This window comes from Cryobacterium sp. TMT2-42-4, from assembly GCF_004402645.1.
In the GTDB taxonomy this organism is placed as follows: domain Bacteria; phylum Actinomycetota; class Actinomycetes; order Actinomycetales; family Microbacteriaceae; genus Cryobacterium; species Cryobacterium sandaracinum.
Genome location: NZ_SOFT01000017.1, coordinates 56,826 through 109,333 on the forward strand (window position 1 = coordinate 56,826; position 52,508 = coordinate 109,333).

Genomic DNA, 52,508 nt, shown 5'->3' on the forward strand with positions numbered 1-52,508 from the left:
GGCCACGAAGAACGAACGCGGAAGCCAGTTGCGCGCCGCGACCGACTCGAGGATCGGGGTGAGGATGATCGTCAGGCTGATGATCAGGCCCGCGTTTGTGGCCGAGGTCACGGCCACGCCGGCCGTCTCCAACCAGAGAATCGCCGCTTGGGTGAGCCCGAGCAGCGCGCCTCCGGCCAGCTCGGCGCGGGTCGGCCGCCGCGGCCGGCTCAACGCCCAGATCAGCAGCAGCGCCAGCGCAGCCACCAGAAAGCGCAACGCGAGCACGGCGCCCACGCTCGCCTGCTCGGTGAGCACCTTGGCGGAGAGGTAGCTTCCGCCCCAGACCAGCGCGACGAGCAGCAGGACGGCGTCGATGCGGTAACGTCCGAGCCGCGGGAGGAAGGTCATGGGCCAATGCTGCCGGGCGGCATCCGTTAAGTCCAGATGGCCAATTCTGAACTGAGACTTTAGTGTTTGCTTATGGATCTGCATCAGCTCTTTATCCTGCGGGAACTCGGCGAGCGCGGCAGCGTCGCCGCGGTGGCCCGCGCGCTGTTCGTCTCGTCGTCGGCGGTGTCGCAGCAGCTGTCCGCGCTGCAGCGCAGCACGGGCGTGGCGCTGACCGAACGACGCGGGCGCAGGCTTGTGCTGACACCCGCCGGCACGGCCCTCGCCACCGCCGCCGCCAGCGTGTCCACGGCGATGGCCGCCGCCGAGCAGTCGGTGGCACATTTCCACGAGGAGCCGGCCGCGCCGGTGAGCCTGTCGGCGTTCCACAGCGCCGGGCTGGCCTGGTTCGGGCCTCTGATCTCGCGACTGGCCAGTCCGGTCGGACCCACCGGGCCGCCCCTCCGCTGCGGCGACGAGGATGTCGCACGGCAGGATTTCCCGGCACTGGTCGCCGACTACGACCTCGTCATCGCCCACCGGCTACCGCACGATCCCCTCTGGCCGGACCGGATCACGGTCACCTCGCTGCTCTACGAACCGCTGGATGTGGCGCTTCATGTCGGGCATCCGCTGGCCGGTCGGTCGTCGGTGTCCGTCGCCGACATCGCCGACGAGCCCTGGATCGCCGGGCACCCGGGCTTCCCGCTCGCGGAGGCGGTGAATGTCGTCGCGGCGAGCGCCGGGCACCCTCTACGCATCGAGCACCGCATCAATGAGTTCTTCGTGGCGGCCTCCGTGGTCGCTTCGGGGGCCGCGATCGCACTGCTGCCGCGGTACACGATGGCCCCGGCGCCAGGGTCCGGCCTCGTGCTGCTGCCGATCGACGACCTGCGGGTCGGCCGCCAGATCGACGTGCTCAGCCGCCCCGAGACGCTGCTGCGGGCGTCGGTGCGCCGGGTGCTGGGCGAGCTGCGAGCGGTGGCCGACTGCCGCACGGAATGACCGCTGCGTTGGGCGGATGTCCGACTCACCGGCATGGTCAAGGTCGCCGAGGTCTTCCAGCGGACACCCCACCCCGCGAGAGCGGGGACGGGCGACGGATGCGCCGCCTCACCAGTCGACGAGCTGCTCCCTGACTCGCTGCACAGCGCGCGTGAACTGCAGCTGCCTGACCATCGCAGGGATCTCCCCCACCGACCAGATGGGGACCAGCAGGAACGCCCACAGCCCGGCAGGCGTCTGGAGCATACCGAAGGCGGCGACGAACACTGCGGGCGCAACTGTGATCACGGCGTCGGCCCCTCCTCAGTGCCTTTGGGCGGGAGGAAATGACTACCGTCGATCCCGGGCCGCGATCCGGGTGAGCTCGTGGCCGATGCCGATGTCGGCCACGACGATCCGTCCGGCCAGGCTCGCCGCGGGTTCCCGCAGCAGGCCTGGTTTGCAGCCTCCGAACGTCACCGTCAGATGCGCGGGCAGCACGGTGGGGTCCGGCACGGCGCCGTCGTCGACGCCGATCCCGCTGGGCAGGTCCACCGCCACCACGAGGGGCGCACCGTGGTCGTGCAGCGTGGGAAGGATGGCCGCCACCACCTCACGAGCCCGCCCGCGAAGCGCCGGGCTGGTGCTCGTGCCGGTGCCGAGGATGCCGTCGAGGATCACGGCGGATGCCCGCGCCGCCCGGGCGAGAGCGGCATCCGTTTCATTCAGGGGCAGCAGCGCCGCCCCGGCCGCCAGCGCGGCGCTGAGGCCGCCGTCGTGGAGCTGTGCCGACGTGGGCACGATCGTCACCAGGGCACCCTGCGCGGCCAGCAGCGCGGCCGCGTGCAGGGCGTCGCCGCCGTTGTTCCCCGCACCGGCCAGCACCAGCACCCGCGCGTCCGGCGCACCCCGACCTTCCGGGAGCAGCTCCTCGAGCAGGGCCGCCGTTTCCGCGGCGAGCGCGGCCGATGCCCGCTCCATCAGCGGCACGCCCTCGGCCAGGAAAGGAGTCTCGGCCTCGCGCATCTGGGCGGCGGTGTAGGTTTTCACGTCGCCAGAGTACGCCCGCGGCGGTGCGAATTACGGCACCGGGGGCGCCCGCCGAGCCCTGCCGAGATCTGACCGTGCCCCCCCGTGCCACCCGGTTCGCACCCGTCTCCCATCCTGCGGGCCTCGCCGGCGTTTTCGCCGGCTTCGATCCCGATCCCATCGCCGCGGCCTCCATCGGCCAGGTGCACCGGGCGACCCTGATGAACGGCACGGTGGCGGCCGTCAAAGTGCAGCGGTCCGGGATCGTGCCGGAACTGCGGCACGACGTCGCCATCGCCCTGCGGGTGACGAACCTGATGAGCCTGACGTCTCCGCAGGCCAGAACTCTGGGCATCAAGGCCGTCGCCGAGGATTATGCGGCCGACCTCGTGCGCCAACTGGACTTCCGGCTGGAGGCGCTGAACCTCTCGGCCATGCGCGCCTCCAGCTGCGCGGTCCGCGGGCCGGCGACCTGCGTTTCCCCGAGCTGTTCGAGTCTCTGTCCAGCGATCGCGTGCTGGTGATGGAGTACCTGGTCGGCGACACGTTCAGCGACCTGAACGAGACGTCCGACGCGCCTCGGGCCGAGCTCGGCGCCGCCATGCGCACCGTGCTCAGCACCATCGACGAGGTCTCCGAGGCATTCGGTCTGGACGATTGAATCGCCAGCGCCGGCATCCTGACCCGCTGCTCACAGCCGGTAAAGGAGACCCCTGCACACGAGCTGTTCTGCCTCTCGATGACCAGGGCACAGCGGAGGTGACAAGCGGCCCGAGGCTATCTGGAACGCGTAGCAGCCTGTGCGTCAATCAGAGTGGGTGTCCGATACTATTGGACAGAAGCGACGGAGGATCTTAGAGATGATTGGACACAAAGGGCAGGTGGTTGGCTATGTGCGCGTTAGCGCCACCGACCAGAACGAAGCTCGGCAGTTTGAAGCGCTCGGCACGGTGGACAAGATGTTCTTCGAGAAGGTGTCGGGCAAGAATACCGAAGACCGAGCACAGCTCCAGGAGATGCTCGCCTACGTGCACGAGGGGGACAAGGTTCGGGTGAAGTCATCAGATCGGCTTGCACGTTCGACGACTGACCTTCTGGCGCTTGTCGAACAGCTCAAGGCGAAGGGCGTCGCGCTGGAATTCGTCGACAACCCGGCCCTGAACACGGATACCCCCCAAGGTGAGTTCATGCTCACGGTTCTCGCCGCTATCGCACAGCTGGAGCGCAAATCCATCCGTGAACGGCAGGCAGAGGGCATCGCCATCGCGAAGAGGAACGGGACGTACGAGAAGGCTCCGAAGCTCGGACTGGAGCAGATCACTGAGGCCCGCGAGCGGGTCGAGGCTGGCGTGCCGAAAGCGTTGGTGGCCCGGGACCTCGGGGTGTCGCGGCAGACGCTCTACGCCGCGCTGAACAGCTCCGGCAAATACGCTACGTTTGCGGCCGTCTGAGAATGATCATGGGAGCGCGCCAGAACTAGGCGACTCCTCGGGAGGTCGCGGCGGACAAGGCGTCACTCTGAACGTTAGGCTTCCCAACAGAACCCCTGAGATCGGAGGACCAGCATGAATGGTGACGGCACACAGAATGAACCGATCCAAGACCAGCATTCTCAATCGGACGAGGACAAGGTGGCGGGGATTCTCGCACAGGAGGAAGCTGACCTCGCCGGCCACAGCGAACACCAAGTCCTCGACGCGCTGCGTGAACGATTCGCAGATGCTGGACACACTGTGAGCGAAGAAGCACTCCAAGACCATGCGCGTCGAATCGCCGGTCTCGACCCGAACGATTTCTCCAGCAAGACACGATGACTTCCAAGCGACGATGCAGCGCCACCATCGCGGAGGCCGACAGGTTCTGCGTGAGCACTCAGGAACGGCGTAGGAACCGAATCAGAACCGCGTACCCAGGCCAGCGACATACAATTGCGTCGCCGCTGACGGCCGAGCACCCCTCGACATGTGCGAGCCCTCAGCGCGCCGGCGGCGGAATCTGAACGAGGCGGCCTGGGTGCGAGCCCCTTCGGTCACCCCCCTCTCGGCGGGAGTACCAACTGATCCCAGCCACCCTGCCAACACCGCATGTCGGCTGGGTCGCGCGCATGAGGATGTTGCTCCGCGAGACCGAGGCCGCCGAAGAGATACTTGCCGGCCTGGACCACGACCGGGAGGCGTGGCACCCGGTCGCGTACTTCTACGGCGTGCAGGAAATCTCCAATCGACTTACGGAACGCGCCGACCTGCCCAAACGAATCGGAGAAATGCTCACACCCGCCCTCAAAACGTTCGGCATTACGCATCCCAACCGGTTTCTCTGACCGCGTGAGGTTCCGAGCAATTCCCCACGAAAGGCCCCAATCACGTTAACGTGCCACGCGAGGACCTCCGTGACTGGTGAAGATGTTAGATACCTGCACTCCCCATGTTGAATAAACGTTCGATAGCAGGGGTTGGAGGTGCGGATGGGACGGGGCTTCCCGCACCTCCACGTCGCCTCCGCGTACTCGCCGCACTACGGCGTGACCATGCTCGAGGCGCTCGTCGACCAGGCGGCCGCCGCCGGCGCTGACTTCCTCGCCTTCACCGACCGGTACGGGCTGTACGGGGCCATCAAACACGTGCGGGCGTGCGCGGCCGCCGGGATCCGGCCGGGCCTCGGCGCGGACCTGGCCGTCCACGATGACGAACACCGGCCGCTAGGACGGGTGACCCTGCTCGCGCACGGCGGGGGCGGTTGCGGGGTTGCGTGCATGGCTCCGCGTCATGCCGATCGGCTCGATCACCTTCGAAGTCGTCTGCCATCTCGCACCGACCGGGCAACGCGGTTCGGTGGCTGCGGCCACCCGGATGCTGGGCCTCGCCGAGGACACTGGGACCCCCGCCATCCTCTCCAACGCGGCAAACGCGTCGTCTTCCCCTCGCTCGAGGACGGCAGCGGGCCGGTATCCAACGTGGCGGAGAAAATCCCGGTGCGTCATGCCGCGGAGCGGGAACGGGAGCGGGTGGTGGTCGAGGCGGAGGCGGAGGCCGCGGACAACGTCATTCAGATGTGGAAGCGGAGGGCGTGAGGTCGCGGACGATATTCACTGGACGGCGCTCCTCTGGGCGGGCAGAGTGTTCGCGGCGCACCCGGCCAGCGTCAAGCCTGCGATGGCGGCAACGGCCGGCGGATCTGTCGCCTAACCTGAATGAGTCCGAACGGTTGTCTGACCGACACCGTCCGGGCCGCGGGTCAACGACGCCAAACGGCGCTCAGCATGCCCGAACCAGAGATGAGAACCACCATGACCGTTTCTAACAAAGTCGCACTCGTCACCGGAGCCGGACAGGGAATCGGACGCGGCATCGCCCTCCGCCTCGCCCAGGACGGCTACGACATCGCCGTCGCCGACCTCGACTTCCAGGCCGAGAAGGGTGCCGGTGTCGTCGCCGAAATTGTGGCTCTCGGACGCAAGGCCGTCTTCGTCACCGCCGACGTCTCCAACCGCGACGACGTGTTCGCCGCCGTGAACACCGCGGCCGAGAAGCTCGGCGGGTTCGACGTGATCGTCAACAACGCCGGCATCGCGCAGGTCACACCCATGCTCGAGATCACGGCAGAAGACATGGAGAAGATCTTCCGCATCAACGTGAACAGCGTTGTCTGGGGAATCCAGGCCGCCGTCGCGAAGTTCGACGAGCTCGGCCACGCTGGCAAGATCATCAACGCCGCCTCCATCGCCGCCATTCAGGGCTTCCCCATCCTCGGCGCCTACTCGGCGTCGAAGTTCGCCGTGCGCGGCATCACCCAGGCTGCCGCCCAGGAGCTCGCACCCCGAGGCGTCACCGTCAACGCCTACGCTCCCGGCATCGTCGGCACCGGCATGTGGGACCTCATCGACGAGAAGCTCAGCGCCATCAACGGCAAGCCGCGCGGTCAGAACCTCAAGGAAAACGTCGAGGGCATCGCGCTGGGCCGTATCGAGACCCCGGAGGATGTCGCCAAGATCGTGTCGTTCTTCGCTGGCCCCGACTCCGACTACGTGACCGGCCAGGTCCTGCTCGTCGACGGCGGGATGCTCTACAACTAGAGCCTGGCACGTTCTGGGGAGCGACGCCCCGCGACGAACGGATGGCGAGGTCGGGAACAATCCGGACCTCGCCATCGGTGCGCGTGTACTGGGTACCCTTGGAGGGATTCGAACCCCCAACCGTTTCCTTGGGACGGCGCTCGGAATCAAACCGCGTGCTGCCTCACGTTGTAGGTGCCCGTCTCGACCCAGATCGTGTTGTGGATGATCCGGTCCATCGTCGCGTCCGCGTGGACTCCGGAGCCGAGGCGCTGGTGTGTGACTCCTGGAACTCTGTGGCGGCGTTATCAAATCGGATGAAATCACGTCGAATTTCAGCCGGACTGTAATTACTAGAGTTGGTGCCGAACATCGACCTGTGGCTTCATCCGCCGGCGAGAGGAAGCGGGCATCTGCGCCTACCCGTGTCTATGGGTAAGGGGTCGTACTTCGACGGTCGATATGTGTCCTACACCAATCCGCTGTCTCCGGAGGGTCGAGACGGCAACGTTGTCGAGAGCTGCGCCGACCCAACTGTGTTGCGCGGGCAAGCTCCAGAAGACACTACGTGGTACATGTACTGCACCACCGATCCGCTCAACGACGAAGATCTCAATGCAGACGGCGATCTGGCGTTCCACCGAGTTCCGACCATGGCCTCCGAGAATCTGGTCGACTGGACCTACGTAGGGGACGCGTTCGACACTCTTCCCTCTTGGGCTGAGCCCGATGCGGCGCTCTGGGCACCCGAGGTGGTGTACTCCGACCTTTTCGACCAGTACTACATGTTCGTCGGTGTCACCGACACAATCGCAGCGGTGAGCGGTGTCGATGATTGCGGTAGCGACAACGCGATAGGTGTTGCTGTGAGTGCGAGCCCCACCGGCCCATGGCTGTTCTCCGACGAACCTGTGATCGACCCACGTCAGAACGGTGAGGGCTGCAATTTCCTGTGGACCTACGACCCGGATGTGCTCGGAGACACGGTGAGCGAGGCGAGTGTGCTGTATTACGGTAGCTATTACGGGGGCGTGTTCGGTGCAGACGTGACTTTCTCCGCCACCGGAGCATCGGTCGACGAATCCACCTCGACCCTCGTCGCCCTCGACAATAAGTACGAGGGTTCCCGTGGTGCAAAAAGACGGCTTCTACTACCTCTTCCTTTCTGCGACCAACTGCTGCAACGGAGCGCTGACCGGCTACAGCGTCTTCGTCGGCCGCTCGGCTGATCCGTTCGGTCCGTTCGTCGACGCACAAGGAATTTCGCTAACGGATACCCAGACCGGAGGTACGCCGTTCCTCACCATGAATGGCAATCGTTGGGTCGGCACGGGGCATAACACGGTGTTTCAGGATGCCGCGGGCGCATGGTGGACGATATATCACGCGGTTGACCAGCGCGATCCATTCTTCGAGACAGCCACCGGATTCACGAAACGCCCGGCTCTCCTCGACGCCATCGACTGGGTCGATGGATGGCCGACCGTGAACGGGGGGCGCGGTCCGTCTGATCGCGAACTATTCGCGCCCGCCGGCCAAGAGGGCGAGAAGGCGCGTCCAACGCCCCGGATTGAGCGGCAGCAGACCCCTGGCCAACTGCTACCTGACTACACTGACGAGTTTTCCGGCACGGAGTTGTTGCCTGCTTGGTCTTGGGATTGGGCCGGAGACGAATCGACCTCGTCGGCTCTGACACCGCCCGCATCCAGCATCGTCGACGGGGTACTCACGGTTCCGATCGAGGCGACCGACCTTTTCGCAGACGTCGACACGGCATCCGTCCTCGTGCGCGAAGCACCCGACCGCGATTACGTCGTCGAGACACGCGTGCGGGTCTCGGTGCCCGACGAGGGCTGCTGCTTCAATTTCGCACAGGCGGGAGTGCTCGCCTACGGGGACGAAGACAACTTCGTCGAACTCTCCAACACATCGATCTTCAACACCCGACAGACCGAGTTCGCCAAGGAGATCTCCCCGGTGCCAGAAGGATGGGCACGGTACGGCAACACGGTTGTCGGCCCGCCATCGGAGGAATGGACCTACCTGCGCATCGCCGTCGAGAAACTGCAAAGTGCGGCCAGCGCGGCTGCCGGTGGAGACACCGAGCGCTACACCGCCTACACCAGCCAGGACGGCAAAACCTGGGTCCGCGGGGGCACCTGGACGCACGCGATCGGAGACGAACCACGCCTTGCGCTCGCCGCTTTTGGACTGCAAGACGCTAGCCAAAAGTTCACCGCAGAGTTCGATTATGTGCGGGTGTCTAAGCTCAGCCGGAAGGAATAGTCGTTGGTGGCACGAAGGGCACCGATCATTGCTCATGGCGTGAACGCAGTGCGCTAAGTTGTGAACATTTCCGCGCAGACCTGGGTGGCCAGAAACCGCGCCACACTGGCCCGATTCTTCGCTGAAATGGCCGACCCAAAGTTGACAAAACACAACACGCTTCAAGTGGCGACGACGACACCAAAAACCGCGAAACACCACCACTACAAGACCCGCGGACACGTCCCATAAACGCGACTGTAGTACTAGCCCTGCCCGAACTCGCCGGCTCCAGCGCGCTCGAGCGCCAGCGGATCGCCGAGCACCAACCGTTCTCCTCCATACGAGACTTCCGAGGGGGGGGGTGCCGGCCGCGCCGGCGCACGTTCGATGCCCTGGCCCGGGTCGGCGCCCTGGACTCGTTCATCGGCTACGACCGGGCCCGCCGCGGCGATCTCCTTGCCCATATCCAAGGCCGGCGGGCGCGCCCTCCCCGTCGGACCCGACCAGCTCGTGTCCGACATTGACCTACCGTTGCCTGACTTCTACCGGTCAGTCACCGCCCTCGACCTCCGCGGCCGCACCCAAACAGACGTGGAACTCCGAGACCTCGGCCTCGCCGTCGGCCACCACCAAATGACCCGGTTCTACCCTTTGTTCAAGGAACTCGGGGTCACGCCGGCGTCGGAGCTAATGAAACTGCCGGGCGGCACCGAAGTCCTGGTCGCCGGGGTCCGCCGCGCCACCCACACACCCCCAATGCGAAGCGGCAACCGCGTCGTATTCCTCTCCCTCGACGACGGCACCGGACCGGTATTCAACGTGGTGTTCTTCCACGACGCCCAGGCACAGATCGGGGCGCCCGTGTTCCGCACCACTACGCCCTGTTCCGCGGCCGAACCCGGCGCGCCGGCGCCCGCGGGGTGTCAGTGACGGCGAGCAGATGTGGGATCTGCTGGACGTGGCAGGGAAGGTCCGGGCCCGCCAGGCCGCGGAACTGGAGCGAGAGCGGGTAGTGGTCGAGGCGGAGGCTGCGGTCCCTATTCACGGGACGGGCGTTCCTTTAGACGGGCCTGACTGCGAATTCTCTCGGGCAGGGCAAACGGGACGGTCCCTTCAGCACGAGCCCCCAGCCGTTTCGTGTCGATTTCCATACTCGGCTGCACAAATTCCGCACTCGCGTGCGCAGCTCATTCACGCCACCACGGACCTTGGGTCCGTGCCCATGAGAGTCCGGCTTCCGGGACAGCGGATGCCCGCGCGTGACGACAGAATGTCACGCCCTTTCAGCAGTGTTGTAACTGGTTGGCACCGGGCAGACCTGAAGACGATCTTGTACTCGTGTCGACGCGATACGCGTTGGTCACCCTCGTAGGGTGACAAATTCGCGCCGCGAAGTAGCTGCGCGATCGTGCAGGCTCTCGACGCCGGGACGCACACGACACAGAGATCGGGGAACCGCATGACTCAATCACGTGGCCATGCCCGGCCATGGCAAATACTGGGGGCAATCCTGTCCTTGCTTGCTAAGGGCATCGGTGCTGGCAGTCCTCGATCGCCACCATAACTTTCGGAGGCCGCGCTGCCCCAGGCGACCTGCCAACATCGCCGCCGCCGAAAGAGTATCGACCGTAGACGACCAGCACCGCCTCAGCGGGGTCACGTTCCCGGGTCAGGGTGGGTATGTGACTCATCGTGCGATTGAAGTTGCTTATGCTACGTGCGTCGTAGTACGATCAACGTAGCAAAGCACGGAAGGAGTAGCCATGATTAGCGCAGACGCGATTCGCGGGTACGTCGATCTCATGGTGCTCTCGCTACTCCAGAAGGGGCCGTCCTACGCTTATGAGCTCGTGCAGCAGATCAGCGCTGTGACCGGAGCGGACTACTCCATCAAGCAAACAACCCTGTATTCCGCCGTGAAGCGCCTCGAAGCCTCCGGTCTCGTGACGTCGTTTCCCGGTACATCTGAGTCCGGCAAGTCCCGCACCTATTATCAAGTCACCGAATCAGGTCTCGCCTACCTCGATCAGAAGGTCGATGAGTGGCGCGACACCAAGTCTGTAGTTGATCGTTTCGTGGAAGGAATCCGCTCATGAACGTGGTTATCGCCTACCTAGAGACGATGTTCAGCTCGTATCCGCAGACGCCTCGCTTGCTCGAGGCGAAAGCCGAACTGCAAACGATGATGGAAGACGCGTACAGCAGCCTCATTGCCGAAGGATCGACGCAGAACGAGGCCGTGGGGAAGGTCATCACTGACTTCGGGAACCTCGACGAAGTGGCGCCAGCGCTCGGTATCACAGCCGAAATCGCTCCGGCCGATGCGACCTCGATGAACCTCGCTTCAGGAGCTGCCGCTCCGGCCCTCGCTGCAGGGGCATGGGTAGCCACCCAGCCGCCCGTAACGATGAAGGAGGCCGAAGGGTTCGCCGGAGCGCATCGCAACACGCGATACCGGCTCGGTGCTGGCGTCGCACTCTGCGTTATGTCTCCGATCCCACTGCTTCTGTTGCTCAATACCGCAGCTATGCACGATTCACCAGTGGATAGCGGAGCCGCAGTCGTGGCCGGAACCGTGCTTCTACTTTTCGTCGCAGCCGGCGGGGTGGTGTTGCTGGCGGGCATATCCAAAAACTTCACGCCCTTCGCCCGGCTACAAGGAGGAAACTTCGGCCCAAATCCCTCCGTGACCGAGTGGGCTGCTGAGCTGGCGCAAACCCACGAGCGCCGCCGCTTTACAGCTCTCACGCTTGCCGTCTTGCTCTGGGCGCTATCTCCCGTACCGCCACTCGTAGTGACCTACCTGCCAGAGACCGCAAATCAGGGCTCCTGGATCATCGGAAGCACGGCCCTCACACTGCTTCTCGTCGCCGCGGGCCTACTCGTCGCCCTCCCCGCAACCTGGGCGCGGAGCGTCGCCAACACCATCAACCGTGCCAATCTTCGAGACCGCTGAGGCCTAACACACCCTCATTCTCGCTGATGCCTTTGCCCTGCATCAGATGGGCGGCATCGATCACGAACAGGTCGTATTCCTTACCTATGCCGCTGATGCTGTGGCGATCGCATCGCGCAGTTGCTCCAGGGTTGGGGCGCCGGCTAGTCCCGTGGGGGTCTTGTAGATGCGGCAGGCCAGTCCCACCGCGGCCGATAGGTCGGGAAAGAGGTCTGTTCCGCCCACCAGCATGCTCGGAGAACCTCGAAAACCGATTGTCTCTGCGTCTTCCAGATCCTCGACCAACCGCCGGGTCACAACGATGCCGGGGCATGCAGCCGCGATCAACGCCAGCCGCTCAGCAGCAATTTTCCAGTTCGGGCACCCATCGAAGTACTGCAACGTAATATCCATGCCTTCACCGTAAACGTTGCACCGCAGTGCAAGGTCAAGTGGTGGAATGGGAATATGCAGATTAGAGACCTGGCCATCGCGAGCGGCGTAACCGCACAGACCATCCGGTTTTATGAGCGGCGCAGCCTGTCGGATCACGCCGAACGTGGGGGGAACGGTTACCGCCGCTACAATGAAGCGGCCCTATCGCGCCTGCGGTTCATTCGGTCCGCCCAGACGGCTGGTCTGACATTGGCCGAAATTAGCAGCATCATCACTGTGAGAGAAGCTGGCGAGGTGCCGTGCGAACACGTCTCCAACCTCCTCTCAAAAAGACTTGCGGATGTGCACCGCCGCCAACAAGAACTCGTACTTCTTGAAATAGAGCTGCAACACATCATCGACGCGAGCCAGCATCTCGACCCAGGCGATCGCGAAGCGGGCAGTGTCTGCCACGTCATCACCCAAGCTCGGCATTAGCACGCAACGTTTACTCATGCCATGACGCTGGGAATGTGACGCGTAATGTGCTGTCGGACGAGACCGGGGCTCTGCTCGGTCCGCTATTCCCTCCGGCGAAGCAGCGAGGCCGGCCACCGGTAGATCGTCGGCTCGTGGTGGAGGCAGTGATCTGGCGGTTTTGAACGGGTGTTCCCTGGCGGGACCTGCCGGAGCGGTTCGAGAACTGGAACACGATCTACCGCAACTTCGACCGGTGGGCCAAGATCGGCGTCTGGGCTCGATTTCTCGAGCATGTCCAAGGCGTCGCGGAAGCACAAGAGCAAGTCGATTGGGCGGCGTCGATCGACTCAACGCTTGTTCGCGTGCATCAACACGGTGCGACACTGCCACGACTCAAAAAGGCGCCTGTTGGACTACAACAAAACCAGCGCTGAGCCGCCCGATCATGCGATCGGCCGGTCGCGTGGTGGGCTGACGACGAAGACACATCTCGTGTGCGACGGCAAAGGCCGGCCGCTCAGCTTCGTCGTCACGGGTGGCCAGGTTGCGGACACGATTATGCTGCCGACAACGATGGACCAGATCCGCGTTCCGACGGCTGGATGGCCCCGGCGTCGGCCGGAGCGGCTGCGCGCGGATAAGGGATACCCGTCGAAGTCGAACCGGGCCTGCCTGCGGGCGCGGGATGTGAGGACGACGATTCCGGAACGAGATGACCAAATCGCTCACCGTCGTAAGCGCCCGGGCCATCCGATCGTGTTCGACGCGGTCGACCACAAGGGCCGCAACGTCGTCGAGCGGTGCTTCACCGACTTAAGCAATGGCGCGGCATTGCGATGCGCTCCGACAAGACCGCTCGGAACTACCCCGCCGCGCTCTGTCTTGCAGCGTCCCTTCAGTGGCTCACCGCCATCTCAGAAAGCGAAGACTGAGCGGAGTCAGAGCTGCTTCCGCATCTTGACGGTAGTGGTTTCATATCCGACTGACTCGTACAGTCCCCGCGCGGCCTCGTTGTGACCGAACACGCTAAGGCCCAGCGTGCTCGCGCCTGCCGCTCGGGCATGGTCTTCAGCGAGCCGCATCGCCGCTCGCCCGTAGCTCTTATTTCGGTATTCGGGCTCGACTACGACGTCCCAGACCCACCACGAAGTGTCATCGCCCGAGCTGTCGCGACCGATCCAGAGGTACCCGACGGTGCCATCCGTGTCGTGAACGAGGTCAAACACAGCGTTATCCGCGGTGGGGGCACCTGCGGGGAATGCCCGCTCTAGAGAATCGGCGGCATGCCGATCGGCAGCATGTGGCGTCTCACCAGCAGTGATCAGGTCTGCCTTGTACTCGGCGTGACACCGTTCCTGCCACGAGGGGAACCGTTGGGCGTTGATCGGAACCAGGGTGATCGGCATGCGACCAGTCTGACAGCGCCCTCGCCACCCCTCATACCCGTAACCAAGCGTATAAACGGTCAGTGAGTCATTCATGATTTGTTCCCTTCTCAGTCCGGCAGACCATCGACGTCAGACAACACGGGGCCTGAACTACGTCGATATTTCGGCTATCAGCCGATGGCTCGCCATCGGCTGATAATTTGGTCCGTTGAACGCAGCGGAGCGGGAGTCAAGGGCGGCCACAGGTCGGATTCCGTAGGAATCTGCGGAGCACCCTTTTACGCCCGTGGGAGCGGAGTGCAACGCGGGCGAAACGAGCCGGGCGCTCGTCGGCGCTCTCGATGGATTCGGTGCCACCCGCGGTGTCTTCATCACGACGAGCGCGTTCACACCGGCCGCCATCAGCTACACCGCCGACGTACCGTCTCGCATCATCCTCATCGACGGTCAATGACTCGTGGATTTGATCATCAAGTATCTAGTCGGCGTCCAATCGTGACAGACCTACGCCGTTGTCGAAGTGGACGACGACTTCTTCGATTGACAGCTCCACGTGTGGTCCACAAAGAAGAATTCCAGTCGGCGTAGCTTCCCACTAGAAGCTGATCGGTTCGATCAGTCGCCGGTCCTCGCTGTTGAGCGTGCGGACGACGTTGACTGTCCGGGCTACCGGGTGCGCCGTCACCGTTCTTGCGATGGCAATGGAGCTGTGTGGTCAAGCATCGACACGGTTTCCTCCTTGTCGCTGATCTTCTCCGGGTGCAGCCATTGGTCCCACACGTCCGGGGTCAAGAACACGGGCATGCGGTCGTGGATTTCACCTGACGCGTCTCGCGCTGCGCGCGTGATGATCGTGAACGTGATCTTCCACCCATCGTCCTCTTGGCGGGACGCGTAGAGGCCGACCGCGGCCAGCAAATCACCGTCGCTGTGAATGAAGTAGGGCTGCTTGGCGTCGTCCATCTGCTGCCACTCGTAGTAGCCGGCCATGGGCACCAGGCACCGTTGGCTGACAAACGCGCTGCGGAACATGCCATTACTGGCCACCGACTCCAAGCGTGCGTTGATGGGGGCCGGGCCACCCGGCTTCGCCCAACCTGGCTTCAATCCCCAGGAAGCCAGGTCCAGGTCTCGCTGCACTGTTGCGTCGTGGATCCATTCCCGCACGATAGGTGCCGGGTCGGTGGGCGCAACACTGTACGAGGGCTTCCAGTCAGCGGCATTGTCGCCGGTGGCGTCGAAGAGGCTCAGCAGCTCGTCTGTCGTATTGGGGACCACATATCTACCGCATATGCAGTTGAAATTAGCTCCACCCCGGCCTCGTCAGCAATGGGGTCGACCGTAACACCTTCTGAGCAACATCACTGAAGGGGGCCTCATGCGAGTCGAACGATGCGGCACTCGGGGCAGCACCAGGAGGGGCCTTCATCGGTGCCCTCGATCACCATGGGCACCAGGCACATTTCGCAGTTCGGCACACCCAGCTCGTCGCTCATGATGGACACACCACCCGCGCACCCGCGCTTGGCCTTCAGGCCCGTCACCGGGACGCGGCACGCGGCCGAGGCGGGTGTCATTTTCCGAAGTCGTCAGCACAACGAACCCCTGTGTTTCGGGGTTGTGCAGGCGAGTGTGAACATTGGCTTTTTCGTACTCCTCTGCACAAGGCGCCCGTTTGTTCCGAACTCCTCTGCACACAGTGAACAGGCGGCAGTGTCACCGGCGCGCTGGATTGCCCCGGGAGAGTGTGGGCCTCACCCCCTGGGACACGTCGACCAGGTGCTTGCTTCTCCTGAGCCTCGGACAGTTTGGGCTGCTTGCTGGGCAGCCGAACGGCCGCTTTCGCTTTTTCGCTGCTGTGCAGGCGAGTACGAACATTTGTGCAGACGACTTCGAAAATAGACACCCACGACGCCAAGTCCACGTCGCGCGTGACTGTTTCGTCGTGGATCCACTCCCGCACGCTTGGCGCCCGGTTCGTGGGGGCAACACTGTAGGAGGGCTGCCAGTCGACGGCGTTGTCGCCGGTCGCGTCGAAGACACTTAACAGCTCGCCTGTCGTGCTCGGGACCACGAATCTGCCGCTATTTTGGAAGCCGCCGCGCTGGAAAGTGTGAAGTCAGTTGTTATTCAGTAGGACGTTGAAATGACCTTGGCAGGACAGGTCACGTTCACACCCTGCGGGGACCTTGGTCGGGTACGCACGCTCCGACTTCGAAGGGACCACACCTTGCCTCGCCCCCTGATCCGGCTCCTGTCCATTGCGGCCCTTGCGATAGTACTGGCGGCGACTGCACCGGCCCAGGCCCAGGCCGCCCCGCCCGATCAGGCCGCCGATGCCGACAACGCGCGCGCGTCGAATTCCGCGACCCTGCTGTATTTCAACGACGCCCACGAGATCGGCGCAGTACTCTCCGGCGGACAGGACCGCGGCGGTGTCGCCCGTCTCTCCACTGCGATCGACACGGTGCGTGAGGACAACCCAGCGACATCCGTCGTCTTCGGCGGCGACCTGGCCGGAGGCACGCTCTTCGGCGGGCTTTACAAGGGGTTCCCGATGGTCGACGCCTTCAACAAGATCGGCGTAGACCTCGCGAACTTCGGCCAGCACGACTTCGACTTCGGGATCGATAACGCCCGCGAGCTCGTTGCCGCGTCGGAGTTTCCGTGGATCACCTCCAACCTGGTCGACGCTGAGGGCGAGCCGTTCGTGGCGGGAGGCACGTGGGAGGTCCAGCGCATCGGCAAGGTGCGAGTGGGCTTCATCGGCCTGACCGACGCCATCGATACGACCTTGGCCAGCGACCAGCTCGACGAGACCGATCCCGTCGAAGCCGCACGGGCCGCCGTGGCCGACATGACAGCGACAGAGAAGGTGGACGTCGTGGTGGCAGTGACACAGCACTCGATGGACGACAACCGGGTGCTGGCGCAGGCCGTACCGGAGATCGATGCCATCTTCGGCGAGGAGATGGCTGAGTACGAGTCCGTCATCTCCTACTCCGGCAGGGTCCCTCTGATGGCGCCCGAGGGGAACATCGGCTCGCTCATCCGGCTCGACATCACCAAAGAGGGCGGCGAGTACATCGTCGCCCCGTCCGTGATCGAGGTGGACCACACGGTCACCCCGGACCCGATTCTGCGCCAGCTCGAGAAGTTCTACGAGGCCGATATGGCGGCCAACCTCTCCACGGTCCTCGCCACTGTCCAGACCCCGCTGCTCAACCCTGATAACGCCGCCCGCCGCCAGGAAACAGCTCTCGGCAACTGGGTTGCGGATGCCTTCCGCGCGTACCACGGCACCCAGATCGGGTGGATGAATGGTGGTGGCCTGCGCGCAGAGGCACCAGGGCCGGACTTCACCACGCGGGACGCGTACTCCATCGCACCCTTCGACAACAAAGTCATGGTGGTGCAGGCGTCCGGGGCCGGGATCGTCGCGGCACTCGAGCAGGGCGTTGGACACGTGGACATTCTGGGAGGCGGCTTCCCCCAGGTGTCGGGGATTTCCTACTCCTACTCCCCCAGTGCTGCCGTCGGCTCACGCGTAAGCGACGTCCGGGTCGCCGGGGAACCAATCGACGTCGCATCCACATACTCGGTGGCGGTAACAAACTACGTCGTCGGTGGCGGCGACGGCGTCGCCGGGTTCTCGGGAGGATCAGTGCTGGTCCCAGCTTCGGGAGCGCCAAGCGACGCGGAGGCGATCATGGCCCACGCAAAGTCGCTCGGCGTCGTCGACGCGACGACGGAGGGACGGATCACCGTCCTGCCGTAAGACCGACGCCGAAATCGGCGGCCTCGCGCACGGCGTTGCACTCACGATCAGCGCGGCAACCCTCCACGCAGGATCTATTGTCGTGTTCCGCCGGCAGCAAGCCCACCCCAACGGCTCGCCCAGCCCGCGCATCATGGTGACAATTCAGCTCATCGCCAGTGCAATCATCAGTTCTGGATTTGTCAACCCAAGTGGGACCCGCCGGGGCAATCTAAGCGGGACCCACTGACCTCACCGCTGCCAACGAACCGCGGCATCCGACTCCCCGAACAGGGAGGCTCCCCATGGCAGGGCCGAAGCGCTACCTGACCTGACGCGGTCGAGATCGGCCAGAACACACCTCAGGCTCAGATGGGGCCGTCCAACACGCTTGCTTCTCGCACCTTGGCCTCAATCTGCTCGTCCAAGCGAACAGATTCGTCAGCGCGGCTGCGAGGTGCGACGCACCCCCGGACCGACGATAGCCTCGAAGCACAGCAGGTCGTTCATAAGGCGCAGAGTTGATTCGGTTCACGAGTTTCATGCCGGTCCCGCAACCCAGCCTGACCAAGGCGAAGTTCAACATCCGAGCAGGGGTCGGAGGTGCCTCAGCGTGGGATCTGCTCATGGCCGACGATCTCGAGGACTGGCTTGACATGAGCCGCCACCGCGAGCGGCACCAGAACAACAACCTTGACCGCGCCGAGTTCCTGCTCACCTTCGCCCAGTACTACCCGTACGGACCCCAGTACGTCATCTTCGGCGGGTTCTTCCAGGTGCGCTCAATCGTGCCGGAGATCATCGGCGGGCCTGGCTACGAACTGGAATTGCTTGACCAGTATTCGGAGTACATCAAACGACTCATCGTCAAGCTGGAGAGGCCGGTCGGTAGAGACCTGTACCTGCGGTGGTACGGGACGCTGCAGGACAGCAAGCTCAACCCCGAGGTGTATGAGCTCGCACCGGACACCAAGCTCGGCACGTTCCCTGGCTACCAGAACGTCAGGCTTAGTCACCACGAACTCCAGCGCATCATCGGCAGCTTCCAGTACTCCATCCTGGAGATTTTCGACCCCAAGACAAAGTCCGAGACGATCCTGCAGCGCGAGTCCGTCTGGAAGCTCGCCCTCGACAGCCGCGGGCACGGGATTAACCGGAACTGACCCACCGCGCGAACCGGCGACCGAACCTCCCCCGCGAGCTGCGAGACCCGCACCACCGGGAGATGCTGCCGAGCATCTCTGCGCGCTTTCGTGCGCTCGGCACTTCCTCGCGGCATCGGCCTCTGCGGTCGGGCATTGAGAACATTTGTCCCGCGACACGCTATCTCAGCCCCCCTCAGCCGGCAGGGCTCTTCCTGCCGCCCCTCGGGGCGCCACCCTTCCTCGAACGCCTGCCAATCCTGTGGCGCAATGTCAGGCCTGTGGCGGGAATTCTCATGTGATTCCTGGACGGTCCTGCTCCATGCCTCAGCGTCATCAGCTGACATTTCACCGGATCGCACGTCGTTCGCGACCTCGTCCGCCTTCCCCACGCCCAAGTAGATGGAGAACCTCTCGTAGGCCTCAGAAGATAGTTCCGAGCCACCGGGACCCTCGCCGCGATTGTGCGATGCGCCCATAGCTGTAGTCCCCTTAATCATGTAGTCGTTGACTGAACTCTTTTAGGGGGTCGCTCGCGTCGTGCCCTTCGGGTTAGGGGCGCGATCGTCGAGCGAGTAGGCCCCGGTTGCAGGTGCAACCCGAGCCTCGTGCGTCTCGGGCCGACGAGGGTGTGCGTCCGACTCGGGCAAGCACAGCAACCCACCACCCGCCGGCCGCGAGAGTATGCGCACCGGAGTTTCGCCCGCACTTCAGATCTAGAGCGGAGTCGGTCAGCATCCGGGCAAAAAGAAAGGCCCCGTGACCGGTAGAATTCCTGGTCAAAGGGCCTTTATGTGTAGCGGGAGCGGGAATTGAACCCGCGACACCACGATTATGAGCCGTGTGCTCTAACCAACTGAGCTACCCCGCCACGACCTGTCGGCTGCAAGAGCTTCCAAGCCAGAGCCCCCTGTGGGAATCGGACCCACTACCTCTTCCTTACCAAGGAAGTGCTCTACCAATGAGCTAAGGGGGCGAAGCATCCGTGTGAACGAAAACCAAGCCAAATTTCGGCAACCGGTAAATATTATCACCAAGTCGGCCGGCTCGATGACCGTGGGGCGGAATCGGGCACCGAAACCCCCGGCAGCGCCCACGCGGTGAAGCTCGGCCCGTCCGTTTCCAGACGGATTCGTCCGCCCGCCACGCTGACGGCGGCGTCGCCCAGGAGCCGGGTCGGCTCCCCTGCCACGGACCCGAGCGGCAGTGTCACCGCGCACGCGGCGCGGGCCGCGACCAACAGCACCGACTCCTCCGCACACTCGCGCACGTAGACGAGCACATCCGCTCCCACGTGCACCCAGCGCATCCCGCCGCCGTTCAGGGCCGGGTGGGCGGTGCGCAAGCGGATCAGCGCGGCGTACAGGTCGATGGTGGCCGCCACCTCGGAGTCGCCCGCCGTATCCCACGGCATGGGCGTGCGCGAGCCCTCGCCGTCGTCGCCGGCCAGTCCGAATTCGTCGCCGGCGAAGACCACCGGGATGCCCGGCAGGGTCGCGCTCAGCCCGAAGGCGACGGCCACTCCCCCGTCGATCGCATGGGTGCGGAACCTTGGAGTGTCGTGCGTGTCGAGAGCGTTCATGGTGGCCAGGCGAGTGCGCCAGGGGTAGCCGGCCGTGAACCGGAGGTGAGCGTCCACGAACGCCCGCCCGTCGGTCAGCGGGATGGTGCCGTAGGGCAGCCCGAAGAACGTCGAGGGGCTGTGCGGTTTCGAGAGCCAGCTCCACACCGGTCGGGTGAAGGTCGTATAGGTCATCGCGCCGTGCCAGCCGTCACCCTGGAAGTCGTCCGACGCATCATTGGTCGATTCGCCGAGCAGGATGGTGTCGGGGTTCTCCGCGATCATGGTGCGACGGATGGTCTGCCGCACCAGGGCGTTCAGGTCCTCCCCCTGCAGGCGGCCGGTCATGTTCGCCACATCGATGCGCCAGCCGTCAAGGTGGTACGGGGCCCGCAGCCACTTCGCCACCACCGACTGCGGCCCCTCGATGAACCGGCGGCGCAGCTCGATCGAGGACCAGTTGAACTTCGGCAGGCTGGGCACGTCGAGCCAGGACGCGTAGTCCTCGTGCCGGTCGTCGAGCCAGTAGTAGAAGGAGCTCTCGACGGCATCCGGGGTGCGGTGCGCCGCCCGGAACCACTCGTGCCGGTTGCCGGAGTGGTTCGACGTGAGGTCGCCGATCACCTTGAAGCCCCGCTCGTGGGCAGCCTCGACCAGCCGCACGAGGGCAGCATCGCCGCCCAGTGCCGGGTCGACCACGTCGAAGCTCCGCGCGTCGTAGCGGTGGCACGAGCCGGCCGGGAACACGGGCGTCAGGTAGAGCAGGGTGACGCCAAGCCGTTCGAGGTGGTCCAGGTGCAGGACGATGCCGTCGAGGTCCCCACCGTAGAACTGGTGCGAACGGGCCGGTTGCTCCGCCGCCACCGGGTCGCCCCACGCCGCGGGCACAGCCCAGGCCGGCTTCTCGCGCAGCGCGGCGGCCGTGGAACGCCCGAAACGATCCGGGAAGATCTGGTACATCACGGTCGACGCGGCCCAGTCCGGCGGTGCCGGATGGCTGAGCAGCTTGAAGTCCTCCGCGTCGACGGTCTCGAAGGAATGCGCTCCGGCGGCGTTCAGCCACCAGTGCCCGCCGTCGACCCGGTTGATCAGGAACCGGTAGCCGTTGACCGGGTTCAGGATCTCGACCTCGGCCTCCCACCACCGCCAGCCCTCCGCCGCGCCGAGCAGGCGGGCCTCGTGGAAGCGCGGTTCCCGGTCGGGTGTCGAGCGCACGTGCACGGATGCGACGGCGCCCCACGCCTCCGGCACCCGCACCCGCACGCCGACCGTGTCGCCCGGCCGCGGCGCCTGGTCGGAGACGTACAGGGCCGACCCGTCGTGGTGCGGAAGCATGCGCGCCCTACTTCACCGATCCGGCGGTCAGGCCACCGACGATGTACTTCTGCAGCCAGAGGAACAGGGCCATCACGGGCAGGGCCGCGAGCACGGCGCCGGCCGCGAAGACCGAGTAGTTAGTGGAAAATTTCTGAGACACGAACTGGTACAGGCCCACCGCGAGGGTCTGATTCTCCGGACTGATCAGCACGATGCTCGCGATGACGAACTCGTTCGTCGTGCCGATGAAGGAGAGGAGGCCGACGACGGCCAAAATGGGTGCGACCAGTCGCAGGATGATCGTGAAGAAGATGCGCGCGTGCCCAGCACCGTCCAACTTGGCGGCCTCATCGATCGAAGCGGGAATCGTGTTGAAAAATCCGTACATCAAGTAGGTGTTCACCCCAAGAGCCCCGCCGAGGTAGACCATGATCAGGCCGACCTGCGAGTCCAGTCCGATCGCGGGGAAGATATCGGAGATGCCGTTGAGCAGGAGGAATATCGCAACGACAGCCAACAGTTGGGGAAACATCTGCAACAGTACGAGCGTGAGCAGTCCCCCCCGGCGACCGAAAAAACGCATCCGGGAGAAGGAATACGCCGCAAGGGCGCCCAAAAACACCGTGCCGATCGAAGTGATCACTCCGATGATCAGGGTATTGCCGTACCAGGCGGCGTATGGCTGTTGGGGCAGGTTGAAGAGCGTCACAAAGCTGTCGAGGCTCACCTTGCTGAAGAGCCCATTTGCCGTGATCAGGGTGCCACCGGGTTGCAGCGCTGCCGAGAGCACGTAGACGAGGGGGAACGCCGAGAACACGGCCATGAACACGCCGATCAGGTGGCGCCATCCCGTTGCTTTGAACCAGCGCTTGAACTGGAATGACGACCTTCGCGCGACGATGCGGTCGCTTGTCTCCCGATTGTTGACCTGCATGTCAGTTCAGCTCCTCTAGCGCCTTGGTCTGCCTAAAGCTGATGATCGACACGATCGCGACCAGCAGGAAAATGATGATGGAGAACGCGCTCGCCAATCCGTAGTCGCGGTTCGCACCGACGAAGGCGACCTTGTAGACCATCGAGATGAGGATGTCGGTCGCACCGACATTCACTCCCGCGGTGACGTCTCTCGGCCCGCCATTGGTGAGCATGTAGATGAGGTTGAAGTTGTTGAAGTTGAACGCGAACGACGAGATGAGCAGCGGGGCCACCGACACGAGCAGCAGCGGCAGCTTGATCAGCCGGAACACCTGCCAGGGCCGCGCCCCGTCGACCGTTGCCGCCTCCTGCAACTCGCCGGGAATCGACTGAAGAGCACCCGTGCAGACCAGGAACATGTAGGGGAAGCCGAGCCACAGGTTCACGAAGATGATGCTGAATTTTGCCAGCCATTCGTTTGTGAGCCAGGGTATTTCCGCCCCGCCGAACAGCACCTGGTTGACGAAGCCGAACTGCGGGTTGAGCAGCCCCGCCCAGACCAGCGCGGACAGGAATGCCGGGAACGCGTAGGGAAGAATCAAGACGACGCGGTAGACGTTGCGTCCGCGCATCCGCAGGTCATTGAAGACCAGCGCCAGGAAGAGCCCGAGCGCGAACGTGGTGGCGACAGAAAGGAAAGCGAAGGCGAAGGTCCACAGGGTCACGTTGATCAGCGGCCCCCGAATGGAATCCGTGCCGAACGCACGGGCAAAGTTATCGAATCCGACCTCGACCTTCCAGCCGGGGCGCAGTTCGGTACCGTCCTCCGCGGCGAACGCCCCGACCGTGCGGTCCTCGGCGTAGACGACGTTCGTCGTGGTGTTCGTCATCGTTCTCGCGGCCTCGTCGTAGACCAGATCGGACAGGTAGAGATAGGCCTTTGAGCCGTCCGGGGTGCGGAGCACCCCCTCGTTCGGGTCGTCGGTGAGCGGCACCGAGAGGGCCGCGATGACCTCTTGATTGGCAGCGATGTCGCTGAACTTGAGCGAGGTGTAGCCGGGAAGTGCGGTGGCGACGCCGTCGGCATCCGTCTCGGCATCGGTGACTTCACGCAGGGGCGCGTCGGCACTGCCGACGCTGATCCGGCCGTCAGGGTCGGTGACGAGGAGACTGTAGGCACCCAGTTGCTCGATCACGGTGATGTCATACGCGACCGAGTCCGGCACTCGCTGCTGCGCGGAGGCGATGAGTGATGAAACCGCGTCCTCCCTGGTGCTGTTGTGCCCGGTGCCGTAGTTCGTGAAAGCGATGTAGCCGGAATAGCCCACAACAAAGATTTGGAAGATCACAAGGAAGATCAGGCCGGGGGTGAGGTACTTGGCCGGCAGGGCGTTTTTGCTGAAGTAGATCCAGTTGACGATCAGAGTGACTGCCAGAACGAGTCCGAAGACGACCCAGTCCTGCTTCAGGAAGAGCACGAAGAGGGCGTAGACGCTGATCGCGTCGACAATACCGAGGAGCAGAATTTTCACCAGGAGAATCTTGATCCCGACGGACGCCGCCTCGGCAATTCGTCCCGCCCGCTTGGATTGCCTCAACTGGGTGACCAGCGAGTTGTCGCGCGCGGTGCGATCGCGACCTGTTCGTGGGGTGGGCATCTTCGTCCGATCTCTGGCGCCTGCCGGCAACCTTGCCTGATGTGTGGTGAGGGAGCACGCTGTGCCCGGCTCCCTGATGGAGCCGGGCACACGGTGTTACTTCGCGATGGCGCCCTGGATTTCGCCAGTCATCTTCTGCCACAGCGCTGCCGGGTCACCCTCGCCCGCGATGATCGCGGCCTCGGTTACACCCCAGAACTGCCAGACCTTGCCCATTTGCGGGATGTTGGGCATCGGAACGGCGGTTGCTCCGACCGTACCGAAACCGGCGGTGATCGGGTCGGCGGCAGCTGCCTCGAAGGCGCTGGTCAGCGCCGGCGGGCGCCCGCCGACCTCGTAGAGCGCCGTCTGCACCTCTTCGGAGCCGATGTAGTTCACCAGGAATTCATTGGCAGCGAGAGCGTTCTTGGTCTTCGCACTCACGAAGAAGCCCTGCACGCCGACAAACGGCTGGGCAGGGTTGGCGCTGGCAGTCGGGATCGGGTCGATCGCGACGTCGATGCCGGCCATCTGGGCATCCGGGACATTCCACGGACCGGAGAGGAAGAACGGCGATGCGCCGGCGTTGAACTTCTCTTTGGCGATGTCGTTGGTGATGTTCACGCTGAGGTGCCCTGCGGCGCCTTCGGATGCGAGCCAGGCCGCGTAGGCCTCACCACCGGCGTTACCGATCGAGAGGTCTTCAGCGTTATAGCTGCCGTCGGAGTTGGTGCCGAACACGGGGGCGCCGAACGAGGTCTGGAACGGGTACAGGTGATACGGGTCCGATTCCGGTCCAACGGGCACGAGGAACGGGAACTCAGTGCCGGCGGCGGTGCCGGCGGCGACCATGTCCGCGTACGTCGCCGGCGCGGTCGGCGCCAGGGCCGTGTTGCGGAGGAGGGCGATGTTCTCGATCGAGTAGGGGACACCGTAGGTCTTGCCCTCGAAGGTCATCGCGGTGACGGCGACCGGCTGGAAGTCAGCGGTCGTATCACCGAGTTCGACGGGCTTGAGCACGCCGTTCGAGACGAGGTTCCCGATCCAGTCGTGGGCGCCGATCGTGATGTCGGGGCCCTTGCCGGTCGGAACCTGTGCAATGAACTCTTCCTGGATCTTGGGGAAGTCCTTCTGGATGAGCTTTACCTTGACGCCGGATTCCTTCGTGAATGCCGCCGCCGCGTCTTTGAGGACCGTGCCGCGGTCGGCATCGACCCAAACCGTCAAGGTGTTGGCGGCGGCTTTATCGCCGTCGCCATCCTGCGGGGAGGCCCCGCCGGAGCATCCGGACAATGCGAGGGACGCTGCGACCACTACTGCGCCGGCAGCGACGAGACCTTTCATGTTCACCATCATTGGTGTGCCTTTCTCAGGACATTGAAGATTTATGCAAGCGTTTACATGTATAGCAAGTATCGGAACCATTGACAACTGAAATAGTCGGATCTATATCTCGGGCGGGTGATGCGCGCAGCCCACAGGCGTGCAAGCGCTTCCATCATCATGAAAATGCCGTAGGGTTTCTTTTCATGACAGGCTCAGAGTGGTGGCGAACCGCAGTTATCTATCAGATCTATCCTCGGTCCTTTGCGGACGCCAACGGTGACGGGATGGGCGATCTGACCGGCATCACCAATCGTCTCCCTGCCCTCCGGGCTCTCGGGATCGACGCCATCTGGCTCTCGCCGTTCTACACGTCACCGCAGAACGACGCTGGTTACGACGTGGCCGATTATTGCGATGTCGACCCGCTCTTCGGCACGCTCGCTGACTTCGACACCCTGCAGCACACGGCACACGAGCTGGGCATCCGCGTGATCGTGGACCTCGTGCCGAACCACTCCTCCAGTGAGCATCCGTGGTTCGAAGCTGCCCTCGCCGCCGCCGAGGGCAGTGAGGAGCGCGCGCATTACATCTTCCGTGACGGCCAGGGCGAAAACGGCGACCTTCCCCCGAACAACTGGGATTCCGTCTTCGGCGGCAATGCCTGGACCCGCGTCACGAACCCGGACGGCACTCCCGGCCAGTGGTACCTGCACCTCTTCGACACCACCCAACCCGACTTCGACTGGGACAACGAATGGGTGAAGGCGCAATTCCGTGATGTGCTCCGGTTCTGGCTCGACCGCGGGGCGGACGGTTTTCGGGTGGACGTCGCGCACGGCATGATCAAAGCGGCCGGTCTTCCCGACTACACGCCTCCGGTCGCGGGCGGCAGCATGGGCGGCGCCTCGACGGAGGGTCCAGGCATCATCACCGAGTGGCCCGAAACCGCGCCCTACTGGGCCCAGGACGGTGTGCACGATATCTACCGCGACTGGCGCCTCATCCTCGACGAGTACCCAGGCGACCGTATCCTCGCTGCCGAGGCCTGGGTCGACCCGCTCAGCCACGTCGCCGAGTGGGTTCGCCCCGACGAGATGCACCAGGCCTTCAACTTCGCCTACCTCGAGACGGCCTGGGCCGGCCCGGCCCTCCGCCGCGTCATCGACGATTCCCTCGCTGCGTTCGGCGCGGTTGGTGCCCCGAGCACCTGGGTGCTCTCCAACCACGACGTCGTGCGCCACGCGTCCCGGCTCGCGCTCAACCACGAGAACCTGCAGGGCCACGGTATCGGGCCGACGACGCCCGACCTGCCCGACAACGTGATCGGCCTGCACCGGGCCCGGGCCGCCTCGGCGCTCATGCTCGCGCTGCCCGGCTCCAGCTACCTCTACCAGGGCGAGGAACTGGGTCTGCCCGAGGTCATCCACCTGCCCGACTCCGCCCGCGAAGACCCCACCTGGTTTCGCACCAACGGAGAGCGCTACGGCCGTGACGGATGCCGGGTGCCGCTCCCCTGGGAAGCCGCCGCTCCCTCCTACGGCTTCGGCCCCTCGGCCGAGAGTTGGCTGCCGCAGCCGGACGAGTGGGCGGGCCTCGCCCGCGACGCGCAGGTCGGCGTCGCCGGCTCCACCCTCGAGTTGTACACGCTGGCCCTGGGCCTGCGCCGGGAGCACGCCCTCGGGCTGGGCTCGGTGGAGTGGCTGGACGGCCACGCTGACGAGATCGTGGCGCTGCGCAATGGCGCGGTGACGGTCGTCGCGAACACGGGCGCGACATCCGTGCCTCTGCCTGCCGGCGAACTGCTCCTCGCCAGCGGCCCGCTGCCCGGCAACACGCTCCCCGGCGACACCACCGTCTGGCTGCGCGCCTAGCCCCCGCCCTCCGAGCCTTTGCCCTACCGAATTCGACGGGCATTCCCCAAACGACCGGTTTAGAGCTCAAAACCCGGTTGTAGAGCAAAATTTCCGTCTAATTCGTTTGGGGCACGGGGCGGAACGGCGCTCGAAGGCGACGGCCGCCGCGTGCTCCGGCGACGCGATCACTGACCCCGCAGCGCCGCCATGGGACAATCGGAGGGCGTCGCCTGAACGGGGAGCGCATCGAAGGAGTAGCAGTGACCGGCATGGGGATCGACAGCGGAACCGAACACGGAACCGAACCGGGACCCGGCACCGACCCCGAAACCGAAGCCGACCAGGCGGCCCCGACGCGCGGGGATCTCGCCGAACTTCGCGAGCTCACGACAGAGCTCACCCGATTCATGCTGGCGTACAAGTTCGCGACCGACGAGATGATGACGAAGATCAACATCTTGAAGGAGGAGTTCGCCTCCATCCACGACTACAGCCCGATCGAGCACGTCAACTCTCGGCTGAAGACGCCCGAGGGGATCCTGAAGAAGGCCGTCCGCAAGGGCTGCCCGCTCGTCCTCGACGACATTCGCGCCCAGATCCAGGACATTGCCGGCATCCGCATCACCTGCAGCTTCATCTCGGACACGTACCGCATTCTCGACATGCTCACCAGCCAACTCGACGTCACGGTGCTCGAGGTCAAGGACTACATCGCCGCCCCGAAGCCGAACGGTTACAAGAGCCTGCACCTGATCGTCGACATCCCCGTCTTCCTGTCCGACCGGGTCGACGAGGTCACGGTCGAAATCCAGATCCGAACGGTCGCGATGGACTTCTGGGCGAGCCTCGAGCACAAGATCTATTACAAGTACCACGGGGCGGTTCCGGTGGATCTGGTGGGCGACCTCAAGCAGGCGGCGGATGCCGCCAATCGCCTCGACCTGAAAATGGAGGGCCTGCACGACCAGGTCCGTGCCATGGAGCCCGACGGCAGCGGAGAGACCCACCTGCTCGAGATCGCCGGGCTGTCGCAGCTGGCACTGCCCGAGGGCCTCCTCGCTGCCATCGGCCGCGCCCGGGCCGCCGAGTCCGCGCCAGTGACCGAGCCTGAGGACGAGGACGAGACCGAAGCCGAAGCCAAGGCGGCCGGCTAGTTCCCGCGGGCCTGAGTCGGGGTCGAACTAGTTCGTGTTGGCGTACAGCCAGACGAGGGGGTTGACCTTGGTGCCGTCCTTGCCGCCGACGCGGATCTCGAAGTGCAGGTGCGGGCCGGTGGACATCCCGGTGTCGCCGACCTGACCGATGACCTGGCCGACCGTGACGACGTCGCCGGTCTTGAAGAGCATCGAACCGTGGATCATGTGCGCGTAGACGCTGGAGACGAGCTCGCCGTCGATCATGTGGTCGATGATCATGTGCACGCCGAGGCTGCCTTCGCCGTCTTGGGCGTAGCGCACGACGCCGTCGGCGATCGACTGGATCGGTGCGCCGAGGCCCGGGTTGAAGTCCTGGCCACCATGGTTGGAGGAGCAGCCCGCACAGTCGCGGAAGCCGAACTCGTCACCGATGTGCACGCCCACCGAAAAGGGCCATTGCACGGTGCCGTTCGGGTTGTTCGTGAAGGTCGCTTCCATCCGGATGCCGCTGGCCGCTGCGACCTCGGCGATGGTCTTCGACTCGTAGCCGTCACGCTCGACCGAGATGGTGTCCGCTCCGCCGGTCATGGAGAGCGTCTGGGCAGGTTCGCCCTGGGCGCTCAGCTTCGCGTTGTAGGCAGCGGCCTGCACATCGGCAGAGGACAGCAGCGCCTCGGCCGGCAGGGAGGTGGCCACGGCCATCAGGGCGACGAAGGCCATGGCGACCATCGTGACGCCCGTCGTGGCGAACTTGCGCACCCGATTGGCGGGGACCGTCGCGGTGGTGCGGGGCCAGGGTGCCGGGGCTGTGACGGCGGCCGGGTGAACGGCGGGCGCCAGGCGCTCCCGGGCCGATGCGCGGCGGGGGCGGGAGGCGGGCTGTTCCGCGCGGCGCTGCGCCCGGGTGGGGAAGGGGATCTCCGTGGACGTCGTGACGGCGGAGACGACCGTCTGCAGCCGGTCCACGTCGGAGACCGGAGCGTCGGCGGCGGCCGGCGCGGCGATCAGGCGGTCCGAGTCAGCAATTGTCACGGACTCGAATTCGGGTCCGGCGAGGCTCGCGGCGACCAGAAGATCGAGGTCCGGCGTCAACGGCCCGGCATCAGCGGGATCGGCGGCGGGCGGCGCGTCGATGTCCGCGGAGCCTGGAATGTCCAGCACTGGGACGGACATCCGCTCGCGCTCGCGCAGCTCGCGACGCGTGAGGGGCTTCGTTGCGGGGTCACTCACACCCGGCAGCGAGGCAGCCGAGCTGGAGGAGTGAGGGAGCAAAGGATCGGTTCTTTCGGCGCATTGGTCGGGAGCAACATAGTCGTCTTGGCCTCAACCAAAGTAACGAATCAATACAGGTTACCGCCCGGAGGCCGGTTATCCCTACGCTTCGACGCAGAATGACACCCGAAAAAGGGGCACTGCCTCCGTTTCCGGCGATCTCTCCGGGCCGCCCCGAGCACGTCGGTCACCGGTGTTTCCGCGGCATCCGTCTCGTTCGAAGCGGTTCAGTCGCCTACGCTTCCGCGTCGGCCATGAAGTCATCGAAAAGTTTGGCCAGAAGGGGCTGGCAGACCCGATAAAGGTCGGGAGCCCCGGCGATGAGCAGGCCCATACCCTCGCGGTCGGCTCCGAAGCCACCGACTCGAGCGCCGGCCTCGCGCGCCACCAGCGCGCCGGCCGCGTGGTCCCAGGGGCTCAGCCCGCGCTCGTAGTAGAGGTTCAGCCGCCCGGCGGCAACCGAACACAGGTCGAGTGCGGCCGACCCGATGCGGCGGATGTCCCGCACCTCGCCGATCAGGCCCCGCACGACGTCCGCCTGCCGCTCTCGTTCGGCCGCGCGATAGGAGAAACCGGTGCCCAGCAACGCCAGCGACAGAGGCACGTCCGTCGGCACCTGCAGCCGACGGGCGCCCAGCCACGCCCCGTCACCTGCTGCCGCGGTGAACAGCTCGTCACCGGTCGGGTTGTAGACGGCGCCCGCCAGCGTGGTCCAGGTGGCCGGATCGGGGTCACCCTCGACGACGGCGATACTGACCGCCCAGGCCGGAAAACCGTAGAGGTAGTTGACGGTGCCGTCGATCGGGTCCACGACCCAGGTCAGGCCGGATGTGCCGCGGGTGGCCGCCGACTCCTCGCCGAAGAAACCGTCATCGGGTCGGGCGTCGGCCAGGAGAGCCCGAATCAGCGACTCGGTTTCCCGGTCGGCCAGGGTCACGACGTCTTCCGGGGAGGACTTCGACGCGGCGACCTGCACCCCAACAGTTCTCCGCCGGGCAGCCAGTTGCCCCGCGGCGAGCGCGGTGTCCTGGGCGAGGCGAAGCAATCCGGCTGAGGCGCGTGTGGTCATGGCTCAACGCTAGGTGATGCGGTAGAGAGAGTGGCAAGTGAGGGATTCGAACCCCCGAAGTCTAAGACGGCTGATTTACAGTCAGATCCCTTTGGCCACTTGGGTAACTTGCCAGTACGCACCCGACCATATGCAAAACACGTGACCGGAGACGCTCAGTCAGAGTACAAGGTTTTGGTCCCTAGTGAGAAATCGGCACGTCCAGTACCTATCGGACGGTGGATATGATCGGAGATGACTCAACTTCATTCCCGATAGGAACCTCATGGTAGGCATCGATGACGTCGCCCGCCACGCGGGCGTCTCTACCGCCACTGTTTCGCGCGCACTCAGCGGCAACGGCCATGTATCCCCTGCCACCCGGTTAAAGGTCGAAGCATCCGCCGGGGAACTCGGCTACGTCGTCTCCTCCACGGCATCGAGTCTCGCCTCCGGACGGATGAAGAACATCGGTGTCGTCGTTCCGTTCCTTGACCGCTGGTTCTTCTCCAGCGTTGTCGAGGGTGCTCAGAAATCCCTCTTGAAAAACGGCTATGACCTCACCCTGTTCAGCCTGACCGGCGGCGGAGGCGAGCGCCGCATCGTGTTCAACCATTTCCTGCTGCGTCAGAGAGTGGATGCTGTCATCGCGATTTCGCTCGAACTGACCACGACCGAAGTTGCCACCCTGCACGCACTCGACAAGCCGCTGGTCGGCGTCGGCGGCCCGATCGAGGGTGTTCGCACGCTCACGATCGATGATGTTGCCGTGGCCAGGCTCGCCACGGAACATCTCCTCTCCCTGGGCCACACACGGATCGCACACATCGGCGGAAATGAGGACGTCGACCGGGACTTCCATCTTCCCACCAACCGCCGGGTCGGCTATGAGTTAGCCCTGACGGCAGCTGGAATCACTCCGGCTGCCGAATTGTTCAGGCCTGCGGACTTCACGATGAAAAGCGGCTACCAAGCGGCCATACAACTTCTTGGCAACCCGCGCGGTCGGCCGAGCGCCGTATTCGCCGGCTCAGACGAGATGGCGATCGGAGTCATCCTTGCGGCACGGGACCTCGGCCTCGTCGTGCCACGGGACGTGTCTGTGATCGGAATCGATGACCACGAACTCGCGGACTTCTTCGGCCTCACCACGATCGCCCAATTCCCGCAGGGGCAGGGCGAGAAGGCCGTCGAGATCCTGCTGGACCGGCTGCGCCCCGGCCAGAACCAGCTCTCGTCCCTGAACACCCCGATGCCGTTCGAACTCCTCGTGCGCTCCAGCACCGCCCGGCCGGGCGAATAGCCACCCACTGGGTACTATTGCAGGCATGGCAGACTCAACGTTCGACATCGTCAGCAAGGTCGACCCGATGGAGGTCGACAACGCCCTCAACCAGGCCCACAAAGAGGTCGCCCAGCGCTACGACTTCAAGAATGTCGGCGCCTCGATCGAGATGAGCGGCGAGAAGGTGCTCATGAAGGCCAACTCCGAGGAGCGCGTCAAGGCCATCCTCGAGGTCTTCGAATCCAAGCTGATCAAGCGCGGCATCTCCCTGCGCAGCCTGGACGCTGGTGATCCCTTCGCCTCGGGCAAGGAGTTCCGGATCGAGGCCTCGATGAAGGCAGGGATCGACCAGGAAAATGCGAAGAAGATCAACAAGATCATCCGCGACGAGGGCCCCAAGGGCGTCAAGAGCCAGATCCAGGGCGACGAGCTGCGGGTCAGCTCGAAGAGCCGCGACGACTTGCAGGCCACCATGTCCCTACTCAAGGGCAAGGACCTCGACGTGGCCCTGCAGTTCGTCAACTTCCGCTAGGCGAACGCCTCGATCATGCTCAGCACGGCTGGGGTGAGCAGCACAATGAACAGCACCGGCAGAATGCAGAAGATGAGCGGGAAGAGCACCTTGACCGGGATCTTCATCGCCTTCTCTTCGGCGCGCTGACGGCGGCGCAGGCGCATTTCCCCGGCCTGCACCCGGAGCACGTCCGCGATCGCGATGCCGTAGGTGTCGGCCTGGATGACCGACCGGGTGAACCGACGCAGGTCCGATGACGAGGTGCGGTCGCCGAGCGCCTGATAGGCGTGCGTTCGGGTGCGGCCGATGCTCATGTCCTGCAGGGTGCGGATGAATTCCTCCGCGAGCGGCCCCTTGCCGTTCGTCGCCGCCTTGGCCATCGCCGCTTCGAAGCCCAGACCGGCCTCCACGGCGATCGTCATCTGGTCAAGGGTGTCGGCCAGGGCGTTCTGGATCTTCTCTTGTCGCTCCTGCCCGCGGCTGATCAGGAGAAGGTCGGGCACGAAGAAGCACAGCAGCACGAGCAGAGCGCCGAGCACGAATCGCGTCGGCGCCGGGTCTGCGCTGATCCACAGGAGCGCGAGGAGCGCACCGGCGGTGCCCGCGAGTGGCTTGGCGATGAGGATCTTGTCGATGGTCCAGGCCGGAGGCCGACCCGCGAGCGCCAGCCTGCGGTCGAGCATCCCGAGGTACCCTCGGGGGGCCAGTTCGCGCATCGTTCGGCCGCGTTTGACGGGCGCTGTGGTCGTCCCGACGAGGTTGAGACCTGCATCCCCGAGGTCAGTGACCGGCTTGCCGGCGCGGCCCCCGACGAGGATGCCGACCAGGACCGCGAACCCGCCGGCGACGGCGAGAGAGGCGAGGATTGCAATGAGTGAGGGCATCGGATTCTCCTAGAACTTCACCTTGACGACGGCCATCATCCACAATGAGCCGGCGACGAGCAGGATGGCGGCAACGACCAGGGCGGCGATGCCCCAGATGCTGCCGAAGAAGCCGGCAAAGTAGTTCGGCTGCGTCAGCAGCAGAAACGTGAACACCCCGATCGGCAGGAGGATCAGCACCCAGGCTGACATCTTGCCCTCGGCGGCGAGTGACTTCACCTGGCGACGGATCTCGTTGCGTTCCCGGATGGTGTGACCCACCCGGTCGAGCACCTCGGACAGGTTGCCACCGACCTCACGGTTGATGGCGATCGCCTGCGCCACCCACTGGAAGTCCTCGCTCCGCATCCGGGTGGCGGTGTTGTCGAGGGCATCTCCGAGGTCCCGGCCGATGCGGGTCTCATTCACGACCCGGGCCAGCTCATCCGCCGACGGCGACGGCGTCTCCTGGGAGGCCGCGTCCACCGCCCGCAGCAGGCTGTGACCGGCCCGCAGGCCGCCGGCCAGAAGCGCCAAGGTTTCGTCGAGCTGTTCCGCGAACTTCGCCCGGCGTTGGCCGGCACGCACCTGAAGGAGCACCTTCGCGCCGATCGGGCCGAGCGCCGCGAAGGTCACCAGGAGCGGTATCGCCCAGAAGGTGCCGTTCCCCAGGAGCAGGCCGGTCAAGGCCAGCACGGTCGACGTCGAGAGCACCATGAGCACGAAGCCGGACGGCTGCATCCGGATGCTGGCCTGTTCCAGTTCCTCCGCGGTAAACGGCGCGCGGCCGCGACGAAGGATCGCCCCCTCGATGGCCTCGACCGTGCGGTCGGTCACCCGGGTGAGGGTCGATGTGTCCACCGCGCCCGGCGCTCGACGGCGCTCCAGCGGCACCCGGGGCCGTGGCGGTGCGATCACCAGGAAGACGATCACGAACAGGGCGATCAGCGCGGCGGCGATGCCTCCGTAGAGAGCTAACTCGTTCATCGCTGGCTCCGGGTGACGAGGTTGGCCTGGAACACGCTCGGGGACAACGGAATGCCAAGGTCCCGGAATTTGTCGGCGAACCGGGGCCGTACTCCGGTCGCCACCGCGTGGCCGAGCAGTCGTCCGGCCTCGTCGACGCCGGCACTGTAGTCGAAGACGAAGGCGTCCTGCAGCGTGACGATGTCACCCTCCATGCCCTGCACCTCCGTCACGTGCGTGACGCGGCGGGTGCCGTCCTTGAGCCTGGTGATCTGGACGATCACATCGATCGCCGACGAGATCTGCTCTCGGATCGCGCGCAGCGGCAGGTCCATTCCGGCCATCAGCACGAGGGTTTCGAGCCGGGCGATCGCGTCGCGCGGCGAGTTCGAGTGCACTGTCGAGATCGAACCCTCGTGCCCGGTGTTCATCGCCTGCAGCATGTCCAGGCTCTCGCCACCACGACACTCGCCTATCACGATTCGGTCCGGCCGCATCCGGAGAGAGTTGCGCACCAGGTCACGAATGGTGACCTCGCCTTTGCCCTCGATGTTGGCCGGCCGGGATTCCAGCCGGATGACGTGGTCCTGCTGCAGTTGCAGCTCCACCGCATCCTCGATGGTGATGATGCGCTCATTGGACGGGATGTAGGCGGAGAGCACGTTGAGCAGCGTCGTCTTCCCGGTTCCGGTGCCGCCGGACACGATGATGTTGAGCTTGGCCTTCACGCAGGCATCCAGCACCTGGGCCATCTCGGCGCTCAGCGTTCCGAAGCCGACGAGGTCGTTCACGGTGAAGGGTTCGCGCGCGAACTTGCGGATCGTGAGCGAGGAGCCGTCGACCGCGAGCGGCGGGATGATCGCGTTCACCCGCGAGCCGTCGGCGAGGCGCGCGTCGACCAGCGGCGACGACTCGTCGATGCGGCGCCCCACCTTCGAGACGATGCGTTCGATCACCCGGCGCAGCTGGGCCTCGCTGGTGAAGCGGGCAGCGCTGCGAGTGAGAAGGCCCTCCCGCTCGACGAAGATCTGCTCGTGCCCGTTGACCATGATCTCGGTCACGCCGACGTCGGCGAGCAAAGCCTCCAGCGGGCCGTACCCCAGCACGTCGGCGCCGATCTCGGCGATCAGCCGGCTTCGCTCCTCCGGGCTGAGCGGAACCTGTTCGGCGGCGACGATGCTGCCGAGTTCGGCCCTGGCATACGAGTGCAGCTGTTCCTCACTCAGGCTCGGGTCGTTCAGGCGCGTGCCGATACGGCCGAAGAGTTCCTGCGCCGCCCGCTCCTTGAGTTCTGCCAGCGGGTCTACCGGCGGCGCCGGGATGGGCGCGGGTTCCGCGTCGGGAGTCTCTGCCTCCGGTGCAGCTGTGGCCTCGGTGGAGGGTTGAAGGGCAACGTCCGTCACCGCCCTCGATGCAGAGACGTTGCCGTTGCCAGCCTTCTTGTCGAGCTTGTGCAGTGGACCATCGCGGCGTGCCGCCTCCACTCGGTCGGTCAGTTTCATGCGACAACCACCCTTCGATGCAAGCGACCGCGTTTAAGTGACGCGCTGGGGTCGAATCGGCGCACCAGCTCTGTCAGGGCAGCCGACGCGGGATTTTTCTTTCTGTTCTGGAGAAGCGGAATGCCTCGATTCGTGGACAGCGTCACCAGGCTCGACCGGGGAACGGCGACGTCCACCGGCACACCGATCGTTGCCTCGACGTCCTTCACGCTCAGCCCGCTCACCCGGTCGGCGAAGTTCAGCACGACATGACGGGCCGGCGGCAGGATGCCGATGGAGGCGAGAACTGCGAGCTCCTTGCGCAGGCCGCGTGCGCCCGGCACGGACATGTCGCAGAGGAACACGGCGTCGGTGGCGGCCTCGAGGGCGGCCAGGGCGTGCTCGCCCAGGCCAGGCGCCGTGTCGATGATCACGAACCGGAAGATTCCGGCGAGTTGGCGAATGAGGTGACCGAGCTGCTCGCCGGTGACCCGGTCCCCGTCGGCCGGCGACTCCGCGCCGCACACGACGTAGTAGCCGTCCGGATGCGGAGTGAGATAGGCCTTGAGCACCAGGGCGTCGCCCGCCGCGGAAGCGGTGACAACATCCGGCAGTGCTCGCACGGGAGTCAGCGACAGGGCCATGGCCACGTCCCCGAACTGCACATCGGCATCGACGAGCACCACCGACAGCGGAGCCTGCCGGGCGAGGCCCACGGCCAGGTTGGTCGCGACGGTTGTCTTGCCGACACCGCCCTTGGCTGCTGCCACCGCGATGATCTGGTGCGGGATGACCTCCGGTTGGGGAGTCACCTCGATTGTGGGCGGGTCGACGGTGGGGGGTTCCCACTGCTCATCGACGGCCGGCCAGGCGTCGAGGGCGGTGACATCCGCCCGCCCAATCTCGCCCGGGGTTTCGTCCTGGTCCTGGTCGCCGGTTTCGACGTCAACGGCCGTCTGCGCTACCGACCCCAGCACCCCGTCACGCCAGGGGCTCAGTCGGGGGCGGCTCATTCGAACACCGTGCTGCCACCGATGACCGCTGAACCCGTTTCGTCAGCCGTCTTCGGCTCGATGGTGAGCCAGACGCTGCCGAATTCCTGGCCCCAGACTAGCTTCTGAATGTCTGCGGTCGACCGAGCCAGGGTGACCATGACCGTGTCGAACGGCTCGGCTGCCGCGTCCGCTCCCTCGGCAGGAGGAGTCTTGTTTCCCTCTCGTACCGCGGTGACAAGCACCTTGTGGAAGACCTGGCGGCTGATCGGCGTGTCCTCGGCGCCGTCAGTGCCCTTGATCGTCGCGGAAATCACGACACCGACGGTGTCGCCCGGCTTGACAGTGCCGCCGACCACCTGTTCGACGGGAAGCGCGATGCTGACCGCCTGCATCCCCTCCGGCAGGGCAACGTCTCCGCTGGCTGCCCGCTCGGCGGGCGTCACCCAGCGCGACTCGAGCAGCTGCTCGCCGGGCATGAGTGCGGTGTCTGCCACCAGGCCCTTCAGGTCGCTCAGCTTCGCCACGCGTCCGGGAACGGCGGCGACGGTCGGAATCTGCTTCGCAGTGATGAGGTCGCTGATCGCACTCGCCTCGGTGCCGGCTGGGATCTCAGCCGCTACCAGGTAAACCTCCACGAACTCAGCCCCGTTGGCCGCTCGCGCGTCAGCACTGTTCACGTAGCCGGTAAGCACGACGGTGCCAACAACGGCCAGGACGATCGCGAGGATCGCGCCAATGAGTCGAGTTTTCATGAGATCTCCTAGTTTGAAAGTCTGACGAGGTCTACGCCGAGGTCGGGGCCACCGATAGCCGCGCCTGCCGCGTCAACGGACACCCAACGATCGAAGTACCCCTGAATTCCACGGCAATTGCCGGCGCACCTCGGGGCGGCGGGATCGGTGTTGGTCAGTGCCGGGCCGCCGGAGAACTTCCACCCGGTGATGGTGAAGGCAGCGAACGCGTAGAGGTGATACGACGCCGCCTGGCCACTGGTCACTTCGTTTCCGCTCGGGTTGTAGGCCCGGTCGAAAATGGGCACCAGGATTGTCTGGCCTTCGAGATCGGTCAGCGTGTCGTCACAGATACCAGGGAACGAGTTGCCCGGCTCGCTCGGAGCGCGCGCCACGGTCAGGTCGATGGCGGCCTCGCACTCGTCCTCCACCCGGTCGAGCCAGCCGAATCCACCGGGAATGGGGCGGCCGTCCGGGGTCGTGCACGCCGGGTTCTGGTCGTAGCGAAGGAGCACGAGGGTTCCGTCCAGGGCCGGCTGGAATTCACACAGCGAGATGGCGAGCGGCAAGACGATCATGCTCTCCCGCGGCGGGCCCCACTCGGCGGTGGCGGCAGCGTGCACGGTCGTCGAATCGATGCCGATGAACCGGGCGAACGGGTGGCTGATGGCATCCGCATTGGTGTCGGCCACCCGAGTGCTCGAGGTGACGAGCACGCTGTTGCTGGTCGGGAAGGTGGGGGTGAGAACGTTGGCGGCCCCGTCGTTGGCATTAGCGTCGGCGAAGGCGGCGGCTGTGGCCGCGGAGCCGGTGCAGACGCCGTCCGTGGCGCAGCCCTGGGCGATGGCGAGCGCTGCGGCATCCGCTCCGTTCTGGAGCTGGCCGCGTTCGACGTACAGGGCACCGACGTCCACGGCGATTGCCGCGAACCCAAGGAGCGGCACCAGCAGTACCGCCACCAGGACGGCACTCGCGCCGCGCTCATTGCCCAGACGTGCAGTTATCCTCCGCATTGCATGACTCCTTTACCGGTGAGAGGCAGCGTCACACCGAAGTACCCGGTGAGCAGGTCTACCTCGTAGTCGATGGTGACGGTCACGGCCGATCCGGCGGCGCAATCGGCCGGCCTGACGGTGATGTCACCCGTGGTGAGCGCGGGGTTGACCGACGGAGCAGCCAGGCTGGCGGCCGTCTTGGCCCGCGCGGGGTCGTTGTGGATGGCCATCGTCCGGGCACCCTCACGGGCCGCATTGCTCAGAGAGATCTGCACGTTGTAGACCCGGCTGAACTCGATCACTCCGAGTACGAGCAGGAGGAGCAGGGGAAGGACGAGCGCGAACTCGACGGCGGCCGCTCCGCGCTCGCTTGTGACGGTGCGCCTGAAAATCATGAAATGGCCCCTTCGGGTAGGCCTGGCGTTGCGGGTGAAAGTCGGGGGGGGGTGAGTGCGGGCGGCGGCTCGCCATGGCGAGCCGCCGCCGGCGCAGGGGGTTCGGCGACGATTAGGCGCCGGGCTTGCATCGGTTAGAGGTTGCCTTCGACACCAACGAACATTGCGCGTAGGGCGATGCCGATGGCTCCGACCGCGCCGATGATGACGACGGCGATGAGCGAGACCATCAGGCCGTACTCCACCGCGGTGGCGCCCTCTTCGTCGGTGCGCATGCTGTTGATGAGGGCCTGGATCTTGGTGTAGAACTTCATCTCGGGTTGTCCGTTCTGTGTGGGCCGGCCAGGGCGGCCGAGCGAATGACCACAAGTTACGTTCGCCGAGAAAACCTCACTACTCCCCAGAGAAGGGGCTCCCCGTCTGGGGGGTAGCTGAGCGAAAGCTGTGGAAATTCTGAAAACGGCAGGACAACAACTCGCGACGTGGGTTTGTCGCGAGTGAGGCCGTCATTCGGGTTCGGGCCGGTCAGTTCGAGTGGCTCAGGGAATCGTGCGGGAGGTGTCTCCAGGCGCGCCGCGGGCAGAAAGATTCGGGTACACAGGTGCTCCTCGGGTGAAGCGAACTCGCCGCAGGGGCGGCGACAGCGTCACCGTAGCCCCGTCTCAACGCGCGTCCTGGCCCCCTTCCGGGGTGAATTCAGGCCAGCAACACGCCCAGGAAGGCACCCGCGAGCATGGACGGCCCGAACGGGATGGAGCTCCGTAGGGTCACCCGGCGAAGCGCAAGGGCAACCAGCGAAACCAGGCCGCCGATCAGGAAGGCACCGAAAGCGCCGACGAGAAACGGGGTCCAGCCCAGATATCCGAGCGCGAGGCCAATCACCGCGGCCAGCTTCACGTCGCCCATGCCAATGCCGCCGGGCGAGATCAGGGCGAGCACGAAATAGAACGCGAACAGCGCGGCGCCGCCAAGGAAGGCCCCGAGTAGGGCCTGCCAGGCCCCGGATGCCGCCGCCGCGAGCGTCAACAACAGCGGCAGCACGATCAGCGAGGGGTAGACCAGCGCGTTCGGCAGTCGCTTCTCGGCGAAATCGACGACGCTGAGCACCACTGCAATCAGTGCCAGGTACAGATACGCCGGCAGCTCCCACCCTGTCCCGAACTTCCACACGACCAGGGCGACCAGCAGTCCGGTCGACACGGTCACCGCGGCACGCACCGGCCACGCGAAGCGGCGGCGGATGCGCAGCATCCGTTCGGCAATCCCGGTCAGGAAAATCCCGAGTGCGGCGCCGATCAGGCCGGCGATAATCGACAGCCCGGGCGCCACGCGCGTCAGCTCTCGCCGCGGGAAATCGTGACCATCTCGTCGCGGGGAACGACCTTGACTCGCGTGCGACCCTCGTCGGAGCCGAGCGCGAGCTCGTGCTGGTCGAGCCGGTGCCAGCCGTCGAGGTTCGTGTATTGCACCCCTCGCTCGTCGAGCAGGTTCACGATGCTCCGCTCGGAGGGCGACTCCGGGCGCCACCAGTTGCCGAGGTCGTTGATCAGGTGCCGCACGGTCTCCATGGCGTCTGACTTCGTGTGCCCGATCAGCCCGACCGGTCCGCGTTTGATCCACCCGGTGGCGTAGACGCCGTACAGCTGCGTGTTGGCGCTCTTCGACCCGAACGACGGGTCACCCTTCCAGAGAACCTGCCCCTCCCGGTTGGGGATCACGCCGCGCTTCCTGTCGAAGGGAACGCCCGGCAGCGACGACCCGAAGTAACCCACCGCACGGTAGACGGCCTGGATCGGCAGCTGGCGGATCTCGCCGGTGCCGACGACGCCGCCCTGCCCGTCGGGGGTGGTGCGTTCGTAACGGATGGCGCCGACCCGGCCCTCGCCGTCGTTGACGATCTCTACGGGCTTGGCGAAGAAGTGCAGGTGCAGGCGGCGGCTGGCCGTGCCGGCCGGGCGCTCCCGCCACTTGTTCAAAACCTTGTCGATCACGAAGACCTGCTTGTTGCTGGCCACGGCGTCCCGCGCGGCATCGTCGTAGTCGAAGTCTTCGTCATAGAGGACGATGTCCACATCGGGCAGGTCGCCGAGTTCCCGCAGCTCCAGCGGGGTGAACTTCACGGAGGTTGGTCCACGGCGGCCGAACACGTGCACATCCGTCACCGTCGATGCCTTGAGTCCCTCGTAGACGTTCGTTGGGATCTCGGTGCTCAGCAGGTCGTCGGCGTGCTTGGCGAGCATACGTGCGACGTCGAGTGCCACGTTGCCGTTTCCGATGACGGCAACCTCCTGAGCCTCCAGCGGCCAGGTGCGCGGCACGTCGGGGTGCCCGTCGAACCAGCTCACGAAGCGGGCGGCCCCGTAGGACCCGTCCAGGTCGATGCCCGGGATGTCCAGGTCGGCGTCGCGCACGGCCCCGGTCGCGAAGATGACGGCATTGTAGTGCCTCTTCAGATCGTCGAGGGTGATGTCGATACCGAACCGCACGTTGCCGAAGACACGGATGTCGCCGCGGTCGAGCACATCGCGCAGGGCCGTGATGATGCCCTTGATCCGGGGGTGGTCCGGGGCGACGCCGTAGCGCACAAGTCCATAGGGCGCCGGCAGGTGATCGAACAAGTCGATCGAAACCTCGAAGTTCCGTTCCGCCTTGAGCAGGATGTCGGCGGCGTAGATACCCGCAGGTCCCGCGCCGACAATGGCCAATCGCAACTTGGTCATGGAAGCCTTTCTAGCTTGATCGTCTAACTGGATCGTTCAACGATCGTGTCGGCGAAACGGGTGAGGGCCTTCTTGACCGAGCCGTCCGGCAACGGGGCGAGGGCTTCGACCGCGTCATGCGCCCAGCCGTGCGCCTCGGCGAGGGTCTGCCCGGTCACGTCGTGCTCGCGCAGCGCGGTGATCGCGGAGTCCGCCGCGGCGGTCGCGACGCCGTTGCTGGCCATCACGTCGCGTTCGAGGCGTTCGAGCAGGGCGGCGGCGTCGGCGTCGTGCGGGGCACGCTCGCGCAGGCGCAACAGCGGGAGGGTGGCCACCCCGGCGCGCAGGTCGGTGCCGGGCACCTTGCCGGTCTCCTCCGGCTGCGGGGAGAGGTCGAGCACATCGTCGATGAGTTGGAAGGCGACGCCGATCTTCTCACCGAACGCGATCACCGGCTTTTCGAACTCGGACGGGGCGTCGGAGAAGATGATGCCTGCTTGGGCGGCCGCCGCGATCAGCGACCCGGTCTTGTCGGCGAGCACCTGGATGTAGTGCTCCACGGGGTCCTGGCCGGGCTGCGCACCGACGGTCTCGTGCAGTTGGCCGAGCACAAGGCGCTCGAAGGTGTCGGCCTGCAAACGGATGGCCCGTTCGCCCAGCCGTGCCATCAGCTGGTTGGCGCGGGCGAAGAGCAGATCCCCGGTCAGGATCGCCACCGAGTTGCCCCACACGGTCTGCGCGCTCGGCACCCCGCGGCGCTTGTCCGAGTCGTCCATCACGTCGTCGTGGTAGAGCGAGGCCAGGTGGGTGATCTCGATCGCGGTGGCCGCGGTGATGACGTCCGCGTGGTTGCCGCTGCCGAGGTGGGCAGTGAGCAGCGCCAGCATGGGGCGTACGCGCTTGCCGCCCGCGTTGAGCAGGTAGCGGCTGGTGACGTTCGCGATCTCGTCGGCAAAGGTCACCTCGGCGAGCAGACTGGCCTCGACCTGATCGATTCCCCCGTCGATGCCCGCGGCAAGGCCACGGTCCTGGGCGGTCGAGAAAATGCGATCGCTGAGGCCGAGCTGGCTCGTCACGGATGAGCCGCGACGGAACAGGGGCATGCTCGGTTTCACTCTGTCAGCCTAACGATCGGATCTGGGAGGATTCAAGACGGTGCGTTTGACGCATCCGTCGGCTTGACGCCGCGATGCAGTGCCACGATACCCACGGTCAGGTTGCGGTAGGCGACGGCGTCGAAGCCCGCCTCTCGCAGCCAGGCGCTGAGGGTCTGCTGGTTCGGCCAGGCCGCGATCGACTCGCCCAGATAGTCGTACGCCTCCGCGTTGGAGGACGCGAGCTTTACGATCATCGGCATCACGCGAGTGAGGTAGGCGAAGTAGCCCAGCCGGATCGGTGCGAACGGCGGCGTAGAGAACTCGCAGATCACGACGCGCCCCCCGGGCTTGGTCACCCGGTAGAACTCGGCCAGGGCTTTCTTGGGCTCGACCACGTTGCGCAGGCCGAACGAGATGGTCACGGCGTCGAACTCGTTGTCGGCGAACGGCAGCGCGGTGGCGTCGGCTTGAACGAACTCGACCCGCGGGTTGTCCGCGTGACGTGAACGGCCGACCGCGATCATGCCCTCCGAGAAGTCGGCGGCCACAACGTGCGCGCCCGTCTTTGTCAGCGCGACGCTGGACGTGCCCGTTCCGGCGGCGATGTCGAGGATGCGTTCGCCGCGCCGGGGGTTCACGGCGCGGGTCGCGGCCATCCGCCACAGGGCCGCGTTTCCTACCGAGAGAACGGCATTCGTGCGGTCATAATGGGTGGAGACCTGATCGAACATGGCAGCGACTTGCTCTGGCTGCTTATTGAGGTCTGCTCTACTCACCCCCACAGTCTAGATTGCCCGCGGACGCGCCGCGCTCTCCACAGCCTCTGGCATAGGCTATGCAGGTGAATGCTCAGGCTCTGACGGTCGAAACCACCCCCATCGCTGACATCCGCCAACTGATTCTTCTGCTCGATACCCGAGCACCGCTGCTCTGGATGCGGCGCAACCAGGGTCTGGCCGGCATCGGCACGGCCCTGCGGCTCGAGTTCTCCGGAGCGACCCGGCTGACGGATGCCGCCACCGCCTGGCGCGACGTCGCGGCCGCCGCCACCGTGTCCGACCCGATCGCAAGCACCGGCACGGGCCTGCTCGCTTTCGGAGCCTTCGCCTTCGACGCCTCCTCGGCCCAGACCAGCGTGCTGATCGTGCCGCAGGTCATCATCGGTCGCGACAACGGCCGATGCTGGGTGACGCGCATCTGGCCGACCGGCACCACGCCTCCGGAGATTCCCCTGGCGCTCCGTCCCCTCGGCACCGAATACCGCATCTCCCTACTGCCGGGCGCCCTGCCGCCCGCCGGGTACCGCGACGCGGTCGGCGAAGCCGTGTCCCGCATCGCCTCCGGAGACCTCAACAAGGTCGTGCTGGCCCGCGACCTGGTCGGGCGGCTACCGACGGAATCCGACCTGCGCCGCGCCATCAGCGAGCTGGCGCTGGGCTACCCCGACTGCTGGACCTACGCGGTCGACGGCCTCGTCGGCTCCAGCCCGGAGACCCTCATCCGCGCCGACCACGGCGAGGTCAACGCCCGCGTGCTCGCCGGCACGATGTCGCGGGGCGCGGATGCCGCCTCCGACCTGGAGGCAGCCCTCCAGCTGGCCACCTCCGCCAAGGACGGCGACGAACACGCCTTCGCGGTGCAGAGCGTGCTGGCCTCGCTCCGCCCGCACACCTCTCACCTCACCACCAGCGAAATCCCGTTCACCCTGAAGCTGCCGAACCTCTGGCACCTGGCAACGGACGTCGAGGGCACCCTGAGCGACGGATCGAACTCCCTCGACCTGATCGCCGCCATGCACCCGACGGCCGCGGTCGCCGGCACGCCCACCGAGACGGCCCTCGCCCTGATCCGCGAACTCGAGCCGTTTGACCGGGGCCGTTACGCGGGCCCGGTCGGCTGGGTCGGCGCCGATGGCGACGGCGAGTGGGCAATCGCCCTGCGCTGCGCCCAGGTCAGCCCCGCCGGCGGCGTCACGGCCTACGCCGGCTGCGGCATCGTGCTGGACTCCGAGCCCGAGCGCGAGCTCGCCGAAACCCGCATGAAGTTCCGCCCCGTCGTGGAGGCCTTCGGCTGACCAGCCTCCGCAGACTCCGTTCAGCGAGGATCCCCGCTCCGGGGGTCACGCTCGGCCGGAACGGCCACACTCAGGTCGCGGCGAGGCGGGCCTTCTCAACCTCGACGTCGAAGGTCGCCGACGGCCAGGTCAGGTCGAGGCGCTGCAGGGCGTCGATCAACAGGTGCTGCACGGCCAGGCGGGCGTACCACTTCTTCTCCGCCGGCACCACGAACCAGGGCGCGGCGACGGTCGACGTGCGTTCGAGGGCGAGCTGGTACGCCTCCTGGTAGGCGGCCCACTGCATGCGTTCGTCGACGTCGCCCGGGTTGTACTTCCAATGCTTGTCCGGGCGTTCCAGCCGCTCGGCCAGGCGCTTCTTCTGGTCGTCGGAGCCGATGTGCAGCATGACCTTGACGATCGTCGTGCCGGCGTCGACGAGTTCCTGCTCGAACCGGGTGATCAGGCCGTAGCGCTCCTCGATCTCCGCCGCCGGGGCCAGCGCCCGTACGCGGCCGACCAGCACATCCTCATAGTGTGAACGGTCGAAGACCCCGATCAGGCCGGCGTCGGGCAGCCGTTTGCGCACCCGCCAGAGGAAGTCGTGGGACCGTTCCACCTCCGTGGGCGCCTTGAACGCGTACAGACGGATGCCCTGGGGGTCGACAGCGCCGACGACGTGGCGCACGATGCCGCCTTTGCCGGCCGTGTCCATGGCCTGCAGCACGAGGAGCACGCGGCGCGGGTCGCCGGACCGGCTGTTCGCGAAGAGCATCTCCTGCAGGTCCGACAGCACGCCGGCCCCGACGGCCAGCGCTTCGTCCGCGTTGTCCTTTTCCACCCCGTCAAAGCCGGGCGTCGAGGCGGGGTCCACGCCCGCGAGCCGGAACCCCGGCGTCACCCGCAGCAACCCCCTCGGTTCCCCGGCCCAGAATTCCTGTTCGCTGCGTTCAGCCACGGTGCACCCTTCGCTGCAGAACAGTGTCCCGCAGACGCCCCGGCAAACCTAGCGAACCAGCGGAACCTCGAGGATGCTCGGCCCCGCGTGCGGCGCGGTCAGCGCGCGCTCGAGGTCACTCCGGGTGGCCGCCAGACCGTATGACCAGCCGTAGGCGGCGGCGAGGTTGGCGAGGTCGGCCTGCTGCGGGGTGAAGAGTACCCGGTTGATGGCGTCGGCGCGGGCGGATGCCGCCACCTCCAGACCGTCGAAAATGGTGCCGCCGCCGTCGTTGCCGACGATGATCTGGAGCCGCGGGAGCGCCTCCCCCGGGGTGAGCAGGAGCGACCCGACATCGTGCAGCAGGGTGAGGTCGCCGACCACCAGGCGGGTGACCCCGGTGGACTGCGGCGTCGGACCGGTCTGGCTGGCCAGGGCGATGCCGACGGCCGTGGCGACCGTGCCGTCGATGCCGGCCAGACCGCGGTTGGAGTGCACAGAGATCTTCTTGCCGGGAACGCGGCGGTCGGCCACCCGCACCAACCGGGAGGCACCGAAAACGAGACGGTCGTGCGGCCAGGAGGCGCGCCAGACGGCGTCCACGAGCATGGGCCGGGTGACCGGCGCGCGCATGGCGGCCAGCTCTTCGCGGGTGATTCCGCGATCGCCGATCGGGATCGATTCCCGGGCGGCTCCCGCGGCCAGCAGGTGCCGGCTGGACATCACCCAGCGGCCCAGCCATTCCCGCCCCTCGAGGCTTTCGGCCGCTGCGATGGCCGCGGCGTCCGGGGCGGCGGCGCGGGCGAAGACGCGCACCCGGTGTCCGGGGTTGAACCATTCGGTGCCGGTGGGAGCCACCACGATGGTTTCCACACCCTCGCGGACGATCATGGCCGGCACCTCGCGGCTGAGCGTCGGGTGACCGAACACGACAGCGCGCTCGACCCGCCCACCGAGGTCGGAGGCCAGCAGCAGCTCGCGGTAGGCGGAGACGAGGTTCGGGCCAAACCGGGCGCCGCTGCACACCTCGGCCAGCAGCGGCCAGCCGCCGGTACGCGCGAATTCCTCGGCCTCGGGGCCGGCGCCCGTGCCGGCGATGACCACGGTGCGCGGTCCGCCCGTGACCGGGAAGACCGGTTCGGTCGGGGACGCGTCCAAAACGGGCGCGGCGAGCACCGCGGCCGACTCGCCGAGTCCGACCGGGCCGGAGATCGCTTCGGGAGTCAGCGCCACCGGCGCCGACAGGGGCTCCCGGAACGCCAGGTTGAGCTGCACCGGGCCTGGATCGAGTGAGGTGGCACCGGTGGCGGCATCCGTCGCCTGTCGGGCCAGGGCAATGGCATCGGCGTGCTCGCCGGCCGCACCCTCCGGTGCGGACGCATCCACGCACAGGCGCGTCGCCACACCGAACAGGCCGGGCTGCAGGGTGGTCTGGTTCGAACGGATGCCGCGCAGCTCGCTCGGCCGATCGGCCGTCAGCAGGATCATGGGCACCCCCGAGTGGTGCGCCTCGAGCACCGCGGGATGGAGGTTCGCCACGGCCGTGCCCGAGGTGCAGACGACCAGCGCCGGCCGGCCGGCCTCGACGGCAAGGCCAAGAGCGAGGAAGCCCGCGCCGCGCTCGTCGAGGCGCACGTGCAGCCGGATCAGCCCGATCCGCTCCAGTTCGGCAGCGGCCAGGGCGAGGGCCTGCGACCGGGCGCCCGGGCTGAGAACCAGGTCGCGTACGCCCAGGCGCACGAATTCACCGAGGAGAGAGACGCTGAAGTCTGTGGCCGGGCTACCGCTCGAGGCGATGTCAGGCATCCCGCCGGCCAGGCAGATCGCCTTCGCCCGGCTCGGATTTTTTCGGCTCGAACCCGGCTTGGCCGTTCTGGCCGGTCTGACTGCCCTGGCTGCCCTGTCCGGGCGTGCCGGAGGTTCCCGTCGTGTCGGTGGTTCCTGCCGCACCGAGGTCCCGGGGATCCGGGGCGTCAAGGTCGGCAAGCTCCTGCTCGAGGGCGCGGAGTCGTTCCTGGTCGGACGTGGCCCGGTCCAAACCCTTGAGGAAGTCGATGTCGTCGTCGGGGGCGAACGACCGCACGATCTTGCCCGTGCTGGCACGGCCGCGACCGATCAGCAGCCACAGCACCGGCCCGATCACGGGAATGAGCACGATGACGAACATCCACACCCAGCGTGGCAGCCCGCGCACCCGGGATCGTTGGAGGAGCGCGCAATCCACCAGCGCATAGACGGTGAGGACGACGACGACGACTCCAAGAGCGAACCACAGGCGAACCATTCCCACAGTGTATGGCTCCCACCCGTGAGATCGGTGAGTGAGCGCACAGCCCGGCGATCTAAACTGTGGCCATGAATGTTGTTCCCGCCTGGGTGTCCTATTCGGTCTTCCGCGTGCTCCTGTTCGCCGTTCCGCTCACGCTGATGCTCTTCCTCCGGATCGAGTGGTGGATTGCCGCGATCGCCGCCGCTGTGATCGGAGCCTCGCTCTCCTTCATCTTTCTGCGGAAGCCTCGCGAGAAGGTCGCGCTGGGCCTGTACCAGGCGCGGCATCCCGATACGGAGCCGGCGCACCCCGACGCCGTGTCCGAGGACGCTGCCCTCGACCGGGCCGATGCGCGGGCGGCCGAAGCCGACCTACAGCGCGAACGCGAGAGCCAGTAGCAGCCCGTAGGCCAACGCCGAGACGCTGGTCAGCTTGAGGGCCAGCACCAGTTCGGTCGAGGTCGTCGCCGTCACCGTGATCAACCCGGCCGGCACCGCCAGCAGCAGCACGAAAAATGTCAGCCAGGCCAGCGGGTAGAAGACCGCGAAGAAGGCGACGATCGCGAACGCCAGCAGCAGGAACAGGCAGAACACGACCCGCGACGCCATGCTCCCGATCAGCACCGCGAGGGTGCGTTTGCCGGATGCCCGGTCCGGCTCCAGGTCGCGCAGGTTGTTGACCATCAGCACGGCCATGGCGATCAGGCCGATCCCGACGCCGCTCAGCCAGCTTTCGGTGTTCACGGTGCCGACCTGCACATACGTGGTACCAACGGTCGCCACAAGGCCGAAGAACACGAAGACGAAGACCTCGCCGAGACCGAAGTAGCCATACGGTTTGCGTCCGCCGGTGTAGAACCAGGCCGCAATGATGGCGAGGACACCGACCAGCAGCAGCCACCACTGACCGGTCAGCACCACCAGGGTGAGGCCGGCGAGCGCGGCGAGCGCGAAGAATGCGAGGGCCACCGTGAGCACGGCACGGGGCTGAGCGGCTCCGCTGCCGGTCAGCCGGGCCGGGCCGATCCGGTTGGCGTCAGTACCGCGGATACCGTCGGAATAGTCGTTCGCGTAGTTCACGCCGATCTGCAGGCACAGGGCCACGATCAGGGCGAGCACCGCCCGTACCGGATGGAAGACGCCGGGGCCGCTCACGACGATCGCCGCCCCGGTGCCGAGGGCCACCGGGGCGATAGCCAGGGGGAGGGTGCGCAGGCGTGCTCCGGAGACCCAGTCTCCCGCCGTGGCCGGTCCGGTTCGCGCCGGGCCGCGGCCGGCGGCGGCATTGCGCCGGGCCGGGTTGCCCGACTTTCCGTTCCGGGCCGCCGAAGAGGTCGCTGCCGAGGGGTTCAATCGCTGTTGTGAGGGCCTGACCGGCCGCGCTCCGTGTGCCACGCCTTCATAGTACGTGCCGGTAGCTCGGTAGCTCAGAGAGCGGCGAGCATCCGGCCCAGCGCAAGACGGTCGGGTTTGCCGGTGGAAAGCTGCGGGATCGACGCGACCCGCACGAGGCGCGCGGGCCTGGCCGCCCTGCCCAGCGCGGATGCCACGGCTTCCCCGATTCTCTCGAGGGAGTCCTCGGGGAGGCCGGCCGCACCGGGTTCCGCACCGGGTTCCGCCGGCACGACCAGCACCGGGACCTGACCCCACGTGACGTCGGGCCGGCCCACCGCCACCGCCTCGCCGAAGCCCGGCAGCGACCGGACGACCCGCTCGACCGCATCGAGCGACACCTTCTCGCCGCCGGAGATGATCACGTTGTCGGCTCGCCCGAGCACGCGCACGAGGCCCGTCGCGGTGTCCACCTCGCCCAGGTCACCCGTGCGGTACCAGCGTCCCCCGTGCACCTTGAGGAAGCGGTCGCTGGTGCGCACGGGGTCACCGAGGTACCCCTCGGCGAGCACGGAGCCCGCGATCTCCAGCTGCCCGTCGACCACGCGCACCTCGGAGTTGCCGATCGGGGTGCCGTTGTAGACACAACCGCCGGAAGTTTCCGACGAGCCATAGGTGGCGAACACGTGCAGGCCGAGGTCGACGGCCTGCTCGGCGAGCTGCGACGGCAGCGCCTGGCCGCCGACCAGGATGCCGTCGAAGCGGCGCAGCACGGCCAGCAGGTGAGGGTCGTCTGCGGCCGCGGCGACCAGCCGGGCCAGCTGCACCGGGACCAGGGCGGTAAACCGCAGCGGCTCGGTGAGGCGTCCGGCTGAGGCAGCGAACACGGCCGGGTCGAAGTGGCCGCTCGGCAGCACGACGGGGACGGTGTCGGCCACGATCGAGCGCACGAGCACCTGCACCCCGGCGATGTAGTGCACGGGCAGGGCCAGCAGCCACTGACCGGGGCCGCCGAGGCGCACGCTGGAGGCGGCGGCGCTGCAAAGTAGAGCGTCGGTGCTGAGCATCACGCGCTTGGGCACATCCGTTGAGCCGGATGTCTCGATCACCACCGCCACCTGACGGGGCACGCGCGCCAGGCTCGCCCGTCTGGCGGCCTCCGGCCGGCCGGGGACCGGCAGCACGGCGTCGCCGGTGTCGGCCAGCGCGAGGCGCAACGGGGTCATCAGGTCGAGCGGGTCACCGACCGGCACGACCCTCAGCCGCCGGGTCATGGTCGCCTAGAACTGCCAGTCGTAGGGACCCCAGTCGGGGTCGCGCTTCTCCAGGAACGCGTCACGCCCCTCGACCGCCTCGTCGGTGCCGTAGGCCAGACGGGTGGCCTCCCCGGCGAACACCTGCTGGCCGACCAGGCCGTCGTCCACGGCGTTGAAAGCGAATTTCAGCATCCGGATGGCGGTAGGCGACTTGGTCAGGATCGTGCGGGCCCAATCCAGCGCCTCCACCTCGAGTTCGGCGTGCGGCACCACGGCGTTCACGGCCCCCATCTCGAAGGCGCGCTGCGCGGAGTACTCGCGGGCCAGGAAGAACACTTCCCTCGCGGTCTTCTGCCCCACCTGGCGGGCGAAGTAGGCGCTGCCGTATCCGGCGTCGAAGGAGCCGACGTCGGCATCCGTCTGCTTGAACTTGCCGTGCTCGGCGCTGGCGATGCTGAGGTCGCAGACCACGTGCAGAGAGTGCCCGCCGCCGGCCGCCCAGCCGGGGATGACCGCGATGACAACCTTGGGCATGAACCGGATCAGCCGCTGCACCTCGAGGATGTGCAGCCGGCCGCCGCGCGCCGTGTCGATCCCGGACGCGGTCTCTCCCTCGGCGTACTTGTAGCCATCCCGGCCTCGGATGCGTTGGTCCCCGCCTGAGCAGAACGCCCAACCGCCGTCCTTCGGGCTGGGTCCGTTGCCGGTCAGGAGCACCACCCCGATGCGCGGGTTGACGCGCGCATCCTCGAGGGCGGCGTGCAGTTCGTCGACGGTGTGCGGGCGGAACGCGTTCCGCACCTCGGGCCGGTTGAACGCCACCCGGGCGATTCTCCCGGTCACGTCGTGGTGGTATGTGACGTCGGTGAGGCGGTCGAAGCCCGCGACTTCCCGCCACTGGGTCGGGTCGAAGATTTCGGAAACCTGTTCGATCATGCTCCTAGCCTACGCGGGCTTGCGGCGCCGGAATGCTGCTGGCCATAGGCCTCTCGGAAGCTGGTTCGCACCCCCGTTTGGGCGGCAAAGTCAAGCCCCTTGAGGCCGTCGTTTCCACGCTGTGTACTGAACTCTTAAGAAATACTCGGAGGCAGTGATGGCCGACAGTGGCACACGAAAAACGAACCCCACTCCACCCGCGAGAAATATCGGGATCAATGAACTCTCCCCCACGGAATGGCGCATCAGCGACCGGATGATCGCCGACGGCGATCCGGCCGCCCTGGTCGGCTTCATCCAGCGCGTGGACGACGCCTTCGAAGTGACGGACTTCGGCCGCCCCCGGGAGCGAGCGTACTTCTCGTCCTTTGACCGTGCCACGGCCAGTCTCGCCCTCCGTCCGGCACCCACCGGAACGGCCCTGCGATGAGCACGGCCACTCAAGAGACTCAACCCCCGGAGCACTCGGGCTCCCGACCGACACCGGCCGCGGATCAGCCCCCGACCTCGGCGCCAGCGTTAGCGCCAGCGTTAGCGCCAGCGCCAGCGAATTTCACCACCGCTCCGTCGACCGCTCCCGCCCGCTACAGCTCATCGACGGATGCCTTCGGCGACTACCCGCGCCGCATCGGCAAGGGGCCCCTGCTCACCGCCGTCGACGAGGTGACCCTTGCGCAGCGCATCGAGGTCGGGCTGTTCGCCGGCGAAAAATTGTCCCGCGGAGTCGACGACCCGTCCTTGGCCCGCGAGCTGGCCTGGCTTGCCCATGATGGCCGCCGCGCGAAGAACCGCTTCATCGAATCGAATCTGCGCCTGGTGGTCAGCATCGCCAAGCACTACTCCGGACGCGGAATGCCCATCA

The 52,508-nt window shown here is 66.1% G+C and carries 54 protein-coding genes, 3 tRNA genes and 1 pseudogene (1 of these 58 only partly in view); 25 read left to right on the forward strand and 33 right to left on the reverse strand.

Annotated elements, in window-relative coordinates:
• Positions 1-390: the 5' portion of a DMT family transporter gene (locus tag E3O18_RS05410; RefSeq protein WP_134398402.1), read on the reverse strand. The gene continues 579 nt to the left of window position 1, outside the view; the window shows 390 of its 969 coding nt (coding positions 1-390); its start codon is at positions 388-390; its stop codon lies beyond the left edge, outside the window.
• 72 nt (positions 391-462) lie between these two features.
• Between E3O18_RS05410 and E3O18_RS05415 the strand changes: the two genes are divergently transcribed.
• Positions 463-1,374, forward strand: coding sequence for a LysR family transcriptional regulator (locus E3O18_RS05415; RefSeq protein WP_134417686.1), 912 nt, complete (start codon positions 463-465; stop codon positions 1,372-1,374).
• Positions 1,375-1,482: 108 nt separating this feature from the next.
• Here E3O18_RS05415 and E3O18_RS05420 read toward each other — a convergent pair whose 3' ends face one another.
• Positions 1,483-1,662, reverse strand: coding sequence for a hypothetical protein (locus tag E3O18_RS05420; RefSeq protein WP_134394843.1), 180 nt, complete (start codon positions 1,660-1,662; stop codon positions 1,483-1,485).
• Between the two features lie 42 nt (positions 1,663-1,704).
• Positions 1,705-2,403 carry an NAD(P)H-hydrate epimerase gene (locus tag E3O18_RS05425; protein ID WP_241976470.1) on the reverse strand — a complete coding sequence of 233 codons (699 nt, stop codon included), beginning with the start codon at positions 2,401-2,403 and terminating at the stop codon, positions 1,705-1,707.
• A 74-nt stretch (positions 2,404-2,477) separates the two neighbouring features.
• On the opposite strand from E3O18_RS05425, the gene E3O18_RS05430 reads away from it, so the two are divergent.
• The 12 genes from E3O18_RS05430 to E3O18_RS05485 all read left to right on the forward strand — a co-directional run bounded on the left by E3O18_RS05430 (position 2,478) and on the right by E3O18_RS05485 (position 11,657).
• On the forward strand, positions 2,478-2,906 hold the full coding sequence (locus E3O18_RS05430) for an AarF/UbiB family protein (RefSeq protein WP_174722110.1): 429 nt from the start codon (positions 2,478-2,480) through the stop codon (positions 2,904-2,906).
• Complete coding sequence (locus E3O18_RS16050; RefSeq protein ID WP_166784881.1) at positions 2,906-3,043, forward strand: hypothetical protein; 138 nt, start codon at positions 2,906-2,908, stop codon at positions 3,041-3,043. The genes E3O18_RS05430 and E3O18_RS16050 overlap by 1 nt, the downstream gene beginning before the upstream one ends.
• Positions 3,044-3,242: 199 nt before the next feature.
• Positions 3,243-3,833, forward strand: a complete 591-nt coding sequence (locus tag E3O18_RS05435) for a recombinase family protein (protein ID WP_134417688.1) — start codon at positions 3,243-3,245, stop codon at positions 3,831-3,833.
• A gap of 114 nt (positions 3,834-3,947) precedes the next feature.
• Complete coding sequence (locus tag E3O18_RS05440; RefSeq protein WP_134396027.1) at positions 3,948-4,196, forward strand: hypothetical protein; 249 nt, start codon at positions 3,948-3,950, stop codon at positions 4,194-4,196.
• A 290-nt stretch (positions 4,197-4,486) separates the two neighbouring features.
• Positions 4,487-4,702 (forward strand): hypothetical protein, encoded by a 216-nt coding sequence (locus tag E3O18_RS05445; RefSeq protein ID WP_134396028.1) that lies wholly within the window; start codon positions 4,487-4,489, stop codon positions 4,700-4,702.
• Positions 4,703-4,846: 144 nt separating this feature from the next.
• Positions 4,847-5,452 (forward strand): PHP domain-containing protein, encoded by a 606-nt coding sequence (locus E3O18_RS05450; RefSeq protein WP_134417689.1) that lies wholly within the window; start codon positions 4,847-4,849, stop codon positions 5,450-5,452.
• Between the two features lie 216 nt (positions 5,453-5,668).
• Entirely contained in the window at positions 5,669-6,454 is a 786-nt protein-coding gene (locus tag E3O18_RS05455) for an acetoin reductase (protein ID WP_134396030.1), read from the forward strand.
• 443 nt (positions 6,455-6,897) lie between these two features.
• Positions 6,898-7,662 (forward strand): family 43 glycosylhydrolase, encoded by a 765-nt coding sequence (locus E3O18_RS05465; RefSeq protein ID WP_166784882.1) that lies wholly within the window; start codon positions 6,898-6,900, stop codon positions 7,660-7,662.
• Entirely contained in the window at positions 7,562-8,719 is a 1,158-nt protein-coding gene (locus E3O18_RS05470; RefSeq protein WP_166784883.1) for a family 43 glycosylhydrolase, read from the forward strand. Before E3O18_RS05465 ends, E3O18_RS05470 begins: the two co-directional genes overlap by 101 nt.
• Positions 8,720-9,157: 438 nt before the next feature.
• Entirely contained in the window at positions 9,158-9,631 is a 474-nt protein-coding gene (locus E3O18_RS05475; RefSeq protein WP_134396032.1) for a hypothetical protein, read from the forward strand.
• Between the two features lie 833 nt (positions 9,632-10,464).
• Complete coding sequence (locus tag E3O18_RS05480) at positions 10,465-10,797, forward strand: PadR family transcriptional regulator (RefSeq protein WP_134396033.1); 333 nt, start codon at positions 10,465-10,467, stop codon at positions 10,795-10,797.
• The gene (locus E3O18_RS05485; protein WP_134396034.1) at positions 10,794-11,657 is read left to right on the forward strand and encodes a permease prefix domain 1-containing protein; all 864 of its coding nucleotides are present in this window, start codon (positions 10,794-10,796) and stop codon (positions 11,655-11,657) included. The genes E3O18_RS05480 and E3O18_RS05485 overlap by 4 nt, the downstream gene beginning before the upstream one ends.
• A gap of 84 nt (positions 11,658-11,741) precedes the next feature.
• Here E3O18_RS05485 and E3O18_RS05490 read toward each other — a convergent pair whose 3' ends face one another.
• Positions 11,742-12,050 carry a thioredoxin family protein gene (locus E3O18_RS05490; protein WP_134396035.1) on the reverse strand — a complete coding sequence of 103 codons (309 nt, stop codon included), beginning with the start codon at positions 12,048-12,050 and terminating at the stop codon, positions 11,742-11,744.
• A gap of 54 nt (positions 12,051-12,104) precedes the next feature.
• Between E3O18_RS05490 and E3O18_RS05495 the strand changes: the two genes are divergently transcribed.
• Positions 12,105-12,509, forward strand: a complete 405-nt coding sequence (locus E3O18_RS05495; protein WP_134396036.1) for a heavy metal-responsive transcriptional regulator — start codon at positions 12,105-12,107, stop codon at positions 12,507-12,509.
• A 920-nt stretch (positions 12,510-13,429) separates the two neighbouring features.
• On the opposite strand, the gene E3O18_RS05515 is transcribed toward E3O18_RS05495, so the two are convergent.
• Entirely contained in the window at positions 13,430-13,897 is a 468-nt protein-coding gene (locus E3O18_RS05515; RefSeq protein ID WP_134396038.1) for a GNAT family N-acetyltransferase, read from the reverse strand.
• A 268-nt stretch (positions 13,898-14,165) separates the two neighbouring features.
• On the opposite strand from E3O18_RS05515, the gene E3O18_RS05520 reads away from it, so the two are divergent.
• Positions 14,166-14,333, forward strand: a complete 168-nt coding sequence (locus E3O18_RS05520; protein ID WP_241976539.1) for a restriction endonuclease — start codon at positions 14,166-14,168, stop codon at positions 14,331-14,333.
• A gap of 227 nt (positions 14,334-14,560) precedes the next feature.
• Here the strand turns inward: E3O18_RS05520 and E3O18_RS05525 are convergent, their stop codons facing one another.
• A complete protein-coding gene (locus E3O18_RS05525; protein ID WP_198410575.1) occupies positions 14,561-15,157 on the reverse strand; it encodes an SOS response-associated peptidase in 597 nt (198 codons plus the stop codon).
• A gap of 952 nt (positions 15,158-16,109) precedes the next feature.
• Here E3O18_RS05525 and E3O18_RS05530 point away from each other — a divergent pair.
• Together E3O18_RS05530 and E3O18_RS05535 are read left to right on the forward strand one after the other, a co-directional pair.
• Entirely contained in the window at positions 16,110-17,657 is a 1,548-nt protein-coding gene (locus E3O18_RS05530) for a 5'-nucleotidase C-terminal domain-containing protein (protein ID WP_134396039.1), read from the forward strand.
• Between the two features lie 605 nt (positions 17,658-18,262).
• Positions 18,263-18,799 (forward strand): hypothetical protein, encoded by a 537-nt coding sequence (locus E3O18_RS05535; protein ID WP_198410576.1) that lies wholly within the window; start codon positions 18,263-18,265, stop codon positions 18,797-18,799.
• A 776-nt stretch (positions 18,800-19,575) separates the two neighbouring features.
• Here E3O18_RS05535 and E3O18_RS05540 read toward each other — a convergent pair.
• The 6 genes from E3O18_RS05540 to E3O18_RS05565 all read right to left on the reverse strand — a co-directional run bounded on the left by E3O18_RS05540 (position 19,576) and on the right by E3O18_RS05565 (position 25,552).
• Positions 19,576-19,649 (reverse strand) — tRNA-Met (locus tag E3O18_RS05540).
• Positions 19,650-19,682: 33 nt separating this feature from the next.
• A tRNA-Thr gene (locus E3O18_RS05545) sits at positions 19,683-19,754 on the reverse strand.
• A 54-nt stretch (positions 19,755-19,808) separates the two neighbouring features.
• On the reverse strand, positions 19,809-21,674 hold the full coding sequence (locus E3O18_RS05550) for a glycoside hydrolase family 13 protein (RefSeq protein WP_134396041.1): 1,866 nt from the start codon (positions 21,672-21,674) through the stop codon (positions 19,809-19,811).
• Positions 21,675-21,681: 7 nt separating this feature from the next.
• Complete coding sequence (locus E3O18_RS05555; protein ID WP_134396042.1) at positions 21,682-22,590, reverse strand: sugar ABC transporter permease; 909 nt, start codon at positions 22,588-22,590, stop codon at positions 21,682-21,684.
• 1 nt (position 22,591) lies between these two features.
• Positions 22,592-24,229: an ABC transporter permease subunit gene (locus E3O18_RS05560; RefSeq protein WP_134396043.1), complete on the reverse strand. Its 1,638-nt coding sequence runs from the start codon at positions 24,227-24,229 to the stop codon at positions 22,592-22,594.
• Between the two features lie 96 nt (positions 24,230-24,325).
• Positions 24,326-25,552 (reverse strand): maltose ABC transporter substrate-binding protein, encoded by a 1,227-nt coding sequence (locus E3O18_RS05565; RefSeq protein WP_241978125.1) that lies wholly within the window; start codon positions 25,550-25,552, stop codon positions 24,326-24,328.
• Positions 25,553-25,737: 185 nt separating this feature from the next.
• Between E3O18_RS05565 and E3O18_RS05570 the strand changes: the two genes are divergently transcribed.
• Both E3O18_RS05570 and E3O18_RS05575 read left to right on the forward strand, forming a co-directional pair.
• Positions 25,738-27,405 (forward strand): glycoside hydrolase family 13 protein, encoded by a 1,668-nt coding sequence (locus tag E3O18_RS05570; RefSeq protein WP_134417693.1) that lies wholly within the window; start codon positions 25,738-25,740, stop codon positions 27,403-27,405.
• Positions 27,406-27,656: 251 nt separating this feature from the next.
• Positions 27,657-28,541 (forward strand): GTP pyrophosphokinase family protein, encoded by an 885-nt coding sequence (locus E3O18_RS05575; RefSeq protein ID WP_134396069.1) that lies wholly within the window; start codon positions 27,657-27,659, stop codon positions 28,539-28,541.
• Positions 28,542-28,568: 27 nt separating this feature from the next.
• Here the strand turns inward: E3O18_RS05575 and E3O18_RS05580 are convergent, their stop codons facing one another.
• From E3O18_RS05580 to E3O18_RS05590, 3 genes are all read right to left on the reverse strand, one after another.
• Positions 28,569-29,753 carry a M23 family metallopeptidase gene (locus E3O18_RS05580; RefSeq protein ID WP_134396046.1) on the reverse strand — a complete coding sequence of 395 codons (1,185 nt, stop codon included), beginning with the start codon at positions 29,751-29,753 and terminating at the stop codon, positions 28,569-28,571.
• Between the two features lie 277 nt (positions 29,754-30,030).
• Entirely contained in the window at positions 30,031-30,864 is an 834-nt protein-coding gene (locus E3O18_RS05585) for an inositol monophosphatase family protein (RefSeq protein WP_134396047.1), read from the reverse strand.
• Between the two features lie 31 nt (positions 30,865-30,895).
• Positions 30,896-30,977: transfer RNA gene (locus E3O18_RS05590), tRNA-Tyr, on the reverse strand.
• Positions 30,978-31,129: 152 nt separating this feature from the next.
• On the opposite strand from E3O18_RS05590, the gene E3O18_RS05595 reads away from it, so the two are divergent.
• Complete coding sequence (locus E3O18_RS05595; protein WP_134396048.1) at positions 31,130-32,146, forward strand: LacI family DNA-binding transcriptional regulator; 1,017 nt, start codon at positions 31,130-31,132, stop codon at positions 32,144-32,146.
• Between the two features lie 25 nt (positions 32,147-32,171).
• Positions 32,172-32,660, forward strand: coding sequence for a YajQ family cyclic di-GMP-binding protein (locus tag E3O18_RS05600; protein ID WP_134363544.1), 489 nt, complete (start codon positions 32,172-32,174; stop codon positions 32,658-32,660).
• On the opposite strand, the gene E3O18_RS05605 is transcribed toward E3O18_RS05600, so the two are convergent.
• From E3O18_RS05605 to E3O18_RS05660, 12 genes are all read right to left on the reverse strand, one after another.
• Positions 32,657-33,526 (reverse strand): type II secretion system F family protein, encoded by an 870-nt coding sequence (locus tag E3O18_RS05605; protein WP_134396049.1) that lies wholly within the window; start codon positions 33,524-33,526, stop codon positions 32,657-32,659. The two genes, E3O18_RS05600 and E3O18_RS05605, sit on opposite strands and share 4 nt — an antisense overlap.
• A 9-nt stretch (positions 33,527-33,535) precedes the next feature.
• Positions 33,536-34,492, reverse strand: a complete 957-nt coding sequence (locus tag E3O18_RS05610; protein ID WP_134396050.1) for a type II secretion system F family protein — start codon at positions 34,490-34,492, stop codon at positions 33,536-33,538.
• A complete protein-coding gene (locus E3O18_RS05615) occupies positions 34,489-35,973 on the reverse strand; it encodes a CpaF family protein (RefSeq protein WP_134396051.1) in 1,485 nt (494 codons plus the stop codon). Before E3O18_RS05615 ends, E3O18_RS05610 begins: the two co-directional genes overlap by 4 nt.
• Positions 35,970-36,965 (reverse strand): AAA family ATPase, encoded by a 996-nt coding sequence (locus E3O18_RS05620; protein WP_134396052.1) that lies wholly within the window; start codon positions 36,963-36,965, stop codon positions 35,970-35,972. Before E3O18_RS05620 ends, E3O18_RS05615 begins: the two co-directional genes overlap by 4 nt.
• On the reverse strand, positions 36,962-37,699 hold the full coding sequence (cpaB, locus tag E3O18_RS05625; protein ID WP_134396053.1) for a Flp pilus assembly protein CpaB: 738 nt from the start codon (positions 37,697-37,699) through the stop codon (positions 36,962-36,964). Before cpaB ends, E3O18_RS05620 begins: the two co-directional genes overlap by 4 nt.
• Before the next feature lie 8 nt (positions 37,700-37,707).
• Positions 37,708-38,691 (reverse strand): pilus assembly protein TadG-related protein, encoded by a 984-nt coding sequence (locus tag E3O18_RS05630; RefSeq protein ID WP_134396054.1) that lies wholly within the window; start codon positions 38,689-38,691, stop codon positions 37,708-37,710.
• Positions 38,679-39,068, reverse strand: a complete 390-nt coding sequence (locus E3O18_RS05635; RefSeq protein WP_134396055.1) for a TadE/TadG family type IV pilus assembly protein — start codon at positions 39,066-39,068, stop codon at positions 38,679-38,681. Before E3O18_RS05635 ends, E3O18_RS05630 begins: the two co-directional genes overlap by 13 nt.
• A 134-nt stretch (positions 39,069-39,202) precedes the next feature.
• Positions 39,203-39,382, reverse strand: a complete 180-nt coding sequence (locus E3O18_RS05640) for a Flp family type IVb pilin (protein WP_134396056.1) — start codon at positions 39,380-39,382, stop codon at positions 39,203-39,205.
• Between the two features lie 382 nt (positions 39,383-39,764).
• The gene (locus E3O18_RS05645; RefSeq protein WP_241973316.1) at positions 39,765-40,397 is read right to left on the reverse strand and encodes an A24 family peptidase; all 633 of its coding nucleotides are present in this window, start codon (positions 40,395-40,397) and stop codon (positions 39,765-39,767) included.
• A gap of 5 nt (positions 40,398-40,402) precedes the next feature.
• Positions 40,403-41,788, reverse strand: coding sequence for an FAD-dependent oxidoreductase (locus tag E3O18_RS05650; RefSeq protein WP_134396057.1), 1,386 nt, complete (start codon positions 41,786-41,788; stop codon positions 40,403-40,405).
• A gap of 23 nt (positions 41,789-41,811) precedes the next feature.
• Positions 41,812-42,870: a polyprenyl synthetase family protein gene (locus E3O18_RS05655; RefSeq protein ID WP_104100705.1), complete on the reverse strand. Its 1,059-nt coding sequence runs from the start codon at positions 42,868-42,870 to the stop codon at positions 41,812-41,814.
• A gap of 44 nt (positions 42,871-42,914) precedes the next feature.
• Positions 42,915-43,640 carry a demethylmenaquinone methyltransferase gene (locus E3O18_RS05660; protein ID WP_134396058.1) on the reverse strand — a complete coding sequence of 242 codons (726 nt, stop codon included), beginning with the start codon at positions 43,638-43,640 and terminating at the stop codon, positions 42,915-42,917.
• A gap of 65 nt (positions 43,641-43,705) precedes the next feature.
• On the opposite strand from E3O18_RS05660, the gene E3O18_RS05665 reads away from it, so the two are divergent.
• On the forward strand, positions 43,706-44,938 hold the full coding sequence (locus E3O18_RS05665) for an isochorismate synthase (RefSeq protein ID WP_241976540.1): 1,233 nt from the start codon (positions 43,706-43,708) through the stop codon (positions 44,936-44,938).
• Positions 44,939-45,008: 70 nt separating this feature from the next.
• Here E3O18_RS05665 and E3O18_RS05670 read toward each other — a convergent pair whose 3' ends face one another.
• From E3O18_RS05670 to E3O18_RS05680, 3 genes are read right to left on the reverse strand one after another with little or no spacing between them, the layout of a single operon-like run.
• A complete protein-coding gene (locus E3O18_RS05670) occupies positions 45,009-45,875 on the reverse strand; it encodes a PPK2 family polyphosphate kinase (RefSeq protein WP_134396060.1) in 867 nt (288 codons plus the stop codon).
• A gap of 48 nt (positions 45,876-45,923) precedes the next feature.
• A complete protein-coding gene (menD, locus tag E3O18_RS05675) occupies positions 45,924-47,660 on the reverse strand; it encodes a 2-succinyl-5-enolpyruvyl-6-hydroxy-3-cyclohexene-1-carboxylic-acid synthase (protein ID WP_134396061.1) in 1,737 nt (578 codons plus the stop codon).
• The gene (locus tag E3O18_RS05680; RefSeq protein WP_134396062.1) at positions 47,653-48,138 is read right to left on the reverse strand and encodes a PLD nuclease N-terminal domain-containing protein; all 486 of its coding nucleotides are present in this window, start codon (positions 48,136-48,138) and stop codon (positions 47,653-47,655) included. Before E3O18_RS05680 ends, menD begins: the two co-directional genes overlap by 8 nt.
• A gap of 71 nt (positions 48,139-48,209) precedes the next feature.
• Here E3O18_RS05680 and E3O18_RS05685 point away from each other — a divergent pair, with 71 nt between their 5' ends.
• The gene (locus tag E3O18_RS05685; RefSeq protein ID WP_134396063.1) at positions 48,210-48,521 is read left to right on the forward strand and encodes a DUF4229 domain-containing protein; all 312 of its coding nucleotides are present in this window, start codon (positions 48,210-48,212) and stop codon (positions 48,519-48,521) included.
• Here E3O18_RS05685 and E3O18_RS05690 read toward each other — a convergent pair.
• From E3O18_RS05690 to E3O18_RS05700, 3 genes are all read right to left on the reverse strand, one after another.
• A complete protein-coding gene (locus E3O18_RS05690) occupies positions 48,495-49,475 on the reverse strand; it encodes a 1,4-dihydroxy-2-naphthoate polyprenyltransferase (protein WP_134396064.1) in 981 nt (326 codons plus the stop codon). The two genes, E3O18_RS05685 and E3O18_RS05690, sit on opposite strands and share 27 nt — an antisense overlap.
• A gap of 74 nt (positions 49,476-49,549) precedes the next feature.
• The gene (locus E3O18_RS05695; RefSeq protein ID WP_166784581.1) at positions 49,550-50,728 is read right to left on the reverse strand and encodes an AMP-binding protein; all 1,179 of its coding nucleotides are present in this window, start codon (positions 50,726-50,728) and stop codon (positions 49,550-49,552) included.
• A 6-nt stretch (positions 50,729-50,734) separates the two neighbouring features.
• On the reverse strand, positions 50,735-51,646 hold the full coding sequence (locus tag E3O18_RS05700; RefSeq protein ID WP_134396065.1) for a 1,4-dihydroxy-2-naphthoyl-CoA synthase: 912 nt from the start codon (positions 51,644-51,646) through the stop codon (positions 50,735-50,737).
• A gap of 157 nt (positions 51,647-51,803) precedes the next feature.
• On the opposite strand from E3O18_RS05700, the gene E3O18_RS05705 reads away from it, so the two are divergent.
• Positions 51,804-52,076, forward strand: coding sequence for a hypothetical protein (locus E3O18_RS05705; protein WP_134396066.1), 273 nt, complete (start codon positions 51,804-51,806; stop codon positions 52,074-52,076).
• Between the two features lie 182 nt (positions 52,077-52,258).
• Positions 52,259-52,508 (forward strand): annotated as a pseudogene (locus E3O18_RS16465) (sigma-70 factor domain-containing protein); the annotation flags it as partial.

Bases quoted from the DNA above. Each gene is read 5' to 3' on its own strand.
- E3O18_RS05570 (WP_134417693.1), top strand. From the start codon at position 25,738: ATGACAGGCTCAGAGTGGTGGCGAACCGCAGTTATCTATCAGATCTAT.
- E3O18_RS05610 (WP_134396050.1), bottom strand. From the start codon at position 34,492: ATGAACGAGTTAGCTCTCTACGGAGGCATCGCCGCCGCGCTGATCGCC.
- E3O18_RS05700 (WP_134396065.1), bottom strand. From the start codon at position 51,646: ATGATCGAACAGGTTTCCGAAATCTTCGACCCGACCCAGTGGCGGGAA.
- E3O18_RS05490 (WP_134396035.1), bottom strand. From the start codon at position 12,050: ATGGATATTACGTTGCAGTACTTCGATGGGTGCCCGAACTGGAAAATT.
- E3O18_RS05600 (WP_134363544.1), top strand. From the start codon at position 32,172: ATGGCAGACTCAACGTTCGACATCGTCAGCAAGGTCGACCCGATGGAG.
- E3O18_RS05535 (WP_198410576.1), top strand. From the start codon at position 18,263: ATGGCCGACGATCTCGAGGACTGGCTTGACATGAGCCGCCACCGCGAG.
- E3O18_RS05575 (WP_134396069.1), top strand. From the start codon at position 27,657: ATGGGGATCGACAGCGGAACCGAACACGGAACCGAACCGGGACCCGGC.
- E3O18_RS05585 (WP_134396047.1), bottom strand. From the start codon at position 30,864: ATGACCACACGCGCCTCAGCCGGATTGCTTCGCCTCGCCCAGGACACC.
- E3O18_RS05565 (WP_241978125.1), bottom strand. From the start codon at position 25,552: ATGAAAGGTCTCGTCGCTGCCGGCGCAGTAGTGGTCGCAGCGTCCCTC.
- E3O18_RS05650 (WP_134396057.1), bottom strand. From the start codon at position 41,788: ATGACCAAGTTGCGATTGGCCATTGTCGGCGCGGGACCTGCGGGTATC.
- E3O18_RS05455 (WP_134396030.1), top strand. From the start codon at position 5,669: ATGACCGTTTCTAACAAAGTCGCACTCGTCACCGGAGCCGGACAGGGA.
- menD (WP_134396061.1), bottom strand. From the start codon at position 47,660: ATGCCTGACATCGCCTCGAGCGGTAGCCCGGCCACAGACTTCAGCGTC.
- cpaB (WP_134396053.1), bottom strand. From the start codon at position 37,699: ATGAAAACTCGACTCATTGGCGCGATCCTCGCGATCGTCCTGGCCGTT.
- E3O18_RS05555 (WP_134396042.1), bottom strand. From the start codon at position 22,590: ATGCAGGTCAACAATCGGGAGACAAGCGACCGCATCGTCGCGCGAAGG.
- E3O18_RS05440 (WP_134396027.1), top strand. From the start codon at position 3,948: ATGAATGGTGACGGCACACAGAATGAACCGATCCAAGACCAGCATTCT.
- E3O18_RS05485 (WP_134396034.1), top strand. From the start codon at position 10,794: ATGAACGTGGTTATCGCCTACCTAGAGACGATGTTCAGCTCGTATCCG.
- E3O18_RS05435 (WP_134417688.1), top strand. From the start codon at position 3,243: ATGATTGGACACAAAGGGCAGGTGGTTGGCTATGTGCGCGTTAGCGCC.
- E3O18_RS05705 (WP_134396066.1), top strand. From the start codon at position 51,804: ATGGCCGACAGTGGCACACGAAAAACGAACCCCACTCCACCCGCGAGA.
- E3O18_RS05605 (WP_134396049.1), bottom strand. From the start codon at position 33,526: ATGCCCTCACTCATTGCAATCCTCGCCTCTCTCGCCGTCGCCGGCGGG.
- E3O18_RS05615 (WP_134396051.1), bottom strand. From the start codon at position 35,973: ATGAAACTGACCGACCGAGTGGAGGCGGCACGCCGCGATGGTCCACTG.
- E3O18_RS05480 (WP_134396033.1), top strand. From the start codon at position 10,465: ATGATTAGCGCAGACGCGATTCGCGGGTACGTCGATCTCATGGTGCTC.
- E3O18_RS05560 (WP_134396043.1), bottom strand. From the start codon at position 24,229: ATGCCCACCCCACGAACAGGTCGCGATCGCACCGCGCGCGACAACTCG.
- E3O18_RS05635 (WP_134396055.1), bottom strand. From the start codon at position 39,068: ATGATTTTCAGGCGCACCGTCACAAGCGAGCGCGGAGCGGCCGCCGTC.
- E3O18_RS05680 (WP_134396062.1), bottom strand. From the start codon at position 48,138: ATGGTTCGCCTGTGGTTCGCTCTTGGAGTCGTCGTCGTCGTCCTCACC.
- E3O18_RS05620 (WP_134396052.1), bottom strand. From the start codon at position 36,965: ATGAGCCGCCCCCGACTGAGCCCCTGGCGTGACGGGGTGCTGGGGTCG.
- E3O18_RS16050 (WP_166784881.1), top strand. From the start codon at position 2,906: ATGGAGTACCTGGTCGGCGACACGTTCAGCGACCTGAACGAGACGTCC.
- E3O18_RS05450 (WP_134417689.1), top strand. From the start codon at position 4,847: ATGGGACGGGGCTTCCCGCACCTCCACGTCGCCTCCGCGTACTCGCCG.
- E3O18_RS05595 (WP_134396048.1), top strand. From the start codon at position 31,130: ATGGTAGGCATCGATGACGTCGCCCGCCACGCGGGCGTCTCTACCGCC.
- E3O18_RS05685 (WP_134396063.1), top strand. From the start codon at position 48,210: ATGAATGTTGTTCCCGCCTGGGTGTCCTATTCGGTCTTCCGCGTGCTC.
- E3O18_RS05655 (WP_104100705.1), bottom strand. From the start codon at position 42,870: ATGCCCCTGTTCCGTCGCGGCTCATCCGTGACGAGCCAGCTCGGCCTC.
- E3O18_RS05445 (WP_134396028.1), top strand. From the start codon at position 4,487: ATGAGGATGTTGCTCCGCGAGACCGAGGCCGCCGAAGAGATACTTGCC.
- E3O18_RS05630 (WP_134396054.1), bottom strand. From the start codon at position 38,691: ATGCGGAGGATAACTGCACGTCTGGGCAATGAGCGCGGCGCGAGTGCC.
- E3O18_RS05415 (WP_134417686.1), top strand. From the start codon at position 463: ATGGATCTGCATCAGCTCTTTATCCTGCGGGAACTCGGCGAGCGCGGC.
- E3O18_RS05515 (WP_134396038.1), bottom strand. From the start codon at position 13,897: ATGCCGATCACCCTGGTTCCGATCAACGCCCAACGGTTCCCCTCGTGG.
- E3O18_RS05550 (WP_134396041.1), bottom strand. From the start codon at position 21,674: ATGCTTCCGCACCACGACGGGTCGGCCCTGTACGTCTCCGACCAGGCG.
- E3O18_RS05640 (WP_134396056.1), bottom strand. From the start codon at position 39,382: ATGAAGTTCTACACCAAGATCCAGGCCCTCATCAACAGCATGCGCACC.
- E3O18_RS05695 (WP_166784581.1), bottom strand. From the start codon at position 50,728: ATGACCCGGCGGCTGAGGGTCGTGCCGGTCGGTGACCCGCTCGACCTG.
- E3O18_RS05495 (WP_134396036.1), top strand. From the start codon at position 12,105: ATGCAGATTAGAGACCTGGCCATCGCGAGCGGCGTAACCGCACAGACC.